This window comes from Bradyrhizobium sp. Arg816 (genome assembly GCF_029989365.1).
Classification (GTDB): domain Bacteria; phylum Pseudomonadota; class Alphaproteobacteria; order Rhizobiales; family Xanthobacteraceae; genus Bradyrhizobium.
In genome coordinates this window covers 456303-513129 of record NZ_JAPRAQ010000004.1, presented here as the reverse complement: position 1 = coordinate 513129, position 56827 = coordinate 456303, and the positions used below count along the sequence as shown (strand labels likewise).

Here is a 56827-nt window from a genome sequence, read left to right as displayed (position 1 = left end):
GGTGCCCGCGGCGTCCTTGGCGAACGCGGTCCATGCAGCCTGCGACTTCGCCTTGGCGTCGGCGCCTTCCGCCTTGTCGTAGAAATGCTGCCACTTCGCCGGGCTCGCCATGAACAAATTGGTGAGGTTGATCGGCAGGAAGCTGTCGGGCTCCTTGGTGGTGAGCTCGACCGTCATGTCGTCGATCTTCTTGGCGGAGGCCAGCGTCGGCATGCGCGACGCGGTGACGCCGACCTGGCTGGCGTCGAACTGCGGCGCGTCCTGCTTCAGCACCTTCTCGACGTTCCACACCACGGCATCGGCATTGAACGGCGAGCCGTCATGGAAGGTGACGCCGGGGCGCAGCTTGAAGACCCACTTGGTCTTGTCGGCATCGTCGACCTTCCACTCGGTCGCAAGGCCCGGAATCACCACGCTCGCCTTGTCGGCCGAGGACAGGTCCCAGCCCGTGAGCGCGTCGTACATGGTGAGGCCGGTGAAGCGGTTGCCTTCAAAACCCTGATCGGGCTGGCCCAATGTGCGCGGAATATCGGCAGCGGTCATGCCGATGCGCAGCACGGTGTCGGCACTGGCCACGTGCGGCCACACGGCCGCACTCGTCAGAGCCAGCGCAGCAATCAGCGCCGCGCGGGTGGTTGTCTTCATAAGCATCGTCTCAGTCCTCTTCCGGCTTTCAATGACTAATTTTGATGCAAACGTATGCAATGGCTATGCCAATGGGGAAACTTTTTCTGCAAATTGCCCCTGCGACGACAAGTCTGTGTGATCACGTGTCGGCAAAGGCACCGTTCTGCCTATTCTGGCATCAAGATTGCAGGTTTGGCCCTGAAATCTCCTGGGAGCCTTGGGCCATGCGTATCCGACTATCGACCTGTCTCGCCGTGCTTGCGCTGGCGTTATCCGCGATCCCGGCGCGCGCCGAAACGGTGGTGCGCTACGGCATCTCGATGGCGGACATCCCGCTGACGACGGGCCAGCCCGATCGCGGCGCCGGCGCCTATCAGTTCACGGCGTACACGATCTACGATCCGCTGGTCGCCTGGGAGATGGACGTCGCCGACCGCCCCGGCAAGCTGGTGCCGGGCCTCGCCACCGAGTGGAAGGTCGACGATGCCGACAAGACCAAATGGCGGTTTGCTTTGCGCAAAGGCGTGACGTTTCACGACGGCAGCGAGTTCAATGCCGACGCGGTGATCTGGAATCTGGACAAGGTGCTCAACGACAAGGCGCCGCAATTCGACAAGCGGCAGAGCGCGCAGGTGAAGACCCGCCTGCCTTCGGTCGCGAGCTACGCCAAGATCGACGATTTCACGGTGGAGATCACGACCAAGACGGTCGATTCCTTCTTTCCCTATCAGATGCTGTGGTTCCTGGTCTCGAGCCCGGCGCAATACGAGAAGCTCGGCAAGGATTGGGACAAGTTCGCGAGCCAGCCCTCCGGCACCGGTCCGTTCAAATTGACCAAGCTCGTGCCGCGCGAGCTCGCCGAGCTCACGAAAAATCCGGACTACTGGAACAAGAAGCGCATTCCGAAGGCCGACAAGATCGTGCTGGTGCCGATGCCGGAAGCGCTGACGCGCACCAATGCACTGCTCGCAGGCCAAGTGGACCTGATCGAGACGCCGGCGCCGGATGCCGTGCCGCAGCTGAAGGCGGCCGGCATGAAGATCGTCGACAACGTCACGCCGCATCTCTGGAATTATCATCTCAGCGTGCTGCCGGGCTCGCCCTGGACCGACATCCGCCTGCGCAAGGCGCTGAACCTCGCGATCAATCGTGACGAAGTCGTCGGCCTGATGAACGGTCTGGCAAAGCCCGCCAAGGGCCAGGTCGACCCGTCGAGCCCGTGGTTCGGCAAACCGAGCTTCGAGCTGAAATACGATCTGGCTGCGGCCAGGAAACTGGTCGAAGAGGCCGGCTACTCCAAGGCAAAGCCGCTCAAGGCCACCTTCATCATCGCCCAGGGCGGCACCGGCCAGATGCTGTCGCTGCCGATGAACGAATTCCTGCAGCAGAGTTTCAAGGAGATCGGCATCGACATCGACTTCAAGGTGGTCGAGCTCGAGACATTATATACGCATTGGCGCAAGGGCGCGGCCGACGAGATGAACGCCGGCATCACCGCCAACAACATCGCCTATGTCACCTCGGACCCGCTCTACGCCATCGTCCGCTTCTTCGCCTCCGACCAGATCGCGCCGGTCGGCGTGAACTGGGGCGGCTACAAGAACCCGAAGGTGGACGCGCTGATCAACGAGGCCAAGCAGACGTTCGACACCGCCAAGCAGGACGATCTGATCGCGCAGGCGCACGCGCTGATCGTCGACGATGCCGTGCTGGTCTGGGTCGTCCACGACACCAACCCGCACGCGCTGTCGCCGAAGATCAAGCAGTTCGTGCAGGCGCAGCACTGGTTCCAGGATCTGACGACGATCGGGACGGAGTAAGGCGCGGCGCCTAAGCACCCGCCTCAATGAACGCGGTCGTCACGGCCATCGCCGGGACGACCGCCCCGAGTTATTGCGCGCAATCGCCTCAACAAACTCGTCATTGCGAGCGGAGCGAAGCAATCCAGAATCTTTCCGCAGCGGCAGTCTGGATTGCTTCGCTCCGCTCGCAATGACGGAGTGCGGGCGACGGCGGGATCCCACTCACTCCCAGCCCTACTTCGTCAGCAGCGCATACGCCCCGGTCCATCCCTCCGCCGGCGGATTGATCTGGAATTCCTTGATCCGCGCCTCGTAGAGCTTGAACAGCTTTTCCAGCGTGTCGGCATCCTCGCTGTGGCGGCCGCGCTCGATCGCATCCAGCGCGCCCTGCCAGTCGCGGCCGCGGTAGCAGCCGAGCATCTCGATGGTGACGTTGCGCAGGCGCTGGAAGGCGCCCGAATGCAGCACATCCTCGCGGCCGGCGATGGCGTAGATCACCTCGGGCTCGGTCTTGCCCTTGACCATGATGAAGTCGAGCTCGAGGATCGCGAACTTGTCCTTGGCGGCGAGCGCGGTCCTGGAGCCGACGATGATGGGAAAGCCGTATTCCTTCGACTGTCCCTCCAGGCGCGAGGCGAGGTTCACGCTGTCGCCGAGCACCGAATAGTTCTTCTTCAGGTCGGAGCCCATGTTGCCGACGACGCCGATGCCGGTGTTGAGGCCGATGCCGACATTGAGCGGGATGTAGACGTGACCGCCGTCGGCGGCCTCCTGCTCGCGCTCCTTGTTGACGGCGTCGATCTGCTCCAGCATCTGGATCGCGGCCTCGCAGGCGTTGACCTCGTGATCGGCATCGTCGAGCGGCGCGTTCCAGAACGCCATGATGGCGTCGCCCATGTACTTGTCGATGTAGCCCTTCTGGTCGATGATGACGTCGGTCAGCGGCGTCAGGAAGCGGTTCATCAGCGCGATCAGGCCTTGCGGATCTTGCTTGTAGCTCTCCGAGATCGTGGTGAAGCCGCGCACGTCGGAGAACATGATCGTCATCTCGCGCTCCTCGCCGCCGAGCACGAGCTTTTCGGGCGACTGCGCGAGCTGCTCGACCAGGACGGGCGACATGTATTGCGCGAACATGCCGCGGATCTGCACGCGCTGACGCTGCTCGCGCACGAAGCTGGCGAAGATCAGTGTCAGATAGATCGCGGTGGTCGAGAGCAAGGGATAGGTGAAGTCGATGAGGTAGCGGGACTGCGCGTAGTAGAACCAGGACACACCGACCAGGATGGCGGCGAACAGGGCGCCCGCGAGCACCAGGCGGACAGGGCCGAGATTCGGCGTGAAGATGATGACGAGCAGGCCGATCACGAGTGCGGCGATCAGCTCGACGCCGAGCGCATAGTTCGGCTGCGAGATCACCGCGCCACTGAGCACGCTCTCCAGCACCTGGGCATGGATCTCGACACCCGGCATGGTCGATGACACCGGCGTGGTCTTGATATCGTTCAACCCGACCGCGGAAGTGCCGACCAGCACCAGCTTGCCGGCGATCTTGTTCGGCGGCACGGTGTTGTCGAGCACGTCGGCCGCCGAGATGTAGATCGAGGGATCCTGGCGGGCATAGTGCACCCAGAGCTGGCCATTTCTGTCGGTCGGGATCTCGACGCCCTTGAGGCGCACGGCCCTGATGCCGGTCTTGTCGGTCCGGACCAGCAGCGTCGGCGTTCCCGTGACGACGCGCAAAATCTCGAGGCTGAGCGAGGGCATGATGTTGCCCTGGGCGCGCATGATCAGCGGCACGCGGCGGATCAGGCCGTCGCGCTCGGTCTTGATCGAGAACAGGCCCCGGCCGGCCGCGACCTTCTCGATGACGGGCACGTTGCGCAGCAGGCCCGGAAATTCAAACAGGAAGCGTTCGGCGCCCTCTTCGCCGACCGTCGCGATGCCGGTGAAGGGCAGCGACTTGTCGATCTCGGACGAGATCGGCTGCTGTCCGGTCTCGCCCAGCACCACGCGCGAGCGCTTGATCGCCTCGGCGAGGATCTGGTCGTTGGTCGGCAACTCGCGCAACCTGGCGCGGGTGGCATCGTCCAGATCGCGCATCTGGCTCGCGACCAGATCGGGGTTGAGCCGGTCGGCTTCGGAGAACACCATGTCGAAGCCGATCGTCACCGCGCCGTTATTGGTGAGGTTCTGGATCAGGTCCGCGATCCGCGTGCGCGGCCACGGCCACTGGCCGAGCTTGGCGAGGCTCTTGTCGTCGATGTCGACGATGGTGACCGGCCGCGCCGCCTTGTGGCGCGGATCGATCAACTGAAACATGTCGAAGGTGCGCAGCCGCAATTCCTGGATCGGCGGCGGGTCCCAGACCCGCGCGCCGGCAAACAAGACCAGCAGCGCAAGGCACATCAGCCGCGCGAAGCCGAGCTTCCGCGCAAACCACCGCCGCAGGATCTTGAGACGTTTCATTCGGCTTGGATATCACGCTTTCGCGGCGAACGGCAGCACCGATCGGACGTGCTGACGATCAGCGTCGTCCGAGCGATCATCCGGAATGGACGATGAAGTCGCTCGCGTGGAGATTAGCGGCCTTGACGCCCTTCAAAAGGATGGTGTCAGCGGTATCGATCGTGATCAGGGTATCCGCGCAATTTGTCGGCGAGGCGGCGGCGTGCTGCCTGACCCACGCCTCGTCAATATTGGGTACCACGGCCGACAGGTTGATGGTGTCGTCGCCAAGCGTGAAATTTACGATCGTGTCGTGGTTCGAATTGGCCGCGAACACGAACTGATCCTGGCAGCCGGTCCCGAACAACACGTCCTTGCCGGTCGTTCCGGCGAGAGTGACCTGGCCTTGTTCGGTCAGGTTGAAGATCAAGTTGACCGTATCGGTCGTATTGTGGCTGTCGGTCACGGTGACCGCGATCTTGTCGGTGGCTGGGCCGTCGCTCGGCTCGGTGTAGGACACACACAAAGCACCGGATTGCAATGAGGCGCTCGCGTTGCTGTTCGATTCGGCGACAGCGCCGACGGTGAATGTCTCATTGGCATCGGCGTCCGTGACGGACAAGCCGCTGACCGTCACCTGGCTCTCGACCTGCGTGACATCCATCGTGCCGACGTTGATCACCGGTGCGTCGTTCACGCCGGTCACGTCGACCGTGAGGGTCGCCGTGCCGGTGGCATGATGCGCGTCCGTGGTCTGGACAGTGAACGTATCGGTATGAGGTCCGTCCGACAACGCGTTGATCGCAGCGGCGTTCGGAACGTAAGTATAGCTGCCGTTGGCATTGACCGTCAGTGACCCGTAGTAACCGGCCACGGTCCCATGACTATCTGCATTCAGCACAGCATAGGTCAGCGTGTCGCCGGTGTCGGCATCAGCCCCGGTCAGATGCCCCGTAAGGCTCGCGAAGCTGTCGGCAGCAGCCGTGTCCGTGAGCTTGCCGATGTTGAGATCGGAGAGTATCGGCGTGTCGTTGGCACCAGTCAGGTCCACTGTGTATGTCGCCGCGGTGACGGCGCCGTGCGCATCCGAGACCTGGACCGTGAAACTATCCGAATAGGGGCCTTCTGGCAGCGCATTGATCGACGCCGCGTCGGGAACGTAGGTATAGCTGCCGTTGGAATTGACCGTCAGCGCACCATAGTGACCCGCAACCGTCGCTACCGCGTGGTGAGCTGAGTTCAGCAGGGCGTAGCCCACCGTGTCGCCAGTGTCGACATCGGTCGCGGCCAGTTGGCCGGTGAGATCAAGGAAGTGGTCCGCAATGGCTGTGTCGGTGACCTTCCCTAAACTGCCGTCAGACAAAGTCGGCGCGTCGTTCTTGCCGGTGATGGTGACCGTGACGTCGGCCTTGGTGGTCTTGCCGTACTCGTCAGCGAGCGTGATGGTGGACACGACCTTCGCGGTCTGGTCCTGACCGAGGAAATCGAGCGCGTTGTCGGCGATCGAATAGTGCCAGGTGACGGTACCGTTGTTCTTGCCGGTCAGCTGATACGTCAGCGCACTCTTCAACGCGGCGGTCTCGTCGGGCGTGAGCGACGCGGTGAGGTCGGTGGCGCCGTCGAGCCAGGTCACGTGCTGGTCGACCTTCGTCACCGTCGGACGGTCGGTCAGGTCGATGTCCTTGAAGTCGATCGAGCCGGTCGCAGCCGGCGACGGGTCGATCGTCGAGGACGAGCCGGTGGTATCAGGCTGTTCGGAGAAGCTTGCGGTCAGCTGCGCCACATCCGTGGTGGTGAATGTCGGCGCATCGTCGTCCGCATGGATCGTGATCAGCGTGTGGCCGCCCTCATCGCTACCCGCGAAATGCGCGTTGCGATAGTCTCCGACCAGGGTCAGGCTGATGCTCTTGCCGTCGTCGCCGGTGACCGTCAGCACGCCGCCGCTCGCGGGATCAGCAGCATTGGCGACATAGACCGCGCTGGTGCCGAGCCCCCACTTGATCATCGTCAGATCGATCTTGTCGTTCGCGGACAGCTCCGCGATCGATCCACCGAAGGTCGACGTGTCGATCTGAAGCTCGGCGCCATCGCCGTGAAGCGTGACCGTTTGCGAGACCGCATCCTCGACCTTCAGCGTCGCGCCGGCATCCACAGTGACCGAGCCCGAGCCGGACAGCGAGCCGACCAGCGTCAGCGCTCCCGTGTGGACCTCGATGTTGCCAGTATTGGTGATGGTGCCCGAGATCGACGCCGTGCCCCAGCTGTCGATGGTCGTATAGTTTTTGATGCTCAGCCCCGCCCCGAAAATCGAGGCCCCGTTCAGATCGATGTCGCCGTGGTTGACGATCGACGACGCATCGCCGAACACGCTCGTGCCGGCGACCGTCCAGGTGCCGCCTGCGTTGTTATTGAACGTGGCGGTGGCGACCGAGATGTTGCCGTTGATGTGGCCGGTGTTGTTGATCGTGATCTCGCCGCCAGTCTCGACGATGGCGTAGATCGATGAGGTCACGCTGCCGGCATCGGCTGGCCCGATGGTGCCGGAGTTGGTGATAAACGCAGCGCCGGTGTCGTGTTCCTGGATGGAGATCGCAGCAAAACTGCCGGCGCCGACCACGGAGCCGGTATTGGTGATGTGCGTCGCGCCGGTCGCGCCCGCATCGTCCTGGTCGACATTGATGCCGAACGAGGTCGTGCCGGTGATGTGCCCGTTGTTGGTGACGGTGACTGCGCCGTTGCCATGGGAGACGATGTCGAGACCGACCGCGCCGGAAACGCCGCCGCCGATGGTCGCCGTGATATCGCCTGCACCGTTCGCACCGTCGTGCAGCACGATGCCGTTGCCGTTCTGGCCGGTGACGACGCCTGACGTCGTCAGCGAGATATTGCCGACGCCATTCTGGGTGACCACGATGCCATTGTCGTGGCCGGTCAGCGTGCCGGCCGGCGTCAACACGATGTTGCCACCATTTCCGCTCGTGCCGCCCGATGCGGTGAAATCGAGCGCGTCGCCGCTTGATGTCGTGACGTTGGCCGCGCCCGTGATCGTAAACGTGCCGCCCTTCGAGGCCTGACCGGCGATCGTGCCGGTAAAGCCATGGCTCGTCTTGTCGAGCTCGAGCCTATTGGTGCCGCCGGCGAAGGTGACGGTCTGCGCGTCCGCACCACCGAGCTCCAGCGTCGTGTTATCGTCGATGATCAGCGTGCCGGCGCCGGTGATGCCGCCGGACAGGTTGAGCGTGCCGCTCTGGACTTCGATGGTGCCGGTGTTGGTGACGCCGCCTGTGATCGTGTTGAGGCCGGCGACGCTGTAGAGATTGCCGGCGTTGCTCAGGCTGCCGCCGTTGATCGAGACGTCGGACAGATAGAGTTTTGACGCGCCGTCGACCGAGATCATGCCGCCGGCATTGGCGACGGTGGCGGTCGTGAGCTCCAGCGTGCCGCCGGTCACGGCCTCGATCAGACCGTGATTGGTGATGGCGTGAAGGATGCCGGGATCGATCGTCAGCGTGCCGCTGGTGACGGAGATCGTGCCGGTGTTGCCGACGTCGGCGTTGTCGATGGCGCTCGCGCCGGTCGATTCCAGCGTGCCGGCGATGGTGAGCGTGCCGCCGGCCAGGCTCGCACCGTTCAACGTCGTGGTCTTGCTGGCATCGACCTTGACGGTGCCGTGGTTGGCGATCGCGGTGCCCGAAACGGTCGCGTCGTCCAGCGTCAGCGTGACGCCGCTCTCGACCGTGAGGGCGTTGATCCTAAGCGTAGTCCCGTTGTCGATCTTGCTGGCGCCGGTGACGTCGATCGTGCCGGCGCCCTTGATGGCGCCGCCGCTGATCGTGGCATGGTCCAGCGTCAGCGCCGCATTGCCGTCGACGATGACGTCGCCGCTCGAATTGTCGACGGTCGAGCCCTGATCGATCGCGAGCGCACCGTTGGCGAGCACCTCGATGATGCCGGCATTGGTGACGGTCTCATCGCTGAGGGCATTGCGCGCACCGCTCGCCTTGAGGACGGCATTGTTTTTCAGAATGCCGCCGCTCAGGACTGCATCGCCGGTCAGATCGATCTCACCGTTGTTGGCAATCGTGCCTGCGCCGCGAATGCCGGCGTTGAGGACGGAGCCTCCCTCGTCATCACCGCCGACGGTGTCGATCACCGCACCAGCTCCGTCGATGGTCGCATTGCTGACGATCAGCTTGCCGCTGGCATCGACCGTGATCTGGCCGTCGTTGATAACGCTGGAGCCCTGATGGATCGTCAGCCAGCCGTTGGCAAGCACCTCGATCACACCGGCCGCGGTGTTGGACACGGTCTCGTGGGCGAACTCGACCGTGCCCTTGACGTTGATGGTGCCGGAATTGTTCAGCGTGCCGTTCTCGATCAGGCTGGCGCCGTCGAGCTCCAGCGTGCCCAAAATGCTGACGGTGCCGCCATCGACCGTCGCGGTATCGACGATCAGCGTCGCGCCGGCATCGGCCTTCAGCAAGCCGCCGGCATTGTGGATGGTGGCCAGCGTCTTCAGCGTGCCGCCGGACAGCTCGATCGTGCCGGAATTGGTGATCTTGGTGCCGCTGGCGAAATCGCCGCCGCCCGCGAGCGTCAGATAACCGGCATTGGTGAGCACGCTCGTGCCCAAAATCTCGGCCTTGCCGCCGACCGACATCGTTCCGGTCGCGGCGGTCGTGAGGATCGAATCGGCGCCCATGTTGAGCGCACCTGATATCGTCAGCGAGCTCTGGACGATCACCTTCGGCGGCGGGCCACCGAAATCGTTCATCGTCAGCGACTTGGCGTAGGCCGCGGTGTCGATCGTCACCGGATAGGACGGCGTCAGGCCGTGCAGCTGATCGGTGATGACGATGACGTCGTCATTGATGGTCGGGACCGTGCCGGTTGCCCAGTTCGCCGCGTCCTTCCAGAAGCCGCCGGGGGGAGCGCCGGCCTTGTCGGTCGCGATCCACACCACCGCGGGCGCGTCGGTGCCGGTGATGGTGACGGTGATGGTCTGCTGCGAGGTGGCGCCGTGCGAATCCGTCAGCGTCACGGTGTAGACCAGCGTCAGCACCTCACCCTTCGGTATGAAGTCGGCGAGATAGACCGGCAGATCGGCCAGCGACCAGTTGATGGTGCCGGTGCCGTCCCCGGTGCTGTCGGCGCCCGCCGCGATCGCGACCGACATCGCGCTCTGGAACGCCGCGAGCGGGCCCGGCGGAACGGTGCCGTCAGGCAGGGTCGCGCTGGTCAGCGCCACCGACACCGTATGCTTATCGGTGAGATCGACGTCGTCGAAGTTCAGCGTGCCCGTCGTCGGCACATCGCTGGTGAGCGGGCCACCCGGCACGCTGGTGCCGCCTTCGAAGGTGATGACCGGAACGCTGGTGGTGATCACCGGCTTGTCGTTGGTGCCGGTGATCGTGATCGTGATCGGGATGACGGTGGTCTCGGGGCTGACGGAGAAATTGTTGTCGACGCGGACCATGTAGGTCAGCGTCAGCGTTTCGCCGGCCGCGAGGAAGTCGAAGACGTGGTCGGGGATCGTGTAGGTCCAGACCGCCGAGCCGTTGTTGTTGTTGGCACCGTCGGCGACGACGCTGATCTGGATCTGCGTCGCCGCGATGTCCTGCTTCTGAAGTGCAGAGAGCGTGCCGGTGACATCCTGGCCGGCGCTCTTGTAGACGTAGTTCGGCGCTTCGGCGAGGTTCACGCTCACCGTGGGCCTGTCGCCCAGGTTCTGGTCGATGAAGGTGATGCGGCCGGAGATCGTGTCGGAATGCGTCGTGTCGCCGGTCGTGTCCGCGCGCTCGGTCAGCGCAAACGCCGTCTTCACATTGCCGTTGAGATCAAGGCTTTGAGACAGAGGCTTGCCGGGGTAACGGTTGAAAGGCGTCGTGTGATCGCTGGGCCCCTGCGGTCCCTGCTGACCGAGGTTGGTGAAGAGCGCGGTCGCGATGTAGCCGGCCGGAGTCTTGATCACCAGGCCGTCGCTGGTCTGCGTGATCGTGTCGGTGAAGTTCGTGGTCAGCTTGGTGTTGGTGTTGTTGTCGGTGAACTTCAGCGTGAACACGTCCGTGATCAGCTTCTGGACGTCCGGCGACAGCAGCCCGTTGGTGATCGAGACATTGCCGCCGCTGATCTGGATCATCTGGCCGGCCTGGTTGACCGTCGCGATCGGCAGCAGCGTGACCTTGTCGAACAGGATGTAGGAGCCGGTCGTGCCGTTCGGCTCGACCAGCACCTGGAAGCTCGCCTGCGGCTGCGGATCGCCGCCGCCGGCGGGAACGACGAAGTTGATCTGGGTCAGCACCGCCGTGCCGCGGATGCCCATGGTGGCGACCGGCGTGTCGATCTTCATGTCGCCGTGCTTGGCGGTCTCGCCCGCGACGAAGGTGATGGTGCCCGCAACCAGGCTCAGCAGCGAGGAATTGCTCGACCCGTTGGGGTCGTAGACCATCTCGTTCAGCACCATCCGCGCATTGGAGGACAGGCCGAACACGGTGCCGTCGATGAAGGTGATGCCGAGCGTCGAATCCGCGCCGGTCGAGACCACATCGCCCTTCTCGACGTTGTCGCCGTTGTTCAGCGTGACCGAGACGCCGTTGCGAACCGCGGTCGCGCTGCCGGAGAGTTTTGTGACGTGGCCGATGACCTGCGCGGCGGCGATGCCGGGCGCGGCCTGCGCAACCTGCACATGGCCCGTGAGCGCGTTGACGACGTCGCCGGTGAGATGGGCGCCATCGGGCGAGGCGATCGCTGCGCGCTTGTCGCCCTTGAAATAATCGTGAACGACGAACTCATGCCCCTCGTGGGACAGCACGAGGTCGAGACCTGCGCGCTTGAACTCGCCATTGAAGATCAGGTTAGCATCGGGAACAACGAACGTGCCGTCGGGCACGTGACCGTGCGCCTTCGCGATAACGGGCTTGGCGATAAAATGCTTGGCCGCAAAGGAATCGACATGAACGTCCGCGGCCGAGCGGGAACCCTCGCCATCAAGGGGAATCGTGGCGTCAAATTTGCCAGCGTAATTCAACCGGGGGGCACCGCAAAAAGAGTTAAAATCTAAGTAAGTAACGACCGCCTAAGCTTGAATAGCATTACCAAGTCCTTAGCGAAACCATCTATTGCTTGTGTGATTCCCATCACTTGGCTGGAGGAGTCTCCAATAGCGGCGCCTTCACAGTGAAGCCGAAGTAATTCTTTAAATATTCCGAGGTCGGTTTTCGGCTTATTTTCACGCATTCCCAGTCATCCAAAGTAATCAGCCGCCCATATCGAACGACGGATACTTGTGTCATCTTTTGTTCGTAGTTCCCCGCAGCATCCTGCGGCAAATACGGGGCAGAATCTGTGACCCAACTAACAGAACCCGTGAAATAGCGGGCTGTTAGCCATAAGCGGTAGAATCAGCCCTCCCGCAGCTTCAGCCCGCAATTGGTTCCATTTCGCGGCGACGGAGCCCTCCTAGCCGGCGAATCGTAAAATTTTACGCAATTTGCACAGGCCCGTTTCAGCCTGTCCCACGGTTTTGGGAGCCCTGCCGGGCGCATTAAGCAGAACAAAACGGCCCGTCTCGCACTATCTCCGCGAAAGCAACAAAGCCCGGCACGACCAGGTCGAGGGGGACCTGGCGAAGCTGGAAGGGGATGTCAGATGGAGACCGCTGCTCGCTCGCGCGCTTGGCGCGCTGTCATTGTGCTGTGCGGATTGATCCTGCTTGGATCGGCCGCCGAGCTCCGCGCCGGCACGCTGCTGTCGCCTGGAGCCGGCGTCCTCGTGCGCAAATCCGCCGAGCCGTTCGGCGTGTTTGCCTTCGCCATCTCGTCCGGCAGCCTCCAGCAGAAATGGTTCGCGCTGAAGCAGAAGCTCGACGACGACATGGTGCAGCTCGCGCTGTGCGACGGCGACCGGGACAATTGCGCGTCGCCGGCGGCGCTCAAACTGATCGCCATCGTCGACCAGGCCCGCAGCCGCGACGGCCGCGCGAAGCTGGGCGAGACCAATCGCGCCATCAATCTTGCCATCCGGGCCACCAATGACGGCGCCGACGACGTCTGGAGCTCGCCGCTCGCGACCTTCGCGCGGGGCGCTGGCGATTGCGAAGACTATGCCATCGCCAAGCTGGCCGCGCTGCGGCTCGCCGGCGTTGCCAATGAGGACCTCCGCATCGTCGTGGTGCGTGATGTCAGGGCCGGCGAAGAGCATGCGGTCGCCGCAGCAAGGCTCGACGGCCACTGGCTCATGCTCGACAACCGCCGCATGGCGATGGTCGAGGACGACGCGGCCCAGACCTACCAGCCGCTGTTCGTGCTCTACCAGTCCGCCGTGATGAAATATGTCGACGAACCCGTGCGGTTGTCGATGGCCGCGCCCGAGGCGCGTTGATCTGTCTCTCGTAGCCCGGATGGAGCGAAGCGAAATCCGGGACTTTCACCACGCGCACCGCTCCCGGATTACGCTTCGCTCCATCCGGGCTACGGGTCTCACGTAAACCGTCACGCCACAAAGCCGTTTCGCCGCGCGATCCGGGGCGCTAGCATGGCGCCTTTGCGGGGGCGTCTGGAATGCGGTTCATCCTGCTGTCTGTGCTTGCGCTGCTGGTATTGCCGGCGGCACCAGGCTCCGCGCAATCGGGCCCGTCCGACCGCTCCATCGCCGACAGGCTGCCGCTATTTGCCCGAAACAACTGCCAGCAGATCCGCGATCCCGGCAATCAATTGTTCTGCGGTGACGCCGAGCTGGCCGCCGCCGCCGAGAAGCTCGGCACGGCGATCGAGGCGCGGCTCGCCCGCCTGCCCGATCGCCTGCCCGCGATCGAGGAGAATGCGATCTGGATCCGACAGCGCAACCTCGGCTGCGGCATCGTCGGCCAGACCGCGATCCGCACCGACGATTTCGACCGCGTGAAGGCGTGCCTTCTCAAGGTCACCGAAGAGCGCGCCGCAATCGTGCGTGATCCCGATTTCGACTGTCTCGCGGCCAACACCGCCGCGGGCGCGCTGATCTGCGCGGACCCGTCGCTGGCGCTCGCCGAAACCGAGCTCAACAGCCAGGTGCTGGGCCTGATCGGCAGGCTGGACCCGACCGCAGCCCGCTTTGCCTTCGCCGAATACGGCCGATGGACAAGGAAGCGCGATCGCAAGTGCAATCTCGTCGGCAAGGAGAACGTGCCGCTTGCCGAGCTTGCGTCCGCGGAAGATTGTCTCGCCGAGCATCTGAAGCGCAAGACCGAGGAGATCGCCGCCGCCAAGGGCGATCCGAAGAAAGTGTTCGGCCGGCAGGTCGCGGCCCGCTCGCCCGACACCGATGCCGTCGATTTCTGCGCCGCGCGGATTCACGCCGCCAATTCGTGCGGCAATTTCCTCCGCATCAACCGCGTCTACGCGCTCGACAGCCAGGTGACCGACGAGGAGGCGCAGGTCACGGGCGAGATCGAGATGGTCGTGCTGGCGCCCTTCACCATGTGCAGCAAGGTCGCTTCCACCTGCACCGGCACCTGCTGGGACCCCAGGACGGGCCGTCCGCAGCCCGGCGTCGGCAACAAGGAGCGATCCGGCGAGGCCTTCAACGTCACGCGCCGCCTGAGAATCCAGCGGACCTTCGCCTTCGTGAAAGCCGCCGACGGCTGGCGCTGCCGGGAAGACGAGCTCGCGCCGGTGAATTCGGGCACGGCGGGCGGGGGATCGTAGGTTCTTGCCCTCCCCTGGAGGGGGAGGGTCGTTACGCATGTAGCGAAGCGGAATGCGTAGCGGGGTGGGGTGACGGTCTCTCCACATCGAGCGCTGCCCGTGTTGAGAGATCACCCCACCCCGCTCGCGCTTTGCGCGATCGACCCTCCCCCTCCAGGGGAGGGTAAGCCAGATCAAAACATCAGATTGTCCTTCACCAACACCCAGCGGCCGCCCTTGACCTGCTGCACCTGGGTGATGGTGTTGGCGAGGTGGTCGGTCTTGGAGAACTTCGTCGGGGGTGAGTTGAAGATGTCGAGGAATTTCTCGCCCGACTCCAGCGAGTCCAGCATCTTCTGTCCGGTCAGGTCCTTGCCCGCCTTGTCAGCATAGAAGGCGAAGGTCATCATCGCGTTGTAGCCGATGATCGCCTGCGTGTTGGCGTCGGAGTTGAACATCTTCTTGTAGTTGACCAGCCAGTCCTTCACCTTGCCCTTGGCGCTCTCCTCGTAGGGAATCTCGAAGAGGCTCGCTGCATAGAGTCCTTCAACAGAGTCCTTGCCCAACGTTGGAACTTCCTGCACGTTGGTCGGCGAGGCGCCCAGGAAGGTTACGTCCCAACCGAGCTTCCTGGCCTCCGTCATCGCGCCGATCGTCTCGCGGAGGATGGTGCCGAGCAAGACGAGATCGCAGCCGTCGGACTTCATCTTGGCGACCTGCGCGCTGAAATCGGAAGCGCCGCGCTTGTAGCTCGTGATCGAGGCCGGCTGCACCTTCATGGCGGCGAGCTGCTGGTTGAAGCCGTCGAGCACGTTCTTACCGTACTCGTCATCCTGATGCATGATGCAGGGCTTCTGGAACTTCTTCCACTCCATCATGTATTTCAGCGCCGCCCGCGTGCTTTCGACATAGGGCAGCAAATTGTTGAACTTCAGCCGCTCCTGCGGCTTGGCCGGATCGAACTTGAAGGTGAACTCGGCCGCCGTCAGCGGGAAGAGCTGCAGCACGCCGGCGTCGAACAGGATGTCCTGCGCGGCGAGCACGGTCGGCGATCCCATCGGCCCCACCATCGCGAAGATCTTGTCACGCTCGATCAGCTTTTGCGAAGCCAGCACAGCTCTTTTCGGGTCATACCCGCTGTCCTCGACGACCAGTCGAATCTTGCGGCCGTTGATGCCACCCGCCGCATTGATCTCCTCCGTCGCCATCTTCATCCCGTTTGCGACCGGCACGCCCCAGCCCTTGATCGGCCCCGACAGGTCCTGATGGGTGCCGATGACGATCTCGGATGCCGAGATGCCTTCGTTGGTGACCTTGGTTTGCGCCGCGGCCGGCAGACAGGTGAGCACCACGGCACTCACAGCAAGGCCGAACGTGCTGAACGATTTCGACATTGACGTCTCCTCTCCTTTGGGCCCGTATGGCGCGAAGGGCGGGGGCCACAGCTCCTTCGCTTTCTCGAACTGGCAGGCTCGTCACGCCACCGCGCGCTGGCGATACATCGTCTCGATCTCGGCGGCGTAGCGCTTGTTCACGAAGCCGCGCTTCAGCTTCATGGTCGGCGTCAGCTCCTCGTCCTCCGGGGTGAGCTGGCGCTCGATCAGGTAAAATCTCTTGATGGTCTCGACGCGGGCGAAATTGCCGTTGACGCCTTCGATCTCGCGCCAGATCAGGTCCTGGATCTCGGCCGCGCGGCACAGGCTCGCATAATTGGTGAAGGGGATGTCGTGGTCCTGGGCGAATTTCTCGACATTCTCCTGGTCGATCATCACGAGGCAGGTCAGATAGGGCCGCTTGTCGCCGATCACCACGGCATCCGAGATGTAGGGCGAGAATTTGAGCTGGTTCTCGATCTCGGACGGCGTGACGTTCTTTCCGCCGGAGGTGATGATGATGTCCTTCATCCGGTCGGTGATGCGGACGAAGCCCTCGTTGTCGATGGTGCCGACGTCGCCGGTGTGCAGCCAGCCGCGTTGGTCGATGGTCTCGGCGGTCTTCTCGGGCTGATTCAGATAGCCCATGAACAGGAAGTCTCCCTTGATCAGGATCTCGCCATCGGGCGACAGCGCGACCTCGCCCCAGGACACGGCGGTGCCGACCGAGCCGAGCTTGATGCGCTCCGCCGGCATCATGGTCGCGACGCCGCAATTCTCGGTCTGGCCATAGACCTCGTGCATGTCGATGCCGAGCGCGAGATACCAGCGGATTAAATCCGGCGCGATCGGTGCCGCACCGGTGAACGCGATGCGGCACCGATCGAGCCCGAGCACGCGGCGGATGTTGCGGAACACCAGCCGATACGCGAGGCGGTTGGCGATCCGAAGCGGAAGCGGCGGCGTCTTTCCCTCGAGCCGGCAATCCGTCATGCGGAGACCGACGCCGATGGCGCGGCGGTAGACCCATTGCTGGAACGGCGTCGCGTCCTTCAGCGCGATCGTGACGGAGGAATAGAACTTCTCCCAGATGCGGGGCACCGCAAAGAAGACGGTCGGCTGCACCTCGCGCAGATTGTCCGGCACCGTCTCCGGGCTCTCGGCGAAATTCATCACCGAGCCGAGTGCGACCGAGATGTAGTAGCCGGCGACCCGCTCGGCCACGTGGCACAGCGGAAGGAAGATCAGCCGGTCTTCGTCCTCCCGCGCCGAGATGAAATCGTTGGCATGCCGCATCTGGTGCGTGACGCTGCGGTTGGCGTGCATCGCGCCCTTGGGCGGACCGGTGGTACCCGAGGTGTAGACCAGCACCGCGAGGTCGCCGGCGCTGCGGCTGTCGATCATCTCCTGCCACAGCGCCTCGCGGCCGACCATGTGGTTGCGGCCGAGCGCACGGAATTCGTCGAGCGACATCACCATGTCGTCGAAGAAGCCGCTGAGGCCCTCCATGTCGAACACGATGATCTTTTGCAGGGACGGACAGCGCGCGCGGCAGGCGAGCACCTTGTCGAGCTGCTCCTCGTCCTCGGCGAAGATCACCTTGGTCCGGGAATCGTTGACCAGGTATTCGACCTGGGACGATGCGTCGGTCGGATAGATTCCAGAGGAAACACCGCCGGCGCACAAAATCCCCATGTCGGCATGAACCCATTCCGGCACGGCATTGGCGATGACGGAGGCGACGTCGCCGGGCAGGAAGCCGGAGGCGTGAAGCGCGTAGGCGATCTCCTTCGAAATCTCCAGCCACTCGCGCCAGCTGGTCGGCTGCCAGATGCCGAATTTCTTCTCGCGGATGGCCGGCCTGTCGCCCCGCGTCTCGGCGGCGCGCAAGAAGCTCTTCGCGATCGTATCAGCGACCGTCAGCACCGCCGGTCGGGCCATACGCGTCTCCTCCTTGTCGCTCTCCCCTCCGCTGCCTGCCTTGCCGGCGGTCTGTCGTTGCGGATGGGCCAATCCATTTAACGCCTTCCTCTAGCGCCAAGTCTTCTTCTTTTTCCAGCGCCGCTCGCCTCGTGCGCCCGCCTCCTTGGCGCCAAGGTAGAATTCCTGGATGTCCTGGGAATGCATCAAGCGATCGCAGGTGTCGTTCATCACGACGCGGCCGATCTCCAGCACGTAGCCGTAATGCGCCGTCTCCAGCGCCACCTTGGCGTTCTGCTCGACCAGCAGGATCGACATGCCCTGCTCCTCATTGACGCGGCGGATGATGGTGAAAATCTCCTTCACCAGCAGCGGCGACAGGCCGAGCGAGGGCTCGTCGAGCAGCAGCAAGGTCGGCCGGTTCATCAGCGCGCGCCCGATCGCGAGCATCTGCTGCTCGCCGCCGGAAAGCTGGCCGGCCGGCTGGCTGATGCGCTCCTTCAGCCGCGGGAAATAGCCGTAGACGCGCTCCAGATCCTCGGCGACGCCATCACGATCCCGGCGTGGATAGGCCCCCATCATCAGGTTCTCGCGCACCGAGAGGAACGGGAACACCTCGCGCCCCTCCGGCACATGGCTGAGGCCGAGCCGCACGATCCGGTCCGCCTCCATGCGCTGGATCGACTTGCCCATGAATTCGATCGTGCCCTTCTGCGGATCCAGAATGCCCGAGATCGTCTTCAGCACCGTGGTCTTGCCGGCGCCGTTGGCGCCGAGCAGGGTGACGATGCGGCCGCGCGGCACCTCCAGCGAGATGCCGCGGATCGCCATGATCGGCCCGTAATAGCTCTCGATGTTGGAGAGTTTCAGGATGATGTCGGGCGCGACGGCGGCGTCCATGCGTCAGGCTCCCAGATACGCGGCGACGACATCGGGATGCTGCTGCACCTCGGCGGGCGAGCCCATCGCCAGCACCCGGCCATAGTTCAGCGCGATGACGCGATCGGAGACGCGGTTGACCAGCGACATGTCGTGTTCGACCATCAGCACGGTGACGCCGAGCTCGCTCTTCATGTCGCGGATCCAGAAAGACATGTCGCCGGTCTCCTCGACATTCAGGCCGGAGGACGGCTCGTCGAGCAGGATCAGTTTCGGCTCCGAGCACAGCGCGCGCGCCAGCTCGATCACCTTGCGCACGCCGTAGGGCAGGCCAGAGATCAGCTTATCGCGATAGGGTTCGAGATCGAGGAACTCGATCACCTGCTCGACCCTGCGGCGATGCACCTTCTCGTTCGCCCGCACGCTCGGCAGGAACAGCAGTTCCTGCCAGAGCTGGGTGGTCGAATGACGGTGGCGGCCGACCAGGAGGTTGGAGAGCACGGTCGCGTTCTCGAACAGCTCGATGTTCTGGAAGGTGCGCGCGATGCCGAGCCTTGCGATGTCGTAGGGTGGCTGCTCGGTGATGTCCTGGTCTTCGAAGAAGATGCGGCCCGTGGTCGGCCGGTAGATCCGCGAGATCAGGTTGAAGATCGAGCTCTTGCCGGCACCGTTCGGCCCGATGATCGAGAGGATCTCGCCCTTCTCGACCGCGAAGGATACCGCATCGACCGCCTTCAGCCCTCCGAAATGCAGCGACAGGTTCTCCGCGCGAAAATAGCTCATCGGTTGCGCTCCGACTTCACGTAGATCTTCTGCCGCTTGAAGGTGGCGCGCTTGTAGAGCGGAAACAGCTGGAAGAAGAGCTTGATCTTGAGCCAGCGGCCGTAGAGCCCGAGCGGCTCGAACAGCACGAACAGTACGATGATGATGCCGTAGATCGCGCCCTTCAGCCCGTTCAGCGAAGCGAAGGCCGCGACTTTCGACTGGATATTGCCCGCAGTCGCCGCGCCCGCCCCGAACGTCGCGGCAATGCCGGCGATGATGCCGGGCAAATCGTCCTTCAGATAGGTCAGGAACGGGTCGATCATCACGATGAAGATCGCGCCCAGCACCGCGCCGTGCAGGCTGAAGGTGCCGCCGATCAGGATCACGATGATGAACTCGATCGAGAGCTGGAGCGTGAACATCTCCGGCGAGATGAAGGAGAGCTTGTGCGCGAACAGCACGCCGGCAAAGCCGGTGATCGCCGCCGAGATCGCAAAGGACTTCACCTTGTACAGCGCAACGTTGACGCCCATGCTGCGCGCCGCGGTCTCGCTGTCGCGGATCGCGACGAAGGCGCGCCCCGTCGGCGAGCGCAGCAGATTGAGCGTGCCGACGATGGTCAACACCAGCACGGCCAGGCAGAGGAAATAGAAGGTCGGGCTGTCGCGCGGGACCGTGACGCCGAGCAGCGACAGAGTCTTGACCCGCATGCCCTCGTTGCCGTTGGTGACGCTCTCCCAGCGCGCCAGGATCTCCTCGACGATCAGGGCAAAGGAGATGGTGGCGATGACGAGGTAGATGCCGGTCAGGCGCAGGGCGGGAAAGCCGACCATCGCGCCGATCAACCCGGTCAGGGCACCGGCAGCGAGGAAATAGACCGGGAACGGCACGTTATATTTCTGCAGATAGGCCGCCGTGTAAGCGCCGATCGCGAGGAACGCGGCGTGGCCGAGCGAAGCTTGTCCGGTAAAACCGGTCAGGATCAGAAGGCCGACGCCAACCGTCGCGTAGATGCAGACGAAGACGAGCTGGCTCATCAGATAGCTGGAGAGCACATAGGGTGCGATCAGCAGCAGCGCGAGCAGGATGCCGTAGGAGACGACATAGCCCGAATGCGGGAACAGCTTGATGTCGTCCTCATAGTCGGTCTTGAACAGGAAGCGCATGGCGTTCAGACCTTCTTGCGGACGTGGAGGCCGAACAGGCCTTCGGGCTTCAGAAGCAGCACGGCCAGCAGCACGATGTAGGGCGCGACATCCTTCCAGCCCTCCGCCAGATAGAAGCCGGCCATGCTCTCGATCACGCCGATCAGGACGCCGCCGACGACTGCGCCGGGGATCGAGCCGAAGCCGCCGAGCACCGCGGCGGGAAACGCCTTGAGGCCGAGCACGAGGCCGACATTGGAATGGATGAAGGTGATCGGCGCCAGCAACACGCCGGCGCAGGTCGCGACGGCCGCGCTGATCGCCCAGACGACCGACACCACGCGCTTGACCGGGATGCCCATGTAATAGGCCGCCAGCATGTTCTCGGAGCTGGCGCGCATCGCGGTGCCGAGCGTGGTCTTGTTGAAGAACAGCCAGAGCAGCGCGCACAGGATCATCGTCGCGGCGATCACCGAGAGCTTGTCGTAGGCCAGCACCAGCGAGCCGACGCGCAGCACGCCGTGGCTGAACGGCGTCTCGATCTTCAAATCGTCGGTGCCCCAGATCATCCCGGCGACCGAGCGCAGGAAATAGCCGAGGCCGATGGTGGCCATGATAATGGAGAATTGCGGATAGCCGAGGATCGGCCGCACCACCACGCGCTCCGCCAGCATGCCGAACAACGCCATGGCAGCCACCGCACCGGCAAAGCCGATCCAGTAGTTCAGTCCCATCATGCCGATGAAGGTGAACGCGAAGAAGCCGCCCAGCATCATCAAATCGCCCTGGGCGAAATTGACGACCTCGGTGGCCTTGTAGACGAGCACGAAGCCGAGCGCGATCAGGCCGTAGACGCAGCCTAGCGCAACACCGCTGACCAGCTGCTGAACGAAATCCAGCATCGCCGCGCTTCCTCCCGATACATCCGGCGGTTCTTCGCGACCGCCTTGCTGCATCTTGTGTCCAGTCGCTACGCGGTCGTTTCGCCGCGTTAGCGCCATTTGTCCCGGCGGCAATTCAGCCTGAACCGTCCAGCGCTGTCAACAAACGGTGACTTGCCATTAGTAGCAACCGGATGGCGGAATTTGTGGGCCGTAGATTCACGGTGCCGAAACATCTTGGGATCATGGTCGCGAGCGATGCAAAACCGGATGGTGGGGCCGTCATGAAGCCGGACAGATCGGCGCTGGAAGTCCTGGGGTTAACGAAGCGTTTTGACCGTCTGGCGGTCGACAGCCTCGATCTCACCATTCACGCCGGCGAATTCTATGCGTTGGTCGGCCCCAACGGCGCCGGCAAGACCACCACTTTGCGCATGGTTGCGGGCCTGTTGCGGCCCGACGCCGGCGCAGTCTCGATCTTCGGCATCGATGCGCTTGCAAATCCCGTCGCCGCCAAGCAGGTGATGGCGTGGGTCTCCGATGAGCCCATGATCTACGACAAGCTGACGCCGCTTGAGTATCTCGAATTCGTCGCCGGGCTCTGGGGCATCGCGCCGTCGGTCTCGGAACCGGTCGCCGAGGGGCTCCTCACCTCGCTCGGGCTCGAGCCGCACCGGCATGAACGCTGCGAAGGCTTTTCCAAGGGCATGCGCCAGAAGGTCGCTCTCGCCGGCGCGCTGGTGCACGATCCCCGCCTCATCATCCTCGACGAACCGCTGACCGGCCTCGACGCCGTCTCCGCCCGCCACGTGAAGGGGCTGCTGAGCGAGCGCGTCCGCGCCGGCTGCACCGTCATCATGACCACGCATATTCTCGAGGTTGCCGAACGCATGGCCGATCGCATCGGCGTGATCGCCTCCGGCCGTCTGGTCGCCGAGGGCACACTGACGGAGCTGCGCCAGCAGAACGGCCATGCCGATACCAGCCTGGAAGATCTCTTCATCGCGCTGGTGACGCTTCCGGAAGCCGCATGAGTTCGGCAACCGCACTGTCCTGGTTTGCCCGCCACGAGCTCCGGCTCGCCTGGCGCGAATGGTTCGCCATGATGACCGGCGGCCGCCGCAAGCGGGCGCGCGCCGCGGTGATCGGCCTGCTGTTCTTCGCGGCACTGCTGCACGTGCCGGCCTGGGCGGTGATCGGCCGCTTCGCCGACCTGCAGCTGCCGCTCGACAAATCCTCGCTGATCGTGATCTCGGCGACGATCTTTCTGGCCTGGACGCTGATGCTGTCGCAGGCGATCGAATCGGTGACACGGGTGTTTTACGCCCGCGCCGATCTCGACCTGATCATGTCCTCGCCCGCGACGCTGGCCAATCTGTTCTCGGTGCGCATCGCCGCGATCGCGCTGGCCGTCACCGCGATGGCGCTACTGTTCTCGACGCCGTTCATCGACGTGCTGGTGATCGGCGGCGGCGCGCGCTGGCTCGCAGCGTTCGGCGTCGTCGTCGCCATGGGCCTCTCCGCCGCGGCGATCGCGATCGCCATCACTATCCTGCTGTTCCGCCTGATCGGCCCGGCGCGCACGCGCTTCGTCGCCCAGGTCCTCGCCGCGATGATCGGCGCCGGCTTCGTGATCGCGCTCCAGGTCGCCGCGATCATGTCCTATGGCACGCTGTCGCGCTTCACCATCCTGACCTCGGGCAGCTTCGCCGCCTACGCGCCCGACGTCGACAGCATCTGGTGGTGGCCGGCGCGGGCGACCATGGGCGACAGCGAGGCGCTGTTGCTGCTCCTGGCGCTCGGGCTCGTGCTGCTCGGCAGCGTGATGGCGGTCTTCTCGCGCCGCTTTGCCGACACCGCGATCGATGCCGCCGCTTACGGCGCCTCCGGCAGCAAGCGCACGAAGCAGCGCCCGTTCCGCGGCGGATCGCGGCAACAGGCGCTGCGGCGCAAGGAATTTTCGCTGCTCTGGCGCGATCCCTGGCTGATCTCGCAGACGCTGATGCAGCTGCTCTATCTGGTGCCGCCGGCGCTGCTGCTCTGGCGCAACTTTGCCGACAACTCCGCGGCGCTGACGCTGATCACACCTGTCATCGTGATGGCGGCGGGACAGCTCGCGGGCGGGCTCGCCTGGTTGACGATCTCGGGCGAGGACGCCCCCGACCTGGTTGCGACCGCGCCGCTGACGCCGTCCAGCGTCATCCGCGCCAAGATCGAGGTGGTGCTGATCGCCATCGCCGCCATCTTCTGCCCGCTGGTCGCAGCACTCGCTTTCGCCTCGCCGTTCCAGGCCGCGGTCAGTGCCGGCGCTGTCATCATCAGCGCGGCGTCCGCGACTGCGATCCAGCTCTGGTTCCGGGTGCAGGCCCGGCGCAGCCAATTCCGCCGCCGCCAGACCTCGTCGCGGCTCGCGACCTTCGCCGAAGCCTTCTCCTCGATCGGCTGGGCCGCCAGCGCAGCGCTGCTGCTCGCCCTTCCAATCGCCGGCCTCGTCAGCGGGTTGATCACCGCGGGCCTCGTCGCCATCACCTGGAAGTTCAGCCCAAAGCGCAACTAAAAGCCGGGAGTGAGGCTGCGACACTGACGCGCTGTTGATCGCGGTCTATTGGCCACGCGCTGCATTGCACGCTAGACTTCTTCCGAAGTCATCGGGGACGGATTCATGCGGCGACTGGTTTCAGCGGCTCTGGCGCTGTTCGGCGCATTCCTCTCTCCTGCTCTCGCCCAGCAGCCACCTCAGCGGAGCGAATGCCTGGCGATGGCGAACGCCATGCCCCGCGCAATGCCAGCAGCCTTCCGGCAGGCCGCAGGCTCGGCTGAAGTCCAGATCACCTATGCCGGCCATTCCACCTATTTCATCGACACGCCCGGCGGCCTGCGCATCGCGACCGACTACAGCGGCGCCTACCAGGTCGGACGTCTGCCCGATGTCGTCACCATGAACCGGGCGCACAGCACCCACTACTCTTTATTTCCCGACAAGCGCATTCCCCATGTGCTGCATGGCTGGGGTGAGGACGGCAAGCCGGCCGTCGTGTCGGAGCGCATCGGCGACACCTTCATCCGCAACGTCACGACCGACATCCGGCGCTATTTCGGTGACGATTCCGGCACCGACATGATCCGCGACGGCAACTCGATCTTCATCTTCGAGGTCGCCGGCCTCTGCATCGGCCATCTCGGCCATCTCCACCACAAGCTCGACGAAACGCATTTCGCCCAGATCGGGCGGCTCGACATCGTGATGGTGCCGATCGACGGCACCTACACCATGTCGCTCGACGGCGTCTCCGAGATCACCAAGCGGCTGCGCGCCTCTGTGGTGCTGCCGATGCACCGCTTCGCCACCCCGCTCGACGAGTTCATGCACCTCATCGGCCGGCAGTTCGAGATCGACCGGCGCAGCGAGCGCTCCTTCCGGATGTCGCGGGACGCGCTGCCGACGACGCCGACGGTCATCATCCTCGACGGCGTCTGACGCGCAACTTTCTCCAAGTCGCTTGCCGGTCGGTCGTGCTGATCTCCTCACGACAGGAGATCGACATGACCGACTTTGCCAGACTTTTGCACGCGGACGGACCGAACCCCGAACACGCGGCGGCGCTCCAGCTCTACGGCCGCTTCGTCGGCGACTGGGATGCCGGGATCACCGCTCATGGGCCCGATGGAACCAGGCACACCGCGCCCGGCGAAATCCATTTCGGCTGGGTGCTGGAAGGACGCGCCATTCAGGATGTCTGGATCATTCCCCGTCCCGCGGGTGCGCCGGCGTTTCCGATCGCCGGCAATTGGTATGGCACCACGCTGCGGGTCTACGATCCCTCCATATCCGCGTGGCGGATTTCCTGGTTCGATCCCGGTCGTAGCGTTTTCCGCCAGCAGATCGGCCGTCCGCGCGGAGCTGACATCGTGCAGGAAGGTACGACCGATGCGGGCGACCTGACACGCTGGAGTTTCACGGAGATTACCGATGATTTCTTCCATTGGCTCGGCGAAGTGAGGCCGGCCGATGCCGCCGATTGGCGGCTTGTGGTCGATGTGAGGGCGAAGCGGCGCAAGGGCTAACGACGGCGCCGCCGTGCTCGCGATGACGGGTGCGGTTGCGCAGCACGCGCAGCTGGATGCGAAGACGAGATGCTAGGCTCCCCCCACAAAAAACCAAGGGAGCGAACGCCGATGGCTGCAAGCGGTGCGCCCGCCAACACGAGCGGGCTATTCGTCGAGCCGCGCGAGGACTGGCTCGCGCAATATCAGGAGGAGATCATCGATCCGTTACGGCCGATCGTCGATCCTCATCACCATCTCTGGAATCGCGGGCAGCGCTATCTGATCGAGGAGATGGCGGCCGATATCGCCTCCGGCCACAACATCATCGCCACCGTCTATGTCGACTGCCGTTCGATGTATCGCGCGCACGGGCCCGAGGCATTCCGGCCGGTCGGCGAAGTCGAGTTCGCCAACGGCGTCGCCGCCATGAGCGCAAGCGGCGGCTACGGCACGGCCGCGATCTGCGCCGGCATCGTCAGCCACGTGAACCTGCTGCTGGGCGATGCGGCCAAGGCGGTGCTGGAAGCCGAGATCGCAGCAGGCAACGGCCGCTTCCGCGGCATCAGGCATTCCTCGGCCTGGGACGAGGACCCTGTCGTCGCAGGCATGTATGCCAACCGGCCGAAGGGATTGTTGCAGGATTCAGCCTTCCGCAAGGGCTTTGCCTGCCTTGCGCCGTTGAACCTGAGCTTCGATGCCTGGCTGTTTCACCCGCAGATCGGCGAGCTGACCGAGCTCGCGCGCGCCTTTCCCGACACCAGGATCGTGCTCGACCATTGCGGCGGCCCGGCCGGCGTCGGTCGCTTTGCAGGGCGGCGCGAAGAGGTGTTTCCGCAATGGCGCGCCTCGATCCAGGAGATCGCGACGTGCGAGAACGTCTCGGTGAAACTCGGCGGGCTCGCGATGTGCCTGCTCGGCTATGACTTCCATCTGCGCCCGAAGCCCCCGTCATCCGAAGAGCTTGCCGCGGCCTGGCGGCCCTATGTCGAGACCTGCATCGAGGCGTTCGGCCCTGAGCGAGCGATGTTCGAGAGCAATTTCCCGCCGGACAAGGGCCAGTGCAGCTACCAGGTGATCTTCAATGCCTTCAAGCGTATCGCTGCGCCCCTGAGCGAGGCCGAGAAGACGGCGCTGTTCTCGCAGACGGCGAGCGATGTCTACCGGCTCGAACTGCCGTCATGACGAGAAGAGGGGCTGGGATGTTGGTCTCGGCCCCTCTTCCGTCGTGGCCGCTGGGAAGCGTCCTTGAAAATGCTTGAACTCTAGCCAGCCCCCAACAGCGAGGCGGGGCGGCGCTCGCCGGTGGAGACGAACATCCGCTTGAGCTTGTTGACGGCGCGGATCAGGAATCCGATCATCACGGGATTGGTCTTGCGGCAGAAGGCGATCTTCTTGACGTGGCCTTCGACGTGCCATTTGGCATGCGCGCCGTCGCGGAAGAAAATGACGTCGCCCGGGCCGTAGCGCTTCGGCGGCATGCCGTCGCTTTCGAGCACGATCGATCCTTCCATGATCATGATCGTCTCGTCGATGTCGTAGTACCAGTTGAAGCGCCCTTCGGTGCAGTGCCAGATGATGGTCGAGGCAGTGCCGTCGGCGCTGGTCGACAGGATGTGCGAGCGCGACACCGGATTGCCTTCGATGATCCAGGACGGCTCGATCGGCCGCAGCTCCAGATCCACGTTGCAACTACTGATTTCAATCAATGACGGCGACATCTGCTTCCCCAGGGAATAAAATATGTATGGCCGGGTCTGGGCCCGGATTGTTTCCAAAGATGTCGGAACGCTAGTAGCCGGTTTTTAATTCTTTCTTACGCAGGCGCCGACAATCAGCCGCAAGTTGCAGGTGCGAAGAGGTTAACGTCGGGATTTGCCTGCAAATTCGCGCACATGAACCCATCTTTTCCGGGGTGCGACAAAGTGCGCGAAAGTGACCAGCGAAGGAGCCCGCACCGATGCCCCTCACCCCGGAGGTTCTGACAGCCCAAGGCGAAGTCGTCGCCTGGCTCGGCAGCCTCGATGTTTCCTTCGCAACCGAAGAGGAGCACTGGTTCACCATCGACGGCGTCGAATACCCCCGGCAGATCGGCAGTGACAGCTGCGGCGGCACCTTCGTGCTGCTGCCGTCGCGGAATGTGCTCTACGTCTCATCGGAGGGCCGCGCTGGAATTATCGCCGGTACGTTCGAGGCGTTGGTGCAGCTCGTTGTTGCCCGCCCCTACTGGCTGGACATCCTCAAATTCTCCGCCGGCGGCGATCTCACGGAGATGCGGCGCGCGGCGGATGCGCTGGAGGCGACACTCGACCAGGAGGACGACGTCAACGAAGCTCGCGAGGAAATTCGCGGCGGCCTCGACCTGCCCGAGGCGGACGATCCCATCGGTGCGCTTTACGAGGCGGTCGCCACGTCCGACGCCATCGTACGGGCCACCGACGGCAGCCCGTTCACGACGCTGTTCAACCGCTTCAGCATCGACAACAACCCGATGCTGCGCAACGCGGCGGCGTGAGAGAACGAACGGACTACTTCGCCCACTCGCCCTTGCGAAACACCGGCACCTTGCTGCCATCGCTGAGAATGCCGTCGATGTCGGTCTCGGCAGAGCCGATCATCCAGTCGATATGGATCAGGCTCTGGTTGCCGCCTTGCGCGGCGATCTGCTGCGGCGTCAGCTGCGCGCCGTTGACGAAGCATTTCGAATAGCACTGGCCGAGCGCGATGTGCGAGGCCGCGTTCTCGTCGAACAGCGTGTTGTAGAACAACAGCCCGCTCTGCGAGATTGGCGAGGAATGCGGCACCAGCGCCACCTCGCCGAGACGCCGTGCGCCTTCGTCGGTGTCGAGCACCTTGTTCAGCACCTCCGCGCCGCGCGAGGCCTTTGCGTCGACGATCTTGCCGTCCTCGAAGCGTACCGCGATGTTGTCGATCAGCGTGCCCTGGTAGGACAGCGGCTTCGAGCTCACGACATGGCCAAAGACGCGTCGGCAATGCGGCGTGGTGAAAACCTCTTCGGTCGGGATATTGGCGTTGCAACTGATGCCGTTCTTGGACAGCGAGGCGCCGCCCTCCCATTCGTGCCCGTCGGCAAGCCCGATGGAGAGGTCGATGCCCGGACCTGAATATTGCAGCGCGCGAAAACGCTGGCCGTTGAGCCAGTTGGTGCGCTCGCGCAGCACCGCGTTGTGGCTCGCCCAATTGCCCATCGCATCCTCGCGGTCGACGCGGGAGGCCGCGAAGATCGCGTCTGCCAGCTTGCCGATCGCAACGTCCTCGGGATCATCAGGGAAGACCTGCTTCGCCCATGACGGGCTCGGATAGGCGATGATGTTCCAGTTGGTGTCGAAATTGACGATTTTTTCCAGCGCCGGCTGATAGGCCATCGAATTGGCCTTGCTGGCGCGCGCCACCTTGGAAGGGTCTTCGCCGGACAGCAGCATCGGATTGTCGCCGACGATGGCAAGCCGCGCGGTGTTGTCGGAAAACGCCTTGGCCATGCCCTCATAGAGCCAGTTGGCGGCACGATCGAAGCTGTTGTCCTGGCCGTGACGGTAGCGTGCCAGCGTCATCTCCTCGTCCGACAGGATCGGCGTCACGATACCGGCGCCGGCCTTGTAGGCGTGCACGGCGATCCGCCGCACCAGCGGCAGCGCGATCGCGGGCGCCGTCAAGAGCAGATCCTGTCCCGGCCGCAAGCCCAGGCCCACCTTCACCGCCACCTCGGCCAGCCGGTCGAGTTTCACGGGATCGATGGGAGTGGGCGTATCGCGGTGATCAGTCATGCGGGGTCCTCTGCCGAAGGTCTCTCGTTCAATCTAAGTCTAGCATCGCAGGGCGCAAGTGCGCGAGCGCCTTGCGACACGGAGAAGATACGCAGTTTCACTCATTTTGGTTTTCAACGCGTTGCCGATTTCAGCACCCGGTCGACCATGGCGGGCGCAAGGCCGAGGTAATTTTTCGGTGAAGTCAGCGCTTCGATCGTGGCACGGTCGATTCTGCTCGATACGCGGGCGTCGGACGAGAGCGCGTCCGCCAAGGTCATGCCCTTCTCATTGGCGAGCCGGCAGGCATCATAGACCACGTCATGCGCCTCCTGCCGCCCGATCTGCGGCGCCAGCCCCATCATGACCGCTTCGGCCACGATCAGGCCGCGGCTGATGGCGAGATTGTCGTTCATCTTCCTTTCATCGACGATGAGGCCTGCGAGCGCGAACTTCGCTTGGTGCAGCGCGCCGGCGGTTAGCACGAAGCTTTCCGGGATCGCCATCCATTCGGCATGCCAGGGCCCGGTGGCGCGCTCGAGATCCTGCACCATCGCGTCCAGCATCAGACCGGCATGCTGGCGCACCGCCTTGGACGCCGCGAGCATCAGCTCCGAGGAGATCGGGTTGCGCTTCTGCGGCATGGTCGAGGAGGCGCCGCGGCCCTTGACGAAGGGCTCGTAGACCTCCGCGAACTCGGTCGAGGCCATGATCATGATGTCGAGCGCGATCTTGCCGAGCGAGCCTGTGACGAGCGCGAGGAAGTTCACGGCCTCGGCAAAGCCGTCGCGCGCGACGTGCCAGGTCGAGGCCGGAACGCCGAGCTCGAGCTCGGCGCAAAGCGCCTCCTGTACCTCGAACCCCTTGCCGCCGAGCGAGGCCAGCGTTCCGGCGGCGCCGGCGAACTGTCCGACCAGCACGCGCGGCTCCAATTGCACGAGCCGCTCGGCGTGGCGGTCGAACATCGCGAGCCAGATCGCGGTCTTGTAGCCGAACGTCACCGGCAGCGCCTGCTGGAGATGGGTGCGCCCGGCCATCGGCGTGTCGCGGTAGCGCTTCGAGAGGTCCGCGAGGATGTTTCGCAGCTCGGCGATGTCGCGCTCGACGATCCCGAGCGCGGCGCGCAATTGCAGCACCACCGCGGTATCCATGATGTCCTGCGTGGTCGCGCCCCAATGCACGTAGCGGCCGGCCTCGCCGCACTGCTTCACCATCTGATGCACCAGCGGCAGGATCGGATAGCCGACGATGTCGGTCTCCTGTCGCAGCAGATCGAAATCGAATGCGGCGACGTCGGTCCGCGCCGCGATCTGGGCGGCGGCTTCCTGGGGGATCACGCCGCACTTCGCCTCCGCCTTCGCCAGCGCCACCTCGACCTCGGCATAGCGCGCCACCAGCGCGACATCGGAAAACACCTCGCGCATCTCGGACGTGCCGAAGGCGTCGCGGAACAGCATTGAATCGAGCACGGTCGTCGAGGCGGGAAAAGCGGGCATGGGCGTTTCTTTATGGTTGGCGTTTGTGTGGGGAGCAGCTTACGCGGGTGCAAATGTTCGGCAATGGACATTCGGGCGCGGCCCCACAACCAATGCCGTCATTGCGAGGAGCTCGCGACGGAATTGCGAAGTAATTTTGCGCGGATGCGACGAAGCAATCCAGACTGCTTCCGCGGAGAGATTCCGGTGCTTCGCTGCGCGCGCAATGTCGAGGAAGCTCCAGCAATCAACCCGAACCCGCCACATTCGATTTCAAGTTGCATTCCTCCCCGAAAACGGCATAGCAGCCATCACGCGATCGTGGTGAACCCCGCAGGCCTCTCAGTGGACTCACAGACTTCGAGTCGAAATCCATTCTGATTTCATCATTGCCTGATGTCATTGCGAGGGTTGAGTTTTCGACGTGCAGTTTATGTTCCGGGACCACCTTCTCGACACCGATCTGCGCGAGTTGAGCCGCGAGCAGGTTCCCGTGGCCGTGGAGCCGCAGGTCTTCGACCTCGTCGTCCACCTCATGGAGAACCGTGACCGGGTGGTCAGTAAGGATGAGCTGATCGACAAGATCTGGCACGGGCGCAGCGTCTCCGAATCCACCCTGACCAGCCGGATCAACGCGGCGCGCAAAGCGATCGGCGACAGCGGCGCCAACCAGGCGCTGATCCGCACCATCGCGCGCAAGGGATTTCGTTTCGTCGGCGCCGTCCAGACGCAGCGCGGCGCGGCCGCGCCGGAGCCGGGCCGTGTCGCCCGGGCGCCGCAGGCGGCGCTCGCACTGCCCGACCGTCCCGCGATCGCCGTGCTGCCCTTCACCAATATGAGCGGCGACCGCGAGCAGGACTATTTCTCAGACGGCATCAGCGAGGACATCATCACGGCGCTGTCGAAGCTGCGCTGGTTCTTCGTCGTCGCCCGCAACTCTTCCTTCGTCTACAAGGGCCGCGCCGTGCACATGCACGAAGTCGCGCGCGAGCTCGGCGTACGCTATGTGCTCGAAGGAAGCGTGCGGCGTAGCGGCGATCGGCTGCGCATCTCGGCGCAGCTCAACGACGTCTCGACCGGCAGCCATCTCTGGGCCGAGCGTTACGACCGCGAGCTTGCCGACATCTTCGCCGTGCAGGACGAGATCACCGAGGCGATCGTCGCCGCGATCGAGCCGCAGCTCTATACCGCTGAAAGCTTTCGCGCCCAGCAGAAGCCGCCGGGCAGCCTCGACGCCTGGGACCTCGTGATGCGTGCGCTGTCGCATTACTGGCGCATCACGCGCGAGGACAACGCCGCCGCGCAAGGACTGCTGGAACAGGCGACCGCGATCGATCCTGCTTATGGCAAGGCGCTGGGCCTGCTCGCGACCAGCCATATCTTTGGCGCCCATATGGGCTGGGCCGACATGGCCATGACCGTGCCGGTCGCCGAACGCGCGGCGCTCGCGGCGGTGGAAGCCGATCGCGAGGACGCCTGGGCCCATCACGGCCTGGCTTACACTTATTTGTTCCGCCGCCGCTTCGACGACGCGCTGGCGGAGTTCGAGCTGGTGCTGCAACTCAATCCGAATTTTGCGATGGCGCACGCCTTCTACGGCGTGACGCTATGCTACGCCGGGAGATGGCAAGACGGAGATGCCGCCGCACGCCGCGCGCTGCGGCTGAGCCCGCGCGATCCGCTCGCGGCGATCTATTGCGGCGTTGCCGCCTATGCCCAGTTCATCGGCCGCAACTATGAGGGCGCCGTGCAGATGGCGCGGGAATCGATGCGGCAGCGCGCCGATTTCGTCGGCGCCCATCGCGTGCTGACGGCCGCCGCCGGCATGTTGGGTGATCCTCAACTTGCGGCGTCGGCGCTGCGGGGCCTGCAACGCACCCAGCCCGGCATCTCGCTGGCCTGGCTCACGCGCGAGCTGCCGATGCGGCGGGCAGAGGATCGCGAACACTATCTGCAGGGGTTTCGGCGCGCGGGGATGAGGTAGGCTGCTCTGCTCACCCTCCCCTGGAGGGGGAGGGTCGGCTCGCATCTGAGCGCAGCGAAGATGAGAGACGGGGTGGGGTGACGGTCTCTCCACAACGAAGACTGCCCGTGTGGACAGATCACCCCACCCCGCTCGCGCTTTGCGCGATCGACCCTCCCCCTCCAGGGGAGGGTAAGAACGCCCCTACTCCTGCATCATCTCGCCGCTTCCGCCGAACTCGGCGGGAAAGTCCTTCAGCTTGGGCAGGCCGTCGCGCATCGGCAGCACCGTCTCGGCATAGTTGACGTGGACGCCGGGGGTGAAGGCGAGCGTGGGGATGGTGGCGGTGAAGACGTCGATCAGGTCGAGCGGCGGGTGGTTGGTCATGAGATGACCGCCGCACTTCTTGCAATATTTACGCTGGCTGAGCGGCGTCTTGGCGAAGATCTCGACATTCTGGGCGCCTTCGGTGATGCGCACGGCTTCCGGCTTCCACAGGCTGAAGGCGTTCACCGGTCCGCCCGACCACGAGCGGCAGGAGCGGCAATGGCAATAGCCCATCGCCGCCGGCTCGCCCGTGACCTCGATCGTGACCGCGCCACAGAAGCAGTTTCCGACATGTTTCATTGGGTCGTCTCCGTTGATGAAGGTTGAAATTCCTCTCCCCGCTCCGGCTCGCCGATAAACCGGCAAAGGCGGATGCGGGGAGAGGCGTCGGAGTGGAGGGTATCACCCCGAGGGACGCTGAAGGCTGGAGGCCGGCAAGGTCAGTTACGCGCTTCGGTTCCACCGCGCGTCCTCCTTTCGGCGGACGCGGCGGAAAGATGCTACGGCTATACCGATCTGCGCCAGGGAATAAGCATCGACACCCGTTGTTTGTACTGCCGGTATTCGTCGCCGAAGAGATCGACGAGGTCGTGCTCCTCCAGCGCGATGCCGACGAAGATGTAGAGCGTGGTCACGGCCGCGAACAGCAGATGGCCCGCGGTCATGACCGGCGCCGCCCAGAACGCGATGATGAAGCCGAGATAGATCGGATGACGAACGAACTTGTAGAACAACGGCGTCTTGAAGCGCGGCGGCGCCGCCTCATTGCCCACGAGATGGTTGGCCACCTGGTGCAAGCCGAACAATTCGAAGTGATTGATGATGAAGGTCGAGGCGAACACCAGCACCCAGCCCGCGAGGGACAGCGTGACCAGCGTCACGGCGAGATCCGGGTTTCCGACATCCCATACGACCGCAGGCAGCGGACGCCACTGCCAGAACAGGAGCAGCAATGACAGGCTCGCGAACAGCACGTAGGTCGAGCGCTCGACCGGCTTGGGGACGAACTGCGTCCACCACGCCTTGAACTGCTTGCGCGCCATCACGCTGTGCTGAAGGGCGAATAGCGTCATCAGGAGTAGATTGATGATGACGGCTTCGGCCGTCGGCGTGTCGGTTCCGGTGTCGATGGTCTTCGGCACCACCAGCCCCATGACGAAGCCGATGGCGTAGAGAATGGTGACGAAAAACACGAGATATGCCGCAATTCCGTACAGAAAGCCGATGAACTTGAAAATGCGTGAGCCCGCAACCTCCGGGCCGATGGAATGAAGCTGGTGATCAAGTTGGGTCATAGAACGCTCCGTTGTGCCGAGGCATCGGCACTGTTTAGTGTTCGCACCATGCCGGATCGGACGCCCCCTGGCTTTCGCGGATGGTTGATTTTCGCCTGAGACGACTTTGATTTTTGCTTGAGACGATAGAAACGTGCGATTTCTCTTTGAAAACAACGTGCTCGACGGCGACCTGCGGGAACTGACGTGCAGCGGCGCGGCCGTGCCGCTGCAGCCGCAGGTGTTCGATCTGCTGCTTTATCTGGTCGCGCAACGCGCCCGTGTGGTCAGCAAGGATGACCTGATCAGCCAGATCTGGAGCGACCGCATCGTCTCGGATTCCGCCCTGAACAGCCGAATCAATGCCGCGCGCAAGGCGCTTGGCGACGACGGTGCGACGCAGCGGCTGATCAAGACGATCCCGCGCAAGGGCTTTCGCTTCGTCGGCGAAGTCCGGGAAGATGTGGCAGCGACGCTTGCGCCGGTGGAACCCGGCCCTGCCCCGGTGCGCGCCGTGACGGATCGCCCGGCGATTGCGGTGCTCGCCTTCGAGAACATGAGCGGCGATCCCGCGCAGGAATATTTCGGCGACGGGATCAGCGAGGACATTCTCACCGCGCTGTCGAAGCAGCGCTGGTTCATGGTGATCGCCCGCAATTCGTCCTTCACCTACAAGGGGCGCTCGGTTCATATCAGGCAGATCGCCGAGGAGCTCGGCGTCCGCTATATCGTCGAAGGCAGCGTGCGCAAGGTCGACAACCGTGTCCGCATCACCGCGCAGCTCAACGACGCCACCACCGGCAGCCATCTCTGGGCCGAGCGCTACGACCGCGAGCTTGTCGACGTCTTCGCCGTGCAGGACGACATCACCAACGCGATCGTCGCGGCGATCGAGCCGCAGATCCATGCGGCCGAGAATTTTCGCGCCGACCGCAAGCCGCCCGCGAGCCTGGATGCCTGGGACCTGCTGATGCGCGCGCTGTCGCATTACTGGCGGGTGACGCAGCAGGACCACAAGGCTGCGCAGGCATTGCTCGAACGCGCCATCTCGATCGACTCGAACTACGGCCAGGCGCTGTCGGTGCTGGCGGCGAGCCACATGTTCGGCGTCCATCTCGGCTGGGCGGAGCTCGCCACGACGGTGCCGATCGCGGAGGCCGCCGCGCTCGCCGCGGTGCGCCATGACCACGAGGATGCCTGGGCGCATGCCGCGCTCGGCAGCGTCTTCTTCTCGACGCGCAGGCTTTCCGACGCGCTGTCCGAGTTCGAGCAGGCGCTCGCCCTCAACCCGAACTTCTCGCTGGCGCAGGGCTATTACGCCCTGGCGCTGTCCTACGCCGGTCGTTCCAGGGAATCGTTCGATGCGGCGCAGAGGGCGATCCGGCTTTCGCCGCGCGATCCGTCGCTGGCGATCTATTACGGCATTGCCGGCTATGCGCGCTTCACCGAACGGCATTACGACGAAGCGATCGCGCTGGCGCGCGAGGCGATCCGCCATCGCGGCGACCTCACCGGCGCCTACCGCGTGCTCGCGGTGTCCGCCGGCATGACCGGCGACAGCGCGCTGGCCGGGATGGCGCTGGGCGAACTCCGCCGCACCCAGCCCAACATCTCGCTGCACTGGATCGCGACGCAGCTGCCATGGGCCAGTGACGCCGATCGCGAGCACTATCTGGAAGGGTTCCGGCGCGCGGGGCTGCAGTAGACAATCGTAAGCTGCTCCTACGTCGTGATTGCGAGCGCAGCGAAGCAATCCAGAATCTTTCCGCGGTGGCAGCCTGGATTGCTTCGCTACGCTCGCAATGACGGAGCTGGCGGTGGCGGCCACCGAAAAAGCCCCAGCCGAGCGGGCGGACGAAAGAGCAATCCGCTACTTTGCTTTGGCCTGTATCGGCTTCGGTGCGGGCACGGCGGCCCATTCCTTGTCGGCGCGGGGGCCGTTGAGATCGCCGGTCAGGCCGACGAGCTGGCCGGACAACACGTCGAGGGTCTGCTGCCAGGTCTGGGTCTGGCACAGGAACTTGATCAGGCAACCCCTGAGCTTGAGGCGGTCGGCGGAGTCGCGCCACAGCGAGACCGAATAGGATTTGCCGTCCTCGGCATTATAGATCTCGCCGGCAAACCGTCCCTCCGGCGTCGCCTGCAAACCCATGATGAGCTGATGGCCGAGCAGCGCGCGGGCGCGCTTGTCGGGATCGGGATTCTCCTTGTCGCGATAAGGCTGGCCGCGCTTGTCGGCCGGCTCCTTCATCCAGACGATGAAGCCGCAGATGCGCTCACGCGACGGCCCGCAGCGCTCGAGCCTGATGCGCGCGCGGCCGTCCTCGACGAGCCAGGTGCCGCTGGGGTCGGGCGGCGCCGCGGCGCCGACGCGGCCGCCGAAGGCCATCATCAGGATCGTGATCGCAACGCGCAGCACGAAGCGAAGGACAATATTCATCAGCGGCACCTCTCGTTGGATGGGTCGCGGCGTCAGTTCAGTTGCGCCATCAGCGCGTCGGCGCCCTTGTCGAGGCCGGCGGTGGCGGCGGCGAGCGCGCCGGCGGTGGCCTTGATGTCGTAGGCGGCCGGGAATTGCTTGGTGACGTAGGCGGAGAGCAGGCGCGCGGTGACGGCGTCGAAGATCTCGACGCCGTAGATGACCGAGCCGGTCATGGTGCCTTCGCCGTCGCGCGCGGCCTGCACACCGTTGTAGACGGCGCCGGCGACGTCGAAGCGGGAGAGCGTGCCGAGGACTGGCGTGTTGGCGACGGCGCCGGTGAGTGTCAGCCTGATCCGCAGCGTCTCCGGCCCACGCTCGCGCACCAGCGCGAAGCGGCCGCGCAGACCCTCGGCGAAACGGGTCTGCATGTAGGCGGCAAGCGTCGCCTTGTCCTTGTCGGACATGTCGCCGAACTGGTGCTCCCTGCCGCGATAGACCACGACCGGTTCGAGGATGGCTCTATTGTAAGCGCGCCAGTCGACCTGCGTGGAATAGCGGTAGGGTACGCGGCCGGAGGCGTCCGACTTATCCGGCGCCATGTAGGCTGAGGACGCCATCCCGGAATACGGCACGGGCGCGACGGTGGCGCAGCCGGCGACGGCTGCGCCAAGCAGCAGCGTTCCCAGACCGCGCAGGGCGATCGAGCGATTCATTCCAGACTCCTCCAGCGGCTTGCTGCCCACGCAGTGGCGACCGCAGCCGCGTACGGGACCAGACGCGGCTGCGGCGCTCACCAGTGCCAACCCAAGGCTTCGTCCGGGGCCATCTCGGAAGCCTTGGGCTGTCTCAGTGTTTCGATTTATAAAACCGACTGGGCGGTTTGTAAAGTTCGAAAGCGCGGGCTTGGCACATTTGGCCGCAGGCGCGGCTTTGGGCAGTGATCGGCGAGAAATCGTTAACGATGAATCAGGCGCGCTTGCGCGGCGTTGCGGCCTTCGCCGCCGAAGGCGCGCCGGATTTGGCGGTGCGCTTGGCGCCCGGCCGTTCGAGGCCGGTCCACTGCGCGTCGTCGAGCAGACGCGCGAACAGGCGCTGGTGCTCGTCCTTGCTGAGCGGCGACATGCCGAACAACGAGCTCAGCAGCAGTCCCATCGCGCCGGCCCAGCGCAGCATCGCGAGATCAGGATCAGTGGCCTCTTCCCTGATCGCCGCCATCCTCTCCATCTCGCGCTCGCGCGGCAGCGCCATCAGGCTGGGATTCTCGACCATGGCCGCAACCAGCGCCAGCGCGGCAGAATTCGGCGAGGTGGCCGCTTCGCGCACGGTCGCGAGCTGGGTCGCCAGGTTGGGATTCGCCGAGGTCGCGCTCACCTTTGCCATCGTGCTGGTGGCGAACTCCTCGAAATGCGCCATCTGCCGGTCGAGCAACGCCTTCAGCACCGCTTCCTTGGTGCGGAACTGATGCATCACTCCGCCCTTGCTGAGTCCACTCTCGCGCGCGATCGCATCCAGCGTCAGCCGGCCCGGCCCGTCGCGCGCGATGATCGCGATGGCCGCTTCGAGTGCGGCGTTACGGGATCGTTCGGAGCGGCTGGCATTGTCCATGGCCGACTTGTCTCCGTGACAAGACCATGAATCAAGTGAAAACAGGACGCGCTGTACATTTTTTGTGCGAACACTGTCGAGACTTTCATCTTGCGGCTCCGAATGAGACTGTGTGAGCCTCGATATCGGATGGGGACTGGGATGGGCCGGCCGGAGCTTTGCGCGCCATGACGTGCGAAGCGTTTTCGGCCGGTCTCGCTTGAGAAAGATACGACATGCCAAAACGAGTGTTGCTTGGTGCCCTCCTGGCTTGCGGCCTCACGGCCTCGACGCTGGCGCAAGAGCCGAGGACGGGGGGCGTGATCAACGCCGTGATCCAGCCCGAGCCGCCCGGCCTGATGCTTGCGCAGGTCCAGAACGGCCCGACCCAGATGGTGTCGGGCAACATCTTCGAGGGCCTGCTGCGCTACAGCCCCAAGCTCGAGCCGCTGCCGGAGCTTGCCGAAAGCTGGAGCGTCAGCGAGGACGCAAAAACCTACACGTTCAAGCTCAGGAAGGGCGTCACCTGGCATGACGGCAAGCCCTTCACCGCCGCCGACGTGCTGTTCTCGATGGAGATGCTGAAGCAGACGCATGCGCGTGCCCGCACCAATCTGGCGCAGGTCGACAAGATCGAGACGCCGGACGACTACACGGTGGTCTTCACCCTCAAGCAGCCGTTCGGCCCCTTCCTCGGCATCTTCGAGGTCGGCTCGATGCCGATGGTGCCGAAGCATCTCTATGAAGGCACCGACTGGAAGACCAACCCCTACAACAACGCGCCGGTCGGCACCGGCCCCTTTATGTTCAAGGAGTGGCAGAAGGGCTCGTTCATCCGCCTGGTCAAGAACCCGAACTACCACGAAAAGGGCAAGCCCTATCTCGACGAGATCTACTGGCAGATCATTCCCGACGCGGCCGCGCGCTCGGTGGCGTATGAGACCGGCAAGGTCGACGTGCTGCCCGGCGGCTCGGTCGAGAACTTCGACGTGCCGCGGCTGTCCAAGCTGAAGGACACCTGCGTCACCGGCGCCGGCTGGGAGTTCTTCTCGCCGCTGGCCTGGCTATGGCTGAACAACCGCCAGGGGCCACTCGCCGACAAGCGGGTGCGGCAGGCGATCATGTACGCGATCGACCGCGATTTCGCCAAGGACGTGATCTGGAACGGGCTCGGCAAGGTGGCGACAGGCCCGTCCGCCTCGACCATCAAGTACTACACCGACGACGTGCCGAAGTACCCTTACGATCCGGCCAAGGCCAAGGCGCTCTTGAAGGAAGCCGGCTACAAGGGCGAGAAGATCCGCCTGCTGCCGCTCGCCTATGGCGAGACCTGGCAGCGCTGGGGTGAAGCCGTGAAGCAGAACCTCCAGGACGTCGGCATGAACATCGAGACCATCGCCACCGACGTTGCCGGCGGCAACCAGAAGATCGGCGACTGGGACTACGACATCGCCTTCACCTATCTCTACCAATATGGCGATCCCGCGCTCGGCGTCGGCCGCAATTATATCTCCAGCAACATCGCCAAGGGGCAGGTCTTCAACAACGTCGAGGGCTACTCCAACCCGGAGATCGACAAGCTGTTCGCCGACGGCGCGACCGCGACGCCGGACTCGAAGCGCAAGGAGATCTACGAGAAGGCGCAAAAAATCCTGGTCGAGGACGCGCCGGTGGCCTGGATGCTGGAGCTGCAATTCCCGACCATCACCCGCTGCAAGGTCAAGAACCTGATCACCACGGGGATCGGGGTCAATGACGGCTTCAAGGACGCATGGCTGGACAAGTGAGCTTTGCCCTTTTCACCTCTCCCCGCTCTTGTCCGCCGAAGCTTCGGCGAAGGCGGATGCGGGGAGAGGTCGACGCGCCCCGAGCGATGCGAAGCATCGTCTCGTGCGCGGCGGGTGAGGGGGTACAGGTCCGTCAGCATTCTCCCGCGTGGAGAGAAGCCCCTCACCCCAACGCTCTCAGAGCGAGTAAAGCTCGTCTCGCCCCCGCAAGAGCGGGGCGAGGGAGCGCACTGCCCCAGTGGCTCCAGGTCACGCTACAAGATATGACTCTCTAATATGCTCTCCTTCGTCACTCAGCGTATCGTGAAGGGCGTGATCGTCCTGCTCGCGATCGTCGTCCTCAATTTCTTCCTGATCCGGCTTGCGCCCGGCGACCCCGCGGTCGTGATGGCGGGCGAGGCCGGCGCCAGTGACCAGGTCTTCGTCAAGCAACTCCGGGAAAAGTTCGGCCTCGACAAGCCGCTGCCCGAGCAGCTCTTTATCTACGTCAAGGGCGTCGTCACGCTCGACCTCGGCTTCTCCTTCCGCCAGCAGGCGCCGGTCGCGAAGCTGATCGGCGAGCGGCTGCCGGCGACGCTGCTGCTGACGCTGACGGCATTCGCGATATCGCTCATGCTCGGCGTTCTCTTCGGCACGTTTGCCGCGCGCTTTGCCGGAACATTTCTCGACACGGCCATCACCGTGTTCGCCCTCATCTTCTACGCCATGCCGATCTTCTGGGTGGCGCTGATGGGGATCCTCCTGTTCTCGGTCACCATGGATTGGCTGCCGAGTTTTGGTTACGAGACGGTCGGCGCCAACCTCACCGGCCTTGCCCACGCAGTCGACGTCGCAAAGCACCTGATCATGCCGGCGATGACGCTCGGCCTGTTCTTCATGGCGACCTATACCCGCATGACGCGCGCGTCGATGCTGGAAGTGAAACGCCTCGACTTCGTCAAGACCGCGCGCGCGAAAGGCCTCTCCGACGCCGTGATCCAGCGCCGCCACGTGCTGCGCAACGCGCTGCTGCCGGTCGTGACGCTGGCCGGTGTGCATTCCGGCACGCTGATCGGCGGCGCCGTCATCACCGAGACCGTGTTCGCCTGGCCCGGCATCGGGCGCCTGATGTACGACGCACTGCTCCAGCGCGACTACAACCTCCTGCTCGGCGTCTTCGTGATCTGCTCCGCCATGGTGCTGATCTTCAATCTCATCACCGACCTCGTCTACCGCCTGGTCGACCCGCGCATCGAATTCGCCTCATGAAACAGTTCTGGAAATCGATGCTGAGGAGCCCGAGCGGCGTCGTCGGGCTCGTCATTCTTCTCCTTGCGATCTCGATCGCGGTGTTCGGGCCGATGCTGTTCCCGAATTCGCCCTGGCGGATGGTGCAGCGGCCGTTCCTGCCGCCGTTCACGCTCTCGACCGTGCCGCTCGGCACCGACGCACTCGGCCGCGACGTGTTCGCCGGCATGATCTTTGGCGCTCGCGTCTCGCTGCTGGTCGGCCTCGTCTCCACGCTGGTCGCGCTGGTCGTCGGCGTTCCCATCGGCGCCATGGCCGGCTATTTCGGCGGCAAGGTCGACGACGCCCTGATGCGTTTCACCGAATTCTTCCAGACCATTCCGAGCTTCGCGCTCGCGATCGTGCTGGTCGCGATCCTGCAGCCCTCGATCTATTCGATCGTGGCCTCGATCGCGGTGGTGAGCTGGCCGCCGGTCGCCCGCCTCGTGCGCGGCGAGGTGCTGTCGCTGCGCACGCGCGAATATGTCCAGGCCGCCGTCGTCACCGGCCAAAGCAACACCTGGATCATCCTGCGCGAGATCCTGCCCAACGCGCTGTCGCCGGTGATCGTGCTGGCCTCGCTGATGGTGGCGACCGCGATCCTGCTGGAATCCTCGCTGGCGTTCCTCGGGCTCGGCGATCCCAATCTGATCTCCTGGGGCTACATGGTCGGCGCCGGCCGCACCGTGATCCGCCAGGCCTGGTGGATCACCGTGTTTCCCGGTGTCGCCATCCTGATCTCGGTTCTCGGCCTCAATTTGATCGGCGAAGGCCTCAACGACGCGCTCAATCCGCGACTGTCGCGGGAGGGGCGCTGATGATGACCGCCCCGCCCGCCGTCTCGATCAAGAATCTGCGGATCGCGCTGCCCAAGGGCGCCGAGCGTCCGTTCGCCGTCGACGGCGTTTCGCTCGACTTGCGGCCCGGCAAGATCGTCTGCGTCGTCGGCGAATCCGGCTCCGGCAAGTCGATGTGCGCGCATGCGCTGATGGGCCTGTTGCCTGATACGGTCGCCGTCACCTCCGGTGAGATCCAGTTCGAAGGCCGCGACCTGCTCAAGCTCGACGACGACGGCTGGCGCGATTTGCGCGGCCGCCGGCTCGCGATGATTTTTCAGGAGCCGATGACCGCGCTCAATCCGTTGATGCGGATCGGCGACCAGATGGCGGAGATGTTCGAGGCCCACGGTCTGCTGACGCCGAAGGAGCGGCGCGCGAAGGCGCTGTCGCTGGCGCGCGAGGTCGGCCTGCCCGACCCCGAGCGCATTGTCCGCGCCTATCCACACCAGCTCTCCGGCGGCCAGCGCCAGCGCGCCATGATCGCGATGGCGCTCGCGCTCGAGCCCGCAGTGCTGGTCGCGGACGAGCCGACCACCGCGCTCGACGTCACCACGCAGGCGCAGATCCTGAAGCTGATCCGCAACCTCCAGCGCAACCGCAACATGGCGGTGATGTTCATCACCCATGATTTCGGCGTGGTCGCCGACATCGCCGACCAGGTCGTGGTGCTCAGGCACGGCAAGGTCGTCGAGGAAGGCCCCGCTAGCTCCGTCTTCAACAATCCGCAGCACGACTACACCAAGGCGCTGCTCGCCGCCGTGCCGTCGATGGACCCGCCTGCGCGCAGCCCGCTCGACGACCAGGCCAGGGCCGTTGAGGTGATCGGGCTGGACAAGACCTACGTCACCTCAGGCGGCTGGTTTCGCGATGACCGCCGCGTCGATGCCGCGCGCGAGGTCAACTTCAACATTCTCAAGGGCGAGACGCTCGGCCTCGTCGGCGAATCCGGCTCCGGCAAATCGTCGGTGGCGCGGCTGGTGATGCGACTGATCGAAGCCGACCGCGGCACGGTGCGGATCGGCGAGACCGATCTCACTTCGCTGTCGGGCAAGGCGTTGCGCGCCGAGCGCCATCGCATCCAGATGATCTTTCAGGATCCGTTCGCTTCGCTCAATCCGCGCCGCAAGGTCGGCCACATCATCGCCGACGGTCCGATCGCCGCCGGGACCGATCCGAAGGTGGCGTTCGACCGCGCCCGCGATCTGCTCAAGATGGTCGGCCTCGACGCTGGCGCGCTCGACCGCTACCCGCACGAATTCTCCGGCGGCCAGCGTCAGCGCATCGGCATCGCGCGCGCGCTCGCGCTCGAACCCGAGATCATCGTCGCCGACGAAGCCGTCTCCGCGCTCGACGTCTCCGTGCAGGCGCAGGTGCTGCGACTGCTCGAAGACCTCAAGGCGCGCCTCGGCCTCTCGATGCTGTTCATCACCCACGATCTGCGCGTCGCAGCGCAGATCTGCGACCGCATCGCGGTGATGCAGCGGGGCGCCATCGTCGAGTTGAAGCCGACCGCGCAACTGTTCGCCGCGCCGGAGCACGCCTATACGCGCGAATTGCTTGCGGCGGTGCCCGGGCGGAAAGAGCGCGCGCCGGCGGCGTGAGCAATCATCGGTCGCACGCTCGTCCCGCTAAACCTGGCTCAGTGCCGTTTGGATGAAGCTCTCCACCTTCGGCAAGGTGTACCGGCGACCGGGATAGACGAAGTGGTAAGTCCAATTCTGGTGCTTCTTGGGCCGCCATTGCGGCAGGACGGGCACGAGCTTCCCGACTGCCACCGCGTCCCTGACCAGGAAGTCGGGCAGCCATGCGATGCCGTCTCCCAGCAAGATCAGGCTCGTGACGACCTCCAGGTCGTCAACGAAGATCCGCCCGTTCAACTGAAGCTCGAAATCCGACTTCCCGTTCGTGAGCAAGACTGTCTTCAGAACGGGATGGGCCAAGAACGCCGCATTTGCGAGGTCGCGCGGGTGAATGGGCTTCCCTAGCCCCTTCAAATATTTCGGCGACGCCCACAGGTTGGAGTTTGTTTCGATGAAGCGTCGAGCGATGAGCGAGGAGTCCTTCAACGCGCCTGCCCAGCGAATGGCAAGGTCGACACCTTCCTCCACCAGATCAACGACCCGGTTCGTGAGCAAGAGTTCGAGCGACACGTCCGGATGTTTCACCGTGTAGGCCCGTGCGATGCGCGGGAGAAGAGCATGTCCCAGGTCGACCGGCGCCGTCACCTTGAGAACTCCGGAGGGCTTCACCTTTGCCGACTGGAGTGCGGCTTCGCCCAGCTCGATTTCGCGAGCCGCGACAGCGCAGTGATGGAAGTAGATCTCGCCTGCGTCGGTCATGCGCAGTTTGCGGGTCGTGCGCTGGATCAGGTTGACACCGAGGCGCTTTTCCAGTCCCGCGACCTTGGCGCTCACCGTCGTCTTGGGCATGCCCAAGCGTCTCGCGGCGGCCGCGAAACTTCCAGCTTCCACGACTTTCACGAAGACCGTGACTGCGTCCATGTCGGCATTGACCAAAATCTTGGACAGTATTTCCCGATTTTGCCAGCTAGTGGACGGTTTGGCGAGGTCTCAGATTGCGACGTGCAAGCGGCGTGAGGTCGCTCCGCCGCTCGATTGATCCAGCCGCATGCCATGTCGCGCGCGGCGTGACCCTTCCGGCCAGTTCGCAAACTGATCCGAAGGACTGCGGTCCTGAACTCGTCAAAGGAGACTTTGCCATGCCTCTCATCAAAACGCTTGCGGCCGGCGCGGTTGCGGCTGGTGTCGTGCTTGCCACGAGCGCCTTCGCCCAGACCGCCCGGGAGATCCGCGGCGCCTCGCCCTATATCGCGATCGAAAACGAACCCGCGCCCAAGCTGATCGTGGATCCCCCGGTGCCAGAGGCGCTGGCGCAGGGTGTCTTCTGGGCGCAGTACCGCGTGGAAAACCTGCGCATCATGCAAGTGTTCGGCGCAGGTGCCCGCCAGGTCTCGCCTCGCGTCGGGCATCTGCACATAACCGTCGACGACCTGCCCTGGTGGTGGGCGGATGCGAGCGACAACAATACGGTGGACATTGCCGGGCTGCCTGCCGGCCCGCACAAGGTGAAGATCGCGCTGGTCGACGCTGACCACAATGTCTTCCCCGGGCAGGTCGTGACGCTGACATTCACCGTGCCCAAACACGACGCAATGAGTCACGGCGGTCACGACAAGCAGAGCCGCGCCGAAAAGAGCAACAACTAGCCAGATGCCGCTCATGCCAGATCGATTGGACCTGACCGACAAGGAGGACTCCATGCTTCATGGAAAGACGGCGCTCATTACCGGCGGAACTTCGGGCATCGGCCTCGCGACCGCGAAGCTGCTGCACGACAACGGCGCGCGAATCGCTATTTCGGGACGCGAGCCGGATGCTCTCGATCGGGCACGCCGGATCATCGGGGACGACGTGGTGACATTTCAGACCGACGTGCGTTCGCGCGAGGCTCTCCGGAAGATGGCTTCGGATGTGCGACAGGCGTTCGGCACGCTCGACATCTTCTTCGCCAACGCGGGTGTCGCCTATGTCACGCCGCTGGCGACGACCGACGAAGCACAATACGACGGGCTCATGAATACGAACGTCAAATCCGTGTTCTTCTCGATCCAGGCAATCGAACCGGTCATGCGTGAGGGCGGCTCCATCATCGTGAATACGGCCTGGTTGAATCAGGTTGGCGTGCCGGGGCGCGCCATCCTTTCGGCCTCGAAGGCCGCGGTCCGCTCGTTCGCTCGTACCCTGTCGGCGGAGCTGCTTGGCCGACGCATTCGCGTCAACGCGGTCAGTCCGGGTCTCATCGAGACGCCCATCCTTCGCGGCGTCGGTCAATCCGAACATCCCGGGCAGACCGAAGCCGAGTTTCGCGACTATCTCGCAGGCGTCAGCAAACTGATTCCGATCGGCCGACTCGGGAGGGCCGACGAAATTGCCGCTGCGGTGCTGTTCCTTGCCAGCGATGCCTCGAGCTACATGCTCGGATCGGAATTGGTGGTCGATGGTGGGTTCGCCGAACTTTGAGGCGGCCCCGATCGAACGACGCAATACGTGTTCGAAACGGCACGATTTGCGCGTCGCCGCGCAAATCTGCGACCGCATCGCGGTCATGCAGCGCGGCGCCATTGTCGAGTTGAAGCCGACCGCGCAGCTGTTCGCCGCGCCGGAGCACGCCTATACGCGCGAATTGCTGGCGGCGGTGCCCGGGCGGAAAGAGCGCGCGCGCCGGCGGCGTGGGTCGGCCGATCGCGGTCGCTACTTGGCCGGAGGGTTGGTGTTCTTCCAGGTCGGGACCGAGTTGGTCACGCCGACCGAAGGTTGGTTAGACGTTCCGACCGACGGCGCCGTAACGGTCCCGACTGTCTGTCCGGAGCTTCCATAAGTCGCACCCTGCTGTGCCGGTGCTCCGGAGCTTCCGCTCGTGCGGCCTTGTGTGCTCGTCCCCGACGTCTGCGCGCTGACAGCGAATGGCGCTGCCGCCAATCCGAGAGCGATAAGTGTAGCAAGGGAGCGTCTCATCCTTGTCATGGGTGATCCTTTCGATCGCGGTCGCTCAGTCGCGTCAGCCATTCGGTTGTCGAACCGCTGCACTGAGCAACCTTACAACTCCGCGTGCGCGAAAACGTGCCGCAACAGGGCATGCAGTGGATCTCAACACTCTGTCACGATGCCACCACAAGCGGCTCCAGCCGGACAGGGACGCACGCGCGGCAACCTCAACTCGCCGGGGGCGAACTCCTGCTGCCCCAAGCTTGCACGCATGAATTGCGTGCGCCGATGGCGTCAGTCACGGGAGCGCGGGTCGGTGGCGCGAGGTCGGCACATCGGTCCGGTATTCCGTTCCGCGCAGGAACGGAACGGTCACGGGCTTTTTATCCTTCGTGACCGCCTGCACAGCTGCAAAGCCGAAGTCGGCACCCCAGATTCGCATGGAATGATTTCCATCATCTGATGATGGATTTCCGATCCATTGGAGCCGATATGGGCCAGGTTATTCAGTTTGTCTCGAAATCCGAGCGCGAGCGCGCTCGCCTCATTCAGGAGGCACGCGCGATCTACGACAGCATTTTTCCGCCTGCTGATCCGAGCGAGCAGCAGGACAAGGCGACGATCGGCCGCGCGGCCAACGGAGACGTGGGAAATCTGGCGTGATCAAGATCATCGCGGTGCTCTGCAGCCTCTCCTCTCCGGGGAATTGTCACGAGCAGATCGTCACCACCTCGGACTTCGCCAACGTCTCGATGCAGTCCTGCCTGATGGGCGCGCCGCAGCTCGCTGAATGGATGAACCAGCATCCGGCCGAACGCCTGGCTGGATGGCGCTGCGTGTTCGGTCAACAGACCGGCAGAGGCGCCTGAGGCCACAGGCCGCCTGATCGAGGACGGCGCCATCCAGTTGAACCGTGACGAGCGTGCATCGCCAGGCTAGAGTGGCGTCGCTGCTTGGCAGAGGGGGACGCCGGATGGAGGTCGCCAGCCTCGTTCTTCCCGTGTTCGCAATCATCGTCACCGGCTGGCTTGCCGGTGTATCAGGTTATCTCTCCCGCTCGCTTGCGGACGCGCTGGTGCATTTTGCCTACAACGTGGCGATGCCGGCGCTGCTGATCGTCACGATCGCCCAGGAGCCGGCGCGCAACCTGCTGGAATGGCGCTTCCTGCTCGCGTTCGGAGGCGGCTCCCTCCTCTGCTTCGCACTGGTGTTCCTGGCCGTCCGCGCGGGCGGCAAGCACGACCTCGCCAGCAGCACGATCCATGGCATGGCGGCGGCCATGACCAATACCGGCTTCGTGGCGCTCCCGATCCTGCACGCGATCTACGGCCAGCCCGCCGTCTTGCCCGCCGCGGTGGCGACGGTGTTCGTCGCCGGCGTGATGTTTCCGCTCACGGTCATCCTGCTGGAAAGGGACGTGCGCGGCCCTGTGCATGCCAGCGGGCTGGTGAAGCAGATCCTGCTCAATCCGATGGTTCTGTCGACGCTCATCGGTCTCGTCTGGGCGATCACGGGCTTGCCGATTCCGGCGCCGGTCGCGGCCTATCTGAACATCATTGCCGCCGCACTCACGCCCTGCGCGCTGTTTGCCATCGGGCTTGGCCTGTCGGTCGACGGTCTGCGATCCAACCTGAAGGCATCGTTCGCGCTCGCGACCGTGAAGCTGGTGGTGATGCCGCTGATCGTCTACGGGCTTTGCGTGCTGACTGGCCTCAATCCGCTCTACACGATCGCCGCCGTCATATGCGCGGCCGTGCCGACGGCGAAGACCGTCTATGTGCTGGCACACGAGCACAAGGTCGAGGAGAAGCTGGTCGCGGCCACCGTCTCGGTCACGACGATGCTGTCGGTCGCGACATTGCTGGTCGCGCTCTACCTGCTCTCCGGCCTCGCGCCCGGCATGCGTTGACGGTCACCGGCGCGCCCTGGCGACGTGCCCTCTATCTCGTGGTGTTGCTCCAGGTCGGCACCGCATTGGTCACGCCGACCGACGGCCAATTGTACGATCCGATCGAGGGCGCCGTGACCGTCCCGACCGTCTGTCCGGACGACCCGTAGGAGGTCCTGGGCTGCGCGACCGGCAATGCGGCGGCGCCATAGGTCGGGGCCACCACGCCCGTGCTGTAGTGATGCCGGCTCGGCCGGGCCTTCTTCGCTTCGGCTGCGAAGGGCGCGGCAAGCAGTCCGACAGTGATAAGTGCGGCAATGGCGGGTTTGATGCTTGTCATGTGGGTTCCCTTCATTGGCTGCGAGCCCACTGTGCCATGTGTTCATTCAACGCGGAATTTCCACGGGCACCCGTTCATAACTTCGTGCACGCCCGAATGTGCCTGACCCAGACACCGCTGCCGTGGTCATCGTCGCTTCGGGCGACACGCCTTGCGGCCATGTCGCTCCTTAACTGTCGCGACTGAGTGCATCAGCTCCTTGAAGGCGGCGATCGCCGGATCGTCAGCGAGCGCGTGGTCGGGCCGCGACTCCAGATGCTCGACCACGGCCAGCAGCGCGTCCGCGATCTGTCCGATCTGCTTGCCGTAACCGGCGACATCCGACAGCACGTCCTTCTCGACATCTGGCGCCGAGGATTGTCCCACCGTGATGTTGACGAGGCCGAACTGGCCGCCGGTGGGACTGAAGAACGACGGATAAATGGACTGGACGACATCCCCCGACAGGGGCAGCTTGAACACAGGCATGCGATTTCGCCTCGCTGATGCTCGACCGGCACGGACACACTATCACGACCACCCGCCTTCGGATGGACCCGAATCAGCGCTAGTGCATTGGCTTCGGTGACTTCCTGGACGCAAACAGCATGACCGGCCCCGAACTGAAGCGGCTCCGCAACGACCTTTCCGACGCGCTCGAGCGCAAGCTCACCGCGGCCGACATGGCCAAGCTTTGCGGACTGCCGGAGAAGGGCGGCGCCGATACCATCCGGCGCTGGGAGGTAAGCGGGCCGACGCCGTCCGCGACCAAGGTGCTGCGCGTGCTCGCGATGGCGAGCGAGCGCTATCCGATCATGGAGAAGTTCGACGTCTTCGATCGCCACGACGTCCGCGAGGAGGACCGGCCCGCAAGGCGCGCGGCCTTCCGCGAGCAGATGCGCGACGAGGCGCGGCGGCGACTTGGTTAACGAGAGACGCGCGCAAGTTACCCGACACCTGCGAAGTTAAGCCTTCCTTCACCACTTCTTAAGCCGGCATTAAGCACGAAAATCATTTGTAGCCCAATAAGTTAGGTTGGCTGTCGTTGTGCCATGCATGTGACAGCATTTTCGTCAAAAGCGAGCTATCTGCAAAACCAACGACGGCGCGGACAGCGCGCCTGCCGGGGACCAAAGTGCTGGAGTTCAAGACGATGAAGAAGATTTTGTTTGCGACCGTTGCCCTGCTCGTGGTGGGCGCTGCCGCGCCGGCCATCGGCGCCGATCTCGGCAACCGCAACTATTACAAGGCGCCCGCGCCGGCCTATGCCGCGCCGATCTACAATTGGACAGGCTTCTATATCGGCGGCCATGTCGGCGGCGCGTTCTCCAGCGACAACAATTTCAATGGCCTCTCGACCGGCAACAACGGCAACGGCCGTTTCCTCGGCGGCGTGCAGGTCGGTGCGGACTGGCAGTTCAACCCGAGCTTCGTGGTCGGCGTCGAAGGCCAGTATTCCTGGCTTTCCGGCAGCGTCGGCGCTGTGTTTCCGGGCGGCATCGCCTACACCAACGACCAGCGTGGTCTCGGTTCTATCACCGGCCGCGTTGGCTACACCTGGGGTCCGGGCCTGCTCTACGTGAAGGGCGGCTACGCCTTCTCCGACAACAACGAGAAGGTGACCGTCGGCGGCGTGCCGACCGCCTTCCTCATCACCGGCGATCACCGCAACGGCTACACCGTCGGCGCCGGCCTCGAATACATGTTCGCCCCGAACTGGTCGGCCAAGGCCGAGTACCAGTACTACAATTTCGGCGACGCGAGCTTCACCGGCGGTCCGCTGGCGGGCACCGGCAGCTTCACCACCGACGACCACACCATCAAGGCCGGCGTCAACTACCGCTTCAACTGGGCCAATTCGGCGGTCGCGCGCTACTGATCGCGCCTCAAAAATCTCTTCATGATCAAGGGCCGGCAACTCTGCCGGCCCTTTCTTTTTTCGCTGTGCGGAACAGCGCAACCAATTGTGCAACTTGCGATTTTTTAACCCGGCCGAAGGATACTCCGCGGCGAAAATATAAAGATCACGCGTGGGGGAAGTTCGATGGCGATCCGTCTGGGTGCTGGCCGTGTCCTTGGCCGTCTCAAGCCTCGTTTCAAGATGCCAAGGTGGGGCGTGCGCGGCAGCCTGTTCGCCGCTTTCGCATTGATCGCGGGCATGGGTCTCGTGATCGCAGCCGGCGCCGGCTTCGTCTTCAATCACCTCGGCGCGACCATGATGGATCTGAGCGGCCGCGACATCCCGCGCCTCTCCGCCAGCCTGCAGCTCGCCTCGCAAAGCGCGACGCTCGCGGCGCAAGGCCCGGGCCTGCTGGCATCGCCCTCCGACGAGGCGCTGAAGGAACGCACCAAGAGCGTGAAGGACATCCAGCAGCTCGCCATGGCCAAGCTCGGCGAGATCATCGAGCTCGGCGCCGACAAGCAGATCGCAACGGCGCTGCGCGACACCGCCAAGAGCATCGACGAGGCGACCCAGAGCCTGGTGTCGGCCGCGCGCGAGCGGCTCGAGACCGGCGCGCTGCATGACAAGCAGTATGAGGCGTTGCGCAAGGCCCAGCTCACCTTCGTCGGCGCGGCCGGTCCTGCGATGCTGGACGCACAGACGCGCCTGAACGCGATCCTCGGCGCGGCGGAAGTTTCCGCAGATGATGCGACTGAGGCTGCCCGCACCGTCTCCCAGGTCGCGACAATCTCCACCAACGGCAATCTGATGGCCGCCGACATGATGGCGGCGCTGTCGGCCAACAACAGCGACACGCTGGAGGCGATCGAGAAGGAGTTCAAGGCGACGCGCGACCGCGTCAAGTCGAACCTCGAAGACCTCCCGAACATGCCCTCGATGCAGACGGTGCGCGACGCTGTGCAGAAGCTGTTCGGCTTCGGCGAGGGCAAGACCGGCGTGTTCAAGATCCGCCAGAAGGAGCTCGACGCCATCGACTACGGCCAGACCATTCTGGACGAGACCCGCAAGCTCAATGTCGGTCTCGGCATCAGCGTGCAGCAGCTCGTCGACGGCGTGCAGAAGGAGACCAACGCGTCGACCTTCCAGGCGCGCCAGGAGATCTCGCTCGCCACCACCGCGATGCTGGCGCTGGGGGCGCTGATGCTGGTCGGCTCGGCGCTGTTCGTCTGGCTCTATGTCGGCCGCAACATCCTGCGCCGGATCGGCGCCCTGCAACAGTCGATGCAGCTGCTCGCGAACCGCGACCTCGAGACCGAGATCTACCGCTCGAAGCACCACAATGACGAAATCTCGGTGATGGCGAACACGCTGCAGGTGTTCCGCGAGAGCATGATCGAGGCCCGCGCGATGTCGAGCGAGCAGGACAAGGATCGCGTCGCCAAGGCCGAGCGTGCCGCGCGCATGGAAGCGAAGATCGCCGAGTTCGAGGGCGCGGTACGCAGCGCGCTCGACAATCTCGCGCAGTCGGCCAATTCGATGCAGTCCACCGCGCAGAGCATGTCGAACACCGCCGACCAGTCCAACGCGCTGGTGAACGCGGTCGCCTCCGCTGCCGAGGAGACCTCGGTCAACGTGCAGACCGTGTCATCAGGCACCGAGCAGCTGTCGTCCTCGATCGAGGAGATCAGCAAGCAGGTCGTGACCTCGGCCGCGATCGCCAGGAAGGCGGTCGACGAGGCCGGCGCCACCGACACCACGGTGCAGAGCCTTGCCGACAGCGCCAGCCGCATCAGCGTCGTGGTCGACCTGATTCAGACCATCGCCTCGCAAACCAACCTGCTCGCGCTCAACGCCACCATCGAGGCGGCGCGCGCGGGCGAAGCCGGCCGCGGCTTCGCGGTGGTCGCCTCCGAGGTGAAGAGCCTCGCGAGCCAGACCGCCAAGGCGACGGAAGAGATCCGCACCCAGATCGCCAGCATGCAGCAAGTCACCACCTCGGCGGTGGGCGCCATCCAGGGCATCGGCCGCATCATCGGCGAGATCAACGACGTGACGACGACGATCGCCGCCGCGGTCGAGGAACAGGGCGCAGCCACCCGTGAAATCGCCCGCAACATCCAGCATGCCGCCGGCGGCACCAGCGAGGTCTCCAGCAACATCATCGGCGTCTCCACGGCTTCGGCCGAAGCCGGCGCGGCGGCGAGCGAAGTGCTGGGCGCCTCCGACGCGCTCCGCCGCGAAGCCGACATGCTGCGCGGAGAGATCGACGCATTCCTCAACAATATGCGGGCGGCGTAAGCCGCCGGCCCGTATCCCCGTAGCCCGGATGGAGCGAAGCGTAATCCGGGGATCGTGCCACAAGCGCGAAGGCCCCGGATTTCGCTTCGCTCCATCCGGGCTACGGAAAACTGCGGGTATGACCGCCATGCGGAGACCACGGCCCGGCCTTTTTCGGCTGGCGCCCCGCGCGCGGCGGGTTTAAGCCGGTAGCATGAACCCGAAAACCGACACCGTGCAGTCCTCGGCCGAGGCCCTGCGCTATCCCTGGGAACAGCATCCCGGCCCCGAAGAGATCGTCGAGGTGCGTCCCGGCGTGTTGTGGGCGCGCCTGAAACTGCCGTTCCGCCTCAACCACGTGAACATCTACCTGCTCGCCGACGGCGACGGCTATGCCATGGTCGATGCCGGCTTCGGCAACGAGGAAACGATCGAGGCCTGGACCAGACTGTTCGAGGGGCCGCTGAAGGGCGTCAACATCACGCGCCTGATCGTGACGCATTCGCACCCCGATCACGTCGGCCTCGCGGGCTGGATCGTCGAGCGGTTCAACTGCCCGCTGGTGATGTCGCAGGTCGAATATCTGCAATCGGTCTACCACCAGAACCGCGGCACCGAGGAGCGGCGCGAAGCCCAGCGGCTGTTCTTCCGCCGCCACGGCATGGACGAATCGCTCACCGAAAAGCTGCTCGGCCGCGGCCAGGATTATCTCAAGCGCGTCTCGGTGCTGCCGCCGTCCTACCGCCGCATCTCGCATGGCGACGAGGTCGTGATCGGCGCCCGCCGCTTCAAGGTGATCACCGGCGGCGGGCATGCGCTCGACCAGGTGATGCTGTATTGCGCCGACGACAAGCTGTTCCTCTCCGCCGACCAGGTGCTGAGCAGGATCTCGCCCAATGTCAGCGTCTGGGCTGTCGAACCCGACCAGAACTCGCTCGGGGAATATCTGGCCTCGCTCGCGAGCCTGACCACCACCCTGCCCTACGATCTGCTGGTGCTCCCCGGCCACGGCGTGCCGTTCTACGGTCTGAAGACCCGCATCAAGCAGCTCGCCGACCACCACGAGGAGCGCTGCAGCCTGATCGCGGAAGCCTGCCGCGAGGTGCCGCAGACCTCGCGCGCCCTGGTACCTGTCGTGTTCAACAAGCACGTGCTGGACGAGCACCAGATGGGCTTTGCCGCCGGCGAACTCGTTGCCCACGTCAATTACATGATCGTCGAGGGCCGGCTGACGGCGGAGACGAAGGACGGCGTGCTCCAGTTCCGGACGACGTGAGTTTTTCGCCTCTCCCCGCCTGCGGGGAGAGGGAGCAGACCTCCGCCGCGACTACCAGCTCACTTCATATTCGCGATCGCGTGCAGCGCCGCGACGTAGCCGAACGGGCCGAGCCCGCAGATCACACCGGTCGCCACGAACGAGATCTTCGAATGCCGGTGATATTCGTCGCGGGCGTGGATGTTGGAGATGTGGACCTCTAGCACCGGGCCTTCGAACGTCTTGATCGCGTCCATGATCGAGACCGAGGTGAAGGAGAGGCCGGCCGGATTGATGACGATGGCATCGGCATCCTGTCGCGCCGACTGGATCAGATCGACCAGCACGCCTTCATGGTTGGACTGGTGGAAGGCGAGCTTGAGCCCGAGCTTGGCGGCCGCTTCCTCGCAGCTCGCATTGACCTCCGCGAGCGTCGTGGTGCCGTAGATGTGCGGCTCGCGGATGCCGAGCATGTTGAGGTTGGGACCGTTGAGGATCATCACGCGCTTCATGGAGGGTCCTTTCAAAAGCTATCGACCGAACCGTTTGTCGGCCCGGGGCCGGCCGAGGTCCCGCAGCCGGGCCGAGGCGGTCACACCGGCCCCTCGCGGTGCCTACCGCACAGCAACATTACACAAGACCGTGAGCGGCTTGATCGGGATCAAGTTTCAAATCGCACGATAGGGCATTTTGCCCAAATGCCCCTCACACCCAAATGTGGGATAGCGCATAGACTCTAGAGCTGGAAAAGCTCTAAGAAGATGCGGCCCTTTTGGTCAGTTCCGTCTTAGGTTTTGCCGATGGATTACGCCCAGTTCTTCAATACCGCCCTCGATCGTCTCCACACCGAGCGGCGCTACCGCGTGTTCGCCGATCTCGAACGCATCGCCGGCCGGTTCCCGCATGCGCTCTGGCACTCGCCCAAGGGCAAGCGCGACGTCGTGATCTGGTGCTCCAACGATTATCTCGGCATGGGCCAGCACCCGAAGGTGGTCGGCGCCATGGTCGAAACCGCAACCCGCGTCGGCACCGGCGCGGGCGGCACCCGCAACATCGCCGGCACGCATCATCCGCTGGTGCAGCTCGAGGCCGAGCTCGCCGATCTCCACGGCAAGGAAGCGTCGCTGCTGTTCACCTCGGGCTATGTCTCGAACCAGACCGGCATCGCGACCATCGCCAAGCTCATTCCGAACTGCCTGATCCTGTCGGACGAGCTCAACCACAATTCGATGATCGAGGGCATCCGCCAGTCCGGCTGCGAGCGCGTCGTGTTCCGCCACAACGACCTCGCCGACCTCGAAGAGAAGTTGCAGGCCGCAGGTCCGAACCGGCCGAAACTGATCGCGTGCGAGAGCCTCTATTCGATGGACGGCGACGTCGCCCCGCTCGCCAAGATCTGCGATCTCGCCGAGAAATATGGCGCGATGACCTATGTCGACGAGGTCCATGCCGTCGGCATGTACGGCCCGCGTGGCGGCGGCATCGCCGAGCGTGACGGCGTCATGCATCGCATCGACATTCTCGAAGGCACGCTGGCCAAGGCGTTCGGCTGCCTCGGCGGCTACATCGCCGCCAACGGCCAGATCATCGACGCCGTGCGCTCCTACGCGCCGGGCTTCATCTTCACCACCGCGCTGCCGCCGGCGATCTGCTCGGCCGCGACCGCCGCGATCAAGCATCTGAAGACGTCGAGCTGGGAGCGCGAGCGCCACCAGGACCGCGCCGCCCGCGTCAAGGCGATCCTCAACGCCGCCGGCCTGCCGGTGATGTCGAGCGACACCCATATCGTGCCGCTGTTCATCGGCGATGCCGAGAAGTGCAAGCAGGCGTCCGACCTGCTGCTGGAACAGCACGGCATCTACATTCAGCCGATCAACTATCCGACGGTGGCCAAGGGCACCGAACGCCTGCGCATCACGCCCTCGCCTTATCACGACGACGGCTTGATCGATCAGCTCGCCGAAGCGCTCTTGCAGGTGTGGGACCGCCTGGGTCTGCCGCTCAAGCAAAAGTCGCTGGCGGCGGAGTAGGCTTCCCCTCTTCCCGACTAATTCTCGTCGAGCCCGGGGCTACCCCTCTCCCCAGCCCTCCCCCGCAAGGGGGGAGGGAGCGAGACAGCTGTGCGCGCCTCACGTTGATCTCCCACCCAACTCTGTTTCGTCCTTGTCGCGACAATCGACGCTCTCTCCGTTCCCTCCCCCCTTGCGGGGAGGGCCAGGGAGGGGGGTGCCACACGGGGACTCTCTCGGTGAGCCACAACGCACCTTAACGACAACCCCAGTTCCCGCCCCGGCACGGCATTTCGCTGTCGCTTGCGCCCGCCCAACGCGCTAGATTTGCAGGGAAAATGAGTTCGGGCGCCCTCGCGCCCAGGGAGAAGCGCGCTCGCCATGCTGCACGACTGGGGCGTGATCGCTGCCGCCTTCGGCTATATCG

General features: G+C 64.4%; 49 protein-coding genes and 1 pseudogene (2 of these 50 only partly in view). 27 read left to right on the top strand and 23 right to left on the bottom strand.

Translation table 11 applies throughout. The features are described 5' to 3' along the window. Window positions 1-651, bottom strand: partial view of an ABC transporter substrate-binding protein gene (locus OWC48_RS13835; RefSeq protein WP_282520478.1) — the 5' portion only. It extends 1005 nt beyond the left edge of the window; only the first 651 of its 1656 coding nucleotides appear in the window; it begins with the start codon at window positions 649-651; its stop codon lies off the left edge, out of view. A gap of 200 nt (window positions 652-851) precedes the next feature. On the opposite strand from OWC48_RS13835, the gene OWC48_RS13830 reads away from it, so the two are divergent. Next, window positions 852-2447 (top strand): ABC transporter substrate-binding protein, encoded by a 1596-nt coding sequence (locus OWC48_RS13830; protein WP_282520477.1) that lies wholly within the window; start codon window positions 852-854, stop codon window positions 2445-2447. A 216-nt stretch (window positions 2448-2663) separates the two neighbouring features. On the opposite strand, the gene OWC48_RS13825 is transcribed toward OWC48_RS13830, so the two are convergent. Together OWC48_RS13825 and OWC48_RS13820 are read right to left on the bottom strand one after the other, a co-directional pair. After that, entirely contained in the window at window positions 2664-4895 is a 2232-nt protein-coding gene (locus OWC48_RS13825; protein ID WP_282520476.1) for a CHASE2 domain-containing protein, read from the bottom strand. Window positions 4896-4971: 76 nt separating this feature from the next. Then, window positions 4972-11901, bottom strand: a complete 6930-nt coding sequence (locus OWC48_RS13820) for a VCBS domain-containing protein (RefSeq protein ID WP_282520475.1) — start codon at window positions 11899-11901, stop codon at window positions 4972-4974. 620 nt (window positions 11902-12521) lie between these two features. On the opposite strand from OWC48_RS13820, the gene OWC48_RS13815 reads away from it, so the two are divergent. Both OWC48_RS13815 and OWC48_RS13810 read left to right on the top strand, forming a co-directional pair. Then, window positions 12522-13253: a transglutaminase-like cysteine peptidase gene (locus OWC48_RS13815; RefSeq protein ID WP_282520474.1), complete on the top strand. Its 732-nt coding sequence runs from the start codon at window positions 12522-12524 to the stop codon at window positions 13251-13253. A gap of 179 nt (window positions 13254-13432) precedes the next feature. Next, complete coding sequence (locus tag OWC48_RS13810; RefSeq protein ID WP_282520473.1) at window positions 13433-14557, top strand: lysozyme inhibitor LprI family protein; 1125 nt, start codon at window positions 13433-13435, stop codon at window positions 14555-14557. A gap of 173 nt (window positions 14558-14730) precedes the next feature. Here the strand turns inward: OWC48_RS13810 and OWC48_RS13805 are convergent, their stop codons facing one another. From OWC48_RS13805 to OWC48_RS13780, 6 genes are all read right to left on the bottom strand, one after another. Further along, the gene (locus OWC48_RS13805) at window positions 14731-15930 is read right to left on the bottom strand and encodes an ABC transporter substrate-binding protein (protein WP_282520472.1); all 1200 of its coding nucleotides are present in this window, start codon (window positions 15928-15930) and stop codon (window positions 14731-14733) included. Between the two features lie 81 nt (window positions 15931-16011). Further along, the gene (locus OWC48_RS13800; protein WP_282520471.1) at window positions 16012-17850 is read right to left on the bottom strand and encodes a long-chain fatty acid--CoA ligase; all 1839 of its coding nucleotides are present in this window, start codon (window positions 17848-17850) and stop codon (window positions 16012-16014) included. A 90-nt stretch (window positions 17851-17940) separates the two neighbouring features. Further along, window positions 17941-18729 (bottom strand): ABC transporter ATP-binding protein, encoded by a 789-nt coding sequence (locus OWC48_RS13795; protein WP_282520470.1) that lies wholly within the window; start codon window positions 18727-18729, stop codon window positions 17941-17943. Window positions 18730-18732: 3 nt separating this feature from the next. Next, entirely contained in the window at window positions 18733-19491 is a 759-nt protein-coding gene (locus tag OWC48_RS13790) for an ABC transporter ATP-binding protein (RefSeq protein WP_282520469.1), read from the bottom strand. Beyond that, on the bottom strand, window positions 19488-20639 hold the full coding sequence (locus tag OWC48_RS13785; protein ID WP_085398852.1) for a branched-chain amino acid ABC transporter permease: 1152 nt from the start codon (window positions 20637-20639) through the stop codon (window positions 19488-19490). The genes OWC48_RS13790 and OWC48_RS13785 overlap by 4 nt, the downstream gene beginning before the upstream one ends. A gap of 5 nt (window positions 20640-20644) precedes the next feature. Next, entirely contained in the window at window positions 20645-21520 is an 876-nt protein-coding gene (locus OWC48_RS13780; RefSeq protein ID WP_282520468.1) for a branched-chain amino acid ABC transporter permease, read from the bottom strand. Between the two features lie 263 nt (window positions 21521-21783). Here OWC48_RS13780 and OWC48_RS13775 point away from each other — a divergent pair, with 263 nt between their 5' ends. The 5 genes from OWC48_RS13775 (at window position 21784) to OWC48_RS13755 (ending at window position 26728) form a co-directional block, all read left to right on the top strand. Continuing rightward, complete coding sequence (locus OWC48_RS13775; RefSeq protein ID WP_282520527.1) at window positions 21784-22533, top strand: ABC transporter ATP-binding protein; 750 nt, start codon at window positions 21784-21786, stop codon at window positions 22531-22533. Further along, window positions 22530-24056, top strand: coding sequence for a permease (locus tag OWC48_RS13770; RefSeq protein ID WP_282520467.1), 1527 nt, complete (start codon window positions 22530-22532; stop codon window positions 24054-24056). The genes OWC48_RS13775 and OWC48_RS13770 overlap by 4 nt, the downstream gene beginning before the upstream one ends. A 105-nt stretch (window positions 24057-24161) precedes the next feature. Beyond that, a complete protein-coding gene (locus tag OWC48_RS13765) occupies window positions 24162-24977 on the top strand; it encodes an MBL fold metallo-hydrolase (protein WP_071916860.1) in 816 nt (271 codons plus the stop codon). A 65-nt stretch (window positions 24978-25042) separates the two neighbouring features. Continuing rightward, window positions 25043-25564: a hypothetical protein gene (locus OWC48_RS13760; protein ID WP_282520466.1), complete on the top strand. Its 522-nt coding sequence runs from the start codon at window positions 25043-25045 to the stop codon at window positions 25562-25564. A 111-nt stretch (window positions 25565-25675) separates the two neighbouring features. Continuing rightward, window positions 25676-26728: an amidohydrolase gene (locus OWC48_RS13755; protein WP_282520465.1), complete on the top strand. Its 1053-nt coding sequence runs from the start codon at window positions 25676-25678 to the stop codon at window positions 26726-26728. A gap of 80 nt (window positions 26729-26808) precedes the next feature. Here OWC48_RS13755 and OWC48_RS13750 read toward each other — a convergent pair whose 3' ends face one another. After that, window positions 26809-27264: a cupin domain-containing protein gene (locus OWC48_RS13750; protein WP_282520464.1), complete on the bottom strand. Its 456-nt coding sequence runs from the start codon at window positions 27262-27264 to the stop codon at window positions 26809-26811. A gap of 239 nt (window positions 27265-27503) precedes the next feature. Here OWC48_RS13750 and OWC48_RS13745 point away from each other — a divergent pair, with 239 nt between their 5' ends. After that, window positions 27504-28058, top strand: a complete 555-nt coding sequence (locus tag OWC48_RS13745; RefSeq protein WP_282520463.1) for a hypothetical protein — start codon at window positions 27504-27506, stop codon at window positions 28056-28058. Window positions 28059-28071: 13 nt separating this feature from the next. On the opposite strand, the gene OWC48_RS13740 is transcribed toward OWC48_RS13745, so the two are convergent. Next, complete coding sequence (locus OWC48_RS13740; RefSeq protein WP_282520462.1) at window positions 28072-29328, bottom strand: aminopeptidase; 1257 nt, start codon at window positions 29326-29328, stop codon at window positions 28072-28074. 113 nt (window positions 29329-29441) lie between these two features. Next, window positions 29442-30803 carry a 3-carboxy-cis,cis-muconate cycloisomerase gene (gene pcaB / locus OWC48_RS13735; protein WP_282520461.1) on the bottom strand — a complete coding sequence of 454 codons (1362 nt, stop codon included), beginning with the start codon at window positions 30801-30803 and terminating at the stop codon, window positions 29442-29444. A gap of 403 nt (window positions 30804-31206) precedes the next feature. Here pcaB and OWC48_RS13730 point away from each other — a divergent pair, with 403 nt between their 5' ends. After that, window positions 31207-32766: a winged helix-turn-helix domain-containing protein gene (locus OWC48_RS13730; protein ID WP_282520460.1), complete on the top strand. Its 1560-nt coding sequence runs from the start codon at window positions 31207-31209 to the stop codon at window positions 32764-32766. Window positions 32767-32949: 183 nt separating this feature from the next. Here OWC48_RS13730 and OWC48_RS13725 read toward each other — a convergent pair whose 3' ends face one another. Continuing rightward, on the bottom strand, window positions 32950-33372 hold the full coding sequence (locus OWC48_RS13725; RefSeq protein WP_282520459.1) for a GFA family protein: 423 nt from the start codon (window positions 33370-33372) through the stop codon (window positions 32950-32952). A gap of 206 nt (window positions 33373-33578) precedes the next feature. Then, complete coding sequence (gene mddA, locus OWC48_RS13720) at window positions 33579-34367, bottom strand: methanethiol S-methyltransferase (RefSeq protein WP_282520458.1); 789 nt, start codon at window positions 34365-34367, stop codon at window positions 33579-33581. Between the two features lie 133 nt (window positions 34368-34500). On the opposite strand from mddA, the gene OWC48_RS13715 reads away from it, so the two are divergent. Next, complete coding sequence (locus OWC48_RS13715) at window positions 34501-36051, top strand: winged helix-turn-helix domain-containing tetratricopeptide repeat protein (RefSeq protein ID WP_282520457.1); 1551 nt, start codon at window positions 34501-34503, stop codon at window positions 36049-36051. Between the two features lie 165 nt (window positions 36052-36216). Here OWC48_RS13715 and OWC48_RS13710 read toward each other — a convergent pair whose 3' ends face one another. From OWC48_RS13710 to OWC48_RS13700, 3 genes are all read right to left on the bottom strand, one after another. Next, on the bottom strand, window positions 36217-36786 hold the full coding sequence (locus OWC48_RS13710) for a DUF2147 domain-containing protein (protein ID WP_282520456.1): 570 nt from the start codon (window positions 36784-36786) through the stop codon (window positions 36217-36219). Between the two features lie 32 nt (window positions 36787-36818). After that, window positions 36819-37481, bottom strand: a complete 663-nt coding sequence (locus tag OWC48_RS13705) for a DUF3313 domain-containing protein (RefSeq protein ID WP_282520455.1) — start codon at window positions 37479-37481, stop codon at window positions 36819-36821. A 253-nt stretch (window positions 37482-37734) separates the two neighbouring features. Next, window positions 37735-38373 (bottom strand): TetR/AcrR family transcriptional regulator, encoded by a 639-nt coding sequence (locus tag OWC48_RS13700; protein WP_282520454.1) that lies wholly within the window; start codon window positions 38371-38373, stop codon window positions 37735-37737. A 215-nt stretch (window positions 38374-38588) separates the two neighbouring features. Here OWC48_RS13700 and OWC48_RS13695 point away from each other — a divergent pair, with 215 nt between their 5' ends. From OWC48_RS13695 to OWC48_RS13680, 4 genes are all read left to right on the top strand, one after another. Continuing rightward, entirely contained in the window at window positions 38589-40139 is a 1551-nt protein-coding gene (locus OWC48_RS13695) for an ABC transporter substrate-binding protein (protein ID WP_282520453.1), read from the top strand. 276 nt (window positions 40140-40415) lie between these two features. Then, on the top strand, window positions 40416-41387 hold the full coding sequence (locus tag OWC48_RS13690) for an ABC transporter permease (protein WP_282520452.1): 972 nt from the start codon (window positions 40416-40418) through the stop codon (window positions 41385-41387). Continuing rightward, window positions 41384-42223, top strand: coding sequence for an ABC transporter permease (locus OWC48_RS13685; protein WP_282520451.1), 840 nt, complete (start codon window positions 41384-41386; stop codon window positions 42221-42223). The genes OWC48_RS13690 and OWC48_RS13685 overlap by 4 nt, the downstream gene beginning before the upstream one ends. Window positions 42224-42225: 2 nt before the next feature. Further along, window positions 42226-43845, top strand: a complete 1620-nt coding sequence (locus tag OWC48_RS13680; RefSeq protein WP_282520526.1) for an ABC transporter ATP-binding protein — start codon at window positions 42226-42228, stop codon at window positions 43843-43845. A gap of 27 nt (window positions 43846-43872) precedes the next feature. Here OWC48_RS13680 and OWC48_RS13675 read toward each other — a convergent pair whose 3' ends face one another. Next, window positions 43873-44760, bottom strand: coding sequence for a LysR family transcriptional regulator (locus OWC48_RS13675; protein WP_282520450.1), 888 nt, complete (start codon window positions 44758-44760; stop codon window positions 43873-43875). A gap of 203 nt (window positions 44761-44963) precedes the next feature. On the opposite strand from OWC48_RS13675, the gene OWC48_RS13670 reads away from it, so the two are divergent. The 3 genes and pseudogenes from OWC48_RS13670 to OWC48_RS13660 form a co-directional block, all read left to right on the top strand. Continuing rightward, the gene (locus OWC48_RS13670; RefSeq protein WP_282520449.1) at window positions 44964-45470 is read left to right on the top strand and encodes a DUF6130 family protein; all 507 of its coding nucleotides are present in this window, start codon (window positions 44964-44966) and stop codon (window positions 45468-45470) included. A gap of 52 nt (window positions 45471-45522) precedes the next feature. After that, window positions 45523-46284: an SDR family oxidoreductase gene (locus OWC48_RS13665; protein WP_282520525.1), complete on the top strand. Its 762-nt coding sequence runs from the start codon at window positions 45523-45525 to the stop codon at window positions 46282-46284. A gap of 40 nt (window positions 46285-46324) precedes the next feature. Next, window positions 46325-46483: pseudogene (locus tag OWC48_RS13660) on the top strand (ABC transporter ATP-binding protein); the annotation flags it as partial. Between the two features lie 32 nt (window positions 46484-46515). On the opposite strand, the gene OWC48_RS13655 reads toward OWC48_RS13660, so the two are convergent. After that, window positions 46516-46788 carry a hypothetical protein gene (locus OWC48_RS13655; protein ID WP_282520448.1) on the bottom strand — a complete coding sequence of 91 codons (273 nt, stop codon included), beginning with the start codon at window positions 46786-46788 and terminating at the stop codon, window positions 46516-46518. Window positions 46789-47047: 259 nt separating this feature from the next. Then, window positions 47048-47191: a hypothetical protein gene (locus OWC48_RS13650; RefSeq protein WP_282520447.1), complete on the bottom strand. Its 144-nt coding sequence runs from the start codon at window positions 47189-47191 to the stop codon at window positions 47048-47050. A 20-nt stretch (window positions 47192-47211) separates the two neighbouring features. Here OWC48_RS13650 and OWC48_RS13645 point away from each other — a divergent pair, with 20 nt between their 5' ends. The 3 genes from OWC48_RS13645 to OWC48_RS13635 all read left to right on the top strand — a co-directional run bounded on the left by OWC48_RS13645 (window position 47212) and on the right by OWC48_RS13635 (window position 48658). Then, complete coding sequence (locus OWC48_RS13645) at window positions 47212-47412, top strand: hypothetical protein (RefSeq protein ID WP_282520531.1); 201 nt, start codon at window positions 47212-47214, stop codon at window positions 47410-47412. Next, the gene (locus OWC48_RS13640) at window positions 47409-47618 is read left to right on the top strand and encodes a hypothetical protein (protein WP_282520446.1); all 210 of its coding nucleotides are present in this window, start codon (window positions 47409-47411) and stop codon (window positions 47616-47618) included. The genes OWC48_RS13645 and OWC48_RS13640 overlap by 4 nt, the downstream gene beginning before the upstream one ends. Before the next feature lie 104 nt (window positions 47619-47722). After that, on the top strand, window positions 47723-48658 hold the full coding sequence (locus OWC48_RS13635) for an AEC family transporter (protein ID WP_282520445.1): 936 nt from the start codon (window positions 47723-47725) through the stop codon (window positions 48656-48658). A 31-nt stretch (window positions 48659-48689) separates the two neighbouring features. On the opposite strand, the gene OWC48_RS13630 is transcribed toward OWC48_RS13635, so the two are convergent. Further along, on the bottom strand, window positions 48690-48977 hold the full coding sequence (locus tag OWC48_RS13630; RefSeq protein ID WP_282520444.1) for a hypothetical protein: 288 nt from the start codon (window positions 48975-48977) through the stop codon (window positions 48690-48692). A 126-nt stretch (window positions 48978-49103) separates the two neighbouring features. Beyond that, on the bottom strand, window positions 49104-49445 hold the full coding sequence (locus OWC48_RS13625; protein ID WP_282520443.1) for a hypothetical protein: 342 nt from the start codon (window positions 49443-49445) through the stop codon (window positions 49104-49106). Window positions 49446-49564: 119 nt separating this feature from the next. Here OWC48_RS13625 and OWC48_RS13620 point away from each other — a divergent pair, with 119 nt between their 5' ends. From OWC48_RS13620 to OWC48_RS13605, 4 genes are all read left to right on the top strand, one after another. Then, on the top strand, window positions 49565-49885 hold the full coding sequence (locus tag OWC48_RS13620) for a hypothetical protein (RefSeq protein WP_282520442.1): 321 nt from the start codon (window positions 49565-49567) through the stop codon (window positions 49883-49885). 224 nt (window positions 49886-50109) lie between these two features. Continuing rightward, window positions 50110-50835 carry an outer membrane protein gene (locus OWC48_RS13615; protein ID WP_282520441.1) on the top strand — a complete coding sequence of 242 codons (726 nt, stop codon included), beginning with the start codon at window positions 50110-50112 and terminating at the stop codon, window positions 50833-50835. A gap of 165 nt (window positions 50836-51000) precedes the next feature. After that, window positions 51001-53157 (top strand): methyl-accepting chemotaxis protein, encoded by a 2157-nt coding sequence (locus OWC48_RS13610; RefSeq protein WP_282520440.1) that lies wholly within the window; start codon window positions 51001-51003, stop codon window positions 53155-53157. A gap of 193 nt (window positions 53158-53350) precedes the next feature. Next, the gene (locus OWC48_RS13605; protein WP_282520439.1) at window positions 53351-54412 is read left to right on the top strand and encodes an MBL fold metallo-hydrolase; all 1062 of its coding nucleotides are present in this window, start codon (window positions 53351-53353) and stop codon (window positions 54410-54412) included. Between the two features lie 59 nt (window positions 54413-54471). On the opposite strand, the gene aroQ is transcribed toward OWC48_RS13605, so the two are convergent. Then, on the bottom strand, window positions 54472-54903 hold the full coding sequence (aroQ, locus tag OWC48_RS13600) for a type II 3-dehydroquinate dehydratase (protein ID WP_212256176.1): 432 nt from the start codon (window positions 54901-54903) through the stop codon (window positions 54472-54474). 288 nt (window positions 54904-55191) lie between these two features. Between aroQ and hemA the strand changes: the two genes are divergently transcribed. Together hemA and OWC48_RS13590 are read left to right on the top strand one after the other, a co-directional pair. Further along, entirely contained in the window at window positions 55192-56421 is a 1230-nt protein-coding gene (gene hemA / locus OWC48_RS13595) for a 5-aminolevulinate synthase (RefSeq protein WP_282520438.1), read from the top strand. Window positions 56422-56781: 360 nt separating this feature from the next. Further along, a protein-coding gene (locus tag OWC48_RS13590) for a PAS domain-containing hybrid sensor histidine kinase/response regulator (RefSeq protein ID WP_282520437.1) crosses the window boundary here: on the top strand, window positions 56782-56827 show its 5' end (the start). Its footprint extends 3464 nt past the window's final position; the window shows 46 of its 3510 coding nt (coding positions 1-46); its start codon is at window positions 56782-56784; its stop codon lies beyond the right edge, outside the window.

What these genes read in the sequence shown, in the direction of transcription:
- OWC48_RS13700 (WP_282520454.1), bottom strand. Translation starts at nt 38,373, where the DNA reads ATGGACAATGCCAGCCGCTCCGAACGATCCCGTAACGCCGCACTCGAA.
- OWC48_RS13825 (WP_282520476.1), bottom strand. Translation starts at nt 4,895, where the DNA reads ATGAAACGTCTCAAGATCCTGCGGCGGTGGTTTGCGCGGAAGCTCGGC.
- OWC48_RS13800 (WP_282520471.1), bottom strand. Translation starts at nt 17,850, where the DNA reads ATGGCCCGACCGGCGGTGCTGACGGTCGCTGATACGATCGCGAAGAGC.
- aroQ (WP_212256176.1), bottom strand. Translation starts at nt 54,903, where the DNA reads ATGAAGCGCGTGATGATCCTCAACGGTCCCAACCTCAACATGCTCGGC.
- hemA (WP_282520438.1), top strand. Translation starts at nt 55,192, where the DNA reads ATGGATTACGCCCAGTTCTTCAATACCGCCCTCGATCGTCTCCACACC.
- OWC48_RS13630 (WP_282520444.1), bottom strand. Translation starts at nt 48,977, where the DNA reads ATGACAAGCATCAAACCCGCCATTGCCGCACTTATCACTGTCGGACTG.
- OWC48_RS13810 (WP_282520473.1), top strand. Translation starts at nt 13,433, where the DNA reads ATGCGGTTCATCCTGCTGTCTGTGCTTGCGCTGCTGGTATTGCCGGCG.
- OWC48_RS13695 (WP_282520453.1), top strand. Translation starts at nt 38,589, where the DNA reads ATGCCAAAACGAGTGTTGCTTGGTGCCCTCCTGGCTTGCGGCCTCACG.
- OWC48_RS13605 (WP_282520439.1), top strand. Translation starts at nt 53,351, where the DNA reads ATGAACCCGAAAACCGACACCGTGCAGTCCTCGGCCGAGGCCCTGCGC.
- OWC48_RS13755 (WP_282520465.1), top strand. Translation starts at nt 25,676, where the DNA reads ATGGCTGCAAGCGGTGCGCCCGCCAACACGAGCGGGCTATTCGTCGAG.
- OWC48_RS13670 (WP_282520449.1), top strand. Translation starts at nt 44,964, where the DNA reads ATGCCTCTCATCAAAACGCTTGCGGCCGGCGCGGTTGCGGCTGGTGTC.
- OWC48_RS13650 (WP_282520447.1), bottom strand. Translation starts at nt 47,191, where the DNA reads ATGCGAATCTGGGGTGCCGACTTCGGCTTTGCAGCTGTGCAGGCGGTC.
- OWC48_RS13790 (WP_282520469.1), bottom strand. Translation starts at nt 19,491, where the DNA reads ATGAGCTATTTTCGCGCGGAGAACCTGTCGCTGCATTTCGGAGGGCTG.
- OWC48_RS13705 (WP_282520455.1), bottom strand. Translation starts at nt 37,481, where the DNA reads ATGAATCGCTCGATCGCCCTGCGCGGTCTGGGAACGCTGCTGCTTGGC.
- OWC48_RS13795 (WP_282520470.1), bottom strand. Translation starts at nt 18,729, where the DNA reads ATGGACGCCGCCGTCGCGCCCGACATCATCCTGAAACTCTCCAACATC.
- OWC48_RS13610 (WP_282520440.1), top strand. Translation starts at nt 51,001, where the DNA reads ATGGCGATCCGTCTGGGTGCTGGCCGTGTCCTTGGCCGTCTCAAGCCT.
- OWC48_RS13635 (WP_282520445.1), top strand. Translation starts at nt 47,723, where the DNA reads ATGGAGGTCGCCAGCCTCGTTCTTCCCGTGTTCGCAATCATCGTCACC.
- OWC48_RS13685 (WP_282520451.1), top strand. Translation starts at nt 41,384, where the DNA reads ATGAAACAGTTCTGGAAATCGATGCTGAGGAGCCCGAGCGGCGTCGTC.
- OWC48_RS13830 (WP_282520477.1), top strand. Translation starts at nt 852, where the DNA reads ATGCGTATCCGACTATCGACCTGTCTCGCCGTGCTTGCGCTGGCGTTA.
- OWC48_RS13805 (WP_282520472.1), bottom strand. Translation starts at nt 15,930, where the DNA reads ATGTCGAAATCGTTCAGCACGTTCGGCCTTGCTGTGAGTGCCGTGGTG.
- mddA (WP_282520458.1), bottom strand. Translation starts at nt 34,367, where the DNA reads ATGACCCAACTTGATCACCAGCTTCATTCCATCGGCCCGGAGGTTGCG.
- OWC48_RS13780 (WP_282520468.1), bottom strand. Translation starts at nt 21,520, where the DNA reads ATGCTGGATTTCGTTCAGCAGCTGGTCAGCGGTGTTGCGCTAGGCTGC.
- OWC48_RS13815 (WP_282520474.1), top strand. Translation starts at nt 12,522, where the DNA reads ATGGAGACCGCTGCTCGCTCGCGCGCTTGGCGCGCTGTCATTGTGCTG.
- OWC48_RS13745 (WP_282520463.1), top strand. Translation starts at nt 27,504, where the DNA reads ATGCCCCTCACCCCGGAGGTTCTGACAGCCCAAGGCGAAGTCGTCGCC.
- OWC48_RS13620 (WP_282520442.1), top strand. Translation starts at nt 49,565, where the DNA reads ATGACCGGCCCCGAACTGAAGCGGCTCCGCAACGACCTTTCCGACGCG.
- OWC48_RS13775 (WP_282520527.1), top strand. Translation starts at nt 21,784, where the DNA reads ATGAAGCCGGACAGATCGGCGCTGGAAGTCCTGGGGTTAACGAAGCGT.
- OWC48_RS13655 (WP_282520448.1), bottom strand. Translation starts at nt 46,788, where the DNA reads ATGACAAGGATGAGACGCTCCCTTGCTACACTTATCGCTCTCGGATTG.
- OWC48_RS13625 (WP_282520443.1), bottom strand. Translation starts at nt 49,445, where the DNA reads ATGCCTGTGTTCAAGCTGCCCCTGTCGGGGGATGTCGTCCAGTCCATT.
- OWC48_RS13785 (WP_085398852.1), bottom strand. Translation starts at nt 20,639, where the DNA reads ATGCGCTTCCTGTTCAAGACCGACTATGAGGACGACATCAAGCTGTTC.
- OWC48_RS13665 (WP_282520525.1), top strand. Translation starts at nt 45,523, where the DNA reads ATGCTTCATGGAAAGACGGCGCTCATTACCGGCGGAACTTCGGGCATC.
- OWC48_RS13710 (WP_282520456.1), bottom strand. Translation starts at nt 36,786, where the DNA reads ATGAATATTGTCCTTCGCTTCGTGCTGCGCGTTGCGATCACGATCCTG.
- OWC48_RS13725 (WP_282520459.1), bottom strand. Translation starts at nt 33,372, where the DNA reads ATGAAACATGTCGGAAACTGCTTCTGTGGCGCGGTCACGATCGAGGTC.
- OWC48_RS13770 (WP_282520467.1), top strand. Translation starts at nt 22,530, where the DNA reads ATGAGTTCGGCAACCGCACTGTCCTGGTTTGCCCGCCACGAGCTCCGG.
- OWC48_RS13690 (WP_282520452.1), top strand. Translation starts at nt 40,416, where the DNA reads ATGCTCTCCTTCGTCACTCAGCGTATCGTGAAGGGCGTGATCGTCCTG.
- OWC48_RS13645 (WP_282520531.1), top strand. Translation starts at nt 47,212, where the DNA reads ATGATGGATTTCCGATCCATTGGAGCCGATATGGGCCAGGTTATTCAG.
- pcaB (WP_282520461.1), bottom strand. Translation starts at nt 30,803, where the DNA reads ATGCCCGCTTTTCCCGCCTCGACGACCGTGCTCGATTCAATGCTGTTC.
- OWC48_RS13615 (WP_282520441.1), top strand. Translation starts at nt 50,110, where the DNA reads ATGAAGAAGATTTTGTTTGCGACCGTTGCCCTGCTCGTGGTGGGCGCT.
- OWC48_RS13765 (WP_071916860.1), top strand. Translation starts at nt 24,162, where the DNA reads ATGCGGCGACTGGTTTCAGCGGCTCTGGCGCTGTTCGGCGCATTCCTC.
- OWC48_RS13750 (WP_282520464.1), bottom strand. Translation starts at nt 27,264, where the DNA reads ATGTCGCCGTCATTGATTGAAATCAGTAGTTGCAACGTGGATCTGGAG.
- OWC48_RS13740 (WP_282520462.1), bottom strand. Translation starts at nt 29,328, where the DNA reads ATGACTGATCACCGCGATACGCCCACTCCCATCGATCCCGTGAAACTC.
- OWC48_RS13760 (WP_282520466.1), top strand. Translation starts at nt 25,043, where the DNA reads ATGACCGACTTTGCCAGACTTTTGCACGCGGACGGACCGAACCCCGAA.
- OWC48_RS13680 (WP_282520526.1), top strand. Translation starts at nt 42,226, where the DNA reads ATGACCGCCCCGCCCGCCGTCTCGATCAAGAATCTGCGGATCGCGCTG.